The 57,671-nt window shown below is 47.1% G+C and carries 49 protein-coding genes and 5 tRNA genes; 18 read left to right on the top strand and 36 right to left on the bottom strand.

The window, feature by feature from the left end; translation table 11 throughout:
- Nucleotides 1-39 precede the first annotated feature (39 nt).
- The 6 genes from Q1B11_RS07515 to Q1B11_RS07490 all read right to left on the bottom strand — a co-directional run bounded on the left by Q1B11_RS07515 (nucleotide 40) and on the right by Q1B11_RS07490 (nucleotide 7,855).
- Complete coding sequence (locus Q1B11_RS07515) at nucleotides 40-2,262, bottom strand: TonB-dependent receptor (RefSeq protein ID WP_299729998.1); 2,223 nt, start codon at nucleotides 2,260-2,262, stop codon at nucleotides 40-42.
- 98 nt (nucleotides 2,263-2,360) lie between these two features.
- The gene (locus Q1B11_RS07510; RefSeq protein ID WP_299729995.1) at nucleotides 2,361-4,355 is read right to left on the bottom strand and encodes an iron ABC transporter permease; all 1,995 of its coding nucleotides are present in this window, start codon (nucleotides 4,353-4,355) and stop codon (nucleotides 2,361-2,363) included.
- Nucleotides 4,355-5,257: an iron-siderophore ABC transporter substrate-binding protein gene (locus Q1B11_RS07505; RefSeq protein WP_299729992.1), complete on the bottom strand. Its 903-nt coding sequence runs from the start codon at nucleotides 5,255-5,257 to the stop codon at nucleotides 4,355-4,357. Before Q1B11_RS07505 ends, Q1B11_RS07510 begins: the two co-directional genes overlap by 1 nt.
- A complete protein-coding gene (locus Q1B11_RS07500; protein ID WP_299729989.1) occupies nucleotides 5,257-6,090 on the bottom strand; it encodes an ABC transporter ATP-binding protein in 834 nt (277 codons plus the stop codon). The genes Q1B11_RS07505 and Q1B11_RS07500 overlap by 1 nt, the downstream gene beginning before the upstream one ends.
- A 117-nt stretch (nucleotides 6,091-6,207) precedes the next feature.
- A complete protein-coding gene (locus Q1B11_RS07495) occupies nucleotides 6,208-6,600 on the bottom strand; it encodes a hypothetical protein (protein WP_299729986.1) in 393 nt (130 codons plus the stop codon).
- On the bottom strand, nucleotides 6,587-7,855 hold the full coding sequence (locus Q1B11_RS07490; protein ID WP_299729983.1) for an MFS transporter: 1,269 nt from the start codon (nucleotides 7,853-7,855) through the stop codon (nucleotides 6,587-6,589). Before Q1B11_RS07490 ends, Q1B11_RS07495 begins: the two co-directional genes overlap by 14 nt.
- Nucleotides 7,856-8,081: 226 nt before the next feature.
- Between Q1B11_RS07490 and Q1B11_RS07485 the strand changes: the two genes are divergently transcribed.
- The 4 genes from Q1B11_RS07485 (at nucleotide 8,082) to Q1B11_RS07470 (ending at nucleotide 14,148) form a co-directional block, all read left to right on the top strand.
- Complete coding sequence (locus Q1B11_RS07485) at nucleotides 8,082-9,956, top strand: IucA/IucC family protein (protein WP_299729980.1); 1,875 nt, start codon at nucleotides 8,082-8,084, stop codon at nucleotides 9,954-9,956.
- Nucleotides 9,957-10,019: 63 nt separating this feature from the next.
- A complete protein-coding gene (locus Q1B11_RS07480) occupies nucleotides 10,020-11,036 on the top strand; it encodes a GNAT family N-acetyltransferase (protein ID WP_299729977.1) in 1,017 nt (338 codons plus the stop codon).
- Nucleotides 11,033-12,835: an IucA/IucC family siderophore biosynthesis protein gene (locus Q1B11_RS07475; protein ID WP_299729974.1), complete on the top strand. Its 1,803-nt coding sequence runs from the start codon at nucleotides 11,033-11,035 to the stop codon at nucleotides 12,833-12,835. The genes Q1B11_RS07480 and Q1B11_RS07475 overlap by 4 nt, the downstream gene beginning before the upstream one ends.
- Nucleotides 12,832-14,148, top strand: coding sequence for a SidA/IucD/PvdA family monooxygenase (locus Q1B11_RS07470; protein ID WP_299729971.1), 1,317 nt, complete (start codon nucleotides 12,832-12,834; stop codon nucleotides 14,146-14,148). Before Q1B11_RS07475 ends, Q1B11_RS07470 begins: the two co-directional genes overlap by 4 nt.
- A gap of 26 nt (nucleotides 14,149-14,174) precedes the next feature.
- On the opposite strand, the gene Q1B11_RS07465 is transcribed toward Q1B11_RS07470, so the two are convergent.
- A complete protein-coding gene (locus tag Q1B11_RS07465) occupies nucleotides 14,175-14,837 on the bottom strand; it encodes a metallophosphoesterase (RefSeq protein WP_299729968.1) in 663 nt (220 codons plus the stop codon).
- A gap of 176 nt (nucleotides 14,838-15,013) precedes the next feature.
- Between Q1B11_RS07465 and Q1B11_RS07460 the strand changes: the two genes are divergently transcribed.
- Nucleotides 15,014-15,433 (top strand): nuclear transport factor 2 family protein, encoded by a 420-nt coding sequence (locus Q1B11_RS07460; protein ID WP_299729965.1) that lies wholly within the window; start codon nucleotides 15,014-15,016, stop codon nucleotides 15,431-15,433.
- Nucleotides 15,434-15,593: 160 nt separating this feature from the next.
- Here Q1B11_RS07460 and Q1B11_RS07455 read toward each other — a convergent pair whose 3' ends face one another.
- Nucleotides 15,594-17,267: a hypothetical protein gene (locus Q1B11_RS07455; protein ID WP_299729962.1), complete on the bottom strand. Its 1,674-nt coding sequence runs from the start codon at nucleotides 17,265-17,267 to the stop codon at nucleotides 15,594-15,596.
- 24 nt (nucleotides 17,268-17,291) lie between these two features.
- Nucleotides 17,292-17,417, bottom strand: a complete 126-nt coding sequence (locus tag Q1B11_RS07450; RefSeq protein ID WP_299729959.1) for a hypothetical protein — start codon at nucleotides 17,415-17,417, stop codon at nucleotides 17,292-17,294.
- A gap of 485 nt (nucleotides 17,418-17,902) precedes the next feature.
- Here Q1B11_RS07450 and Q1B11_RS07445 point away from each other — a divergent pair, with 485 nt between their 5' ends.
- Both Q1B11_RS07445 and Q1B11_RS07440 read left to right on the top strand, forming a co-directional pair.
- Nucleotides 17,903-18,835: a phospholipase A gene (locus Q1B11_RS07445; RefSeq protein WP_299729956.1), complete on the top strand. Its 933-nt coding sequence runs from the start codon at nucleotides 17,903-17,905 to the stop codon at nucleotides 18,833-18,835.
- 36 nt (nucleotides 18,836-18,871) lie between these two features.
- Nucleotides 18,872-19,459 (top strand): FlgO family outer membrane protein, encoded by a 588-nt coding sequence (locus Q1B11_RS07440; protein WP_366139443.1) that lies wholly within the window; start codon nucleotides 18,872-18,874, stop codon nucleotides 19,457-19,459.
- Nucleotides 19,460-19,531: 72 nt separating this feature from the next.
- On the opposite strand, the gene Q1B11_RS07435 is transcribed toward Q1B11_RS07440, so the two are convergent.
- The 3 genes from Q1B11_RS07435 to Q1B11_RS07425 form a co-directional block, all read right to left on the bottom strand.
- On the bottom strand, nucleotides 19,532-20,011 hold the full coding sequence (locus tag Q1B11_RS07435; protein WP_299729953.1) for a hypothetical protein: 480 nt from the start codon (nucleotides 20,009-20,011) through the stop codon (nucleotides 19,532-19,534).
- A 339-nt stretch (nucleotides 20,012-20,350) separates the two neighbouring features.
- Nucleotides 20,351-21,775 (bottom strand): Na+/H+ antiporter NhaC, encoded by a 1,425-nt coding sequence (gene nhaC / locus Q1B11_RS07430; protein ID WP_299729950.1) that lies wholly within the window; start codon nucleotides 21,773-21,775, stop codon nucleotides 20,351-20,353.
- A 101-nt stretch (nucleotides 21,776-21,876) separates the two neighbouring features.
- A complete protein-coding gene (locus tag Q1B11_RS07425; RefSeq protein ID WP_299729947.1) occupies nucleotides 21,877-22,899 on the bottom strand; it encodes a beta-eliminating lyase-related protein in 1,023 nt (340 codons plus the stop codon).
- 105 nt (nucleotides 22,900-23,004) lie between these two features.
- Here Q1B11_RS07425 and Q1B11_RS07420 point away from each other — a divergent pair, with 105 nt between their 5' ends.
- Together Q1B11_RS07420 and Q1B11_RS07415 are read left to right on the top strand one after the other, a co-directional pair.
- A complete protein-coding gene (locus tag Q1B11_RS07420; RefSeq protein ID WP_299729944.1) occupies nucleotides 23,005-24,489 on the top strand; it encodes a PhoPQ-activated protein PqaA family protein in 1,485 nt (494 codons plus the stop codon).
- A 116-nt stretch (nucleotides 24,490-24,605) separates the two neighbouring features.
- A complete protein-coding gene (locus Q1B11_RS07415; RefSeq protein ID WP_299729941.1) occupies nucleotides 24,606-24,935 on the top strand; it encodes an STAS domain-containing protein in 330 nt (109 codons plus the stop codon).
- Between the two features lie 52 nt (nucleotides 24,936-24,987).
- Here Q1B11_RS07415 and Q1B11_RS07410 read toward each other — a convergent pair whose 3' ends face one another.
- Both Q1B11_RS07410 and upp read right to left on the bottom strand, forming a co-directional pair.
- A complete protein-coding gene (locus Q1B11_RS07410; RefSeq protein ID WP_299729938.1) occupies nucleotides 24,988-26,262 on the bottom strand; it encodes a uracil-xanthine permease family protein in 1,275 nt (424 codons plus the stop codon).
- 37 nt (nucleotides 26,263-26,299) lie between these two features.
- Nucleotides 26,300-26,926 carry a uracil phosphoribosyltransferase gene (upp, locus tag Q1B11_RS07405; protein ID WP_067519679.1) on the bottom strand — a complete coding sequence of 209 codons (627 nt, stop codon included), beginning with the start codon at nucleotides 26,924-26,926 and terminating at the stop codon, nucleotides 26,300-26,302.
- Between the two features lie 320 nt (nucleotides 26,927-27,246).
- Between upp and Q1B11_RS07400 the strand changes: the two genes are divergently transcribed.
- Complete coding sequence (locus tag Q1B11_RS07400) at nucleotides 27,247-27,804, top strand: hypoxanthine-guanine phosphoribosyltransferase (protein WP_299729935.1); 558 nt, start codon at nucleotides 27,247-27,249, stop codon at nucleotides 27,802-27,804.
- Nucleotides 27,805-27,859: 55 nt separating this feature from the next.
- On the opposite strand, the gene Q1B11_RS07395 is transcribed toward Q1B11_RS07400, so the two are convergent.
- Nucleotides 27,860-29,911, bottom strand: coding sequence for a hypothetical protein (locus Q1B11_RS07395; protein WP_299729932.1), 2,052 nt, complete (start codon nucleotides 29,909-29,911; stop codon nucleotides 27,860-27,862).
- Between the two features lie 311 nt (nucleotides 29,912-30,222).
- Between Q1B11_RS07395 and Q1B11_RS07390 the strand changes: the two genes are divergently transcribed.
- On the top strand, nucleotides 30,223-30,516 hold the full coding sequence (locus Q1B11_RS07390) for a PA4642 family protein (protein ID WP_299729928.1): 294 nt from the start codon (nucleotides 30,223-30,225) through the stop codon (nucleotides 30,514-30,516).
- A gap of 47 nt (nucleotides 30,517-30,563) precedes the next feature.
- Here the strand turns inward: Q1B11_RS07390 and brnQ are convergent, their stop codons facing one another.
- From brnQ to Q1B11_RS07375, 3 genes are all read right to left on the bottom strand, one after another.
- Nucleotides 30,564-31,895, bottom strand: coding sequence for a branched-chain amino acid transport system II carrier protein (gene brnQ, locus Q1B11_RS07385; RefSeq protein WP_299729925.1), 1,332 nt, complete (start codon nucleotides 31,893-31,895; stop codon nucleotides 30,564-30,566).
- Nucleotides 31,896-32,071: 176 nt separating this feature from the next.
- Nucleotides 32,072-33,535 carry a cardiolipin synthase gene (cls, locus tag Q1B11_RS07380; RefSeq protein WP_299729922.1) on the bottom strand — a complete coding sequence of 488 codons (1,464 nt, stop codon included), beginning with the start codon at nucleotides 33,533-33,535 and terminating at the stop codon, nucleotides 32,072-32,074.
- Between the two features lie 42 nt (nucleotides 33,536-33,577).
- Nucleotides 33,578-34,354, bottom strand: a complete 777-nt coding sequence (locus Q1B11_RS07375; RefSeq protein ID WP_299729919.1) for a TSUP family transporter — start codon at nucleotides 34,352-34,354, stop codon at nucleotides 33,578-33,580.
- A gap of 353 nt (nucleotides 34,355-34,707) precedes the next feature.
- On the opposite strand from Q1B11_RS07375, the gene Q1B11_RS07370 reads away from it, so the two are divergent.
- Both Q1B11_RS07370 and Q1B11_RS07365 read left to right on the top strand, forming a co-directional pair.
- Complete coding sequence (locus Q1B11_RS07370; protein ID WP_299729916.1) at nucleotides 34,708-35,193, top strand: Lrp/AsnC family transcriptional regulator; 486 nt, start codon at nucleotides 34,708-34,710, stop codon at nucleotides 35,191-35,193.
- Between the two features lie 88 nt (nucleotides 35,194-35,281).
- A complete protein-coding gene (locus Q1B11_RS07365) occupies nucleotides 35,282-36,496 on the top strand; it encodes a membrane dipeptidase (protein WP_299729913.1) in 1,215 nt (404 codons plus the stop codon).
- A gap of 78 nt (nucleotides 36,497-36,574) precedes the next feature.
- On the opposite strand, the gene Q1B11_RS07360 is transcribed toward Q1B11_RS07365, so the two are convergent.
- From Q1B11_RS07360 to trpR, 7 genes are all read right to left on the bottom strand, one after another.
- Nucleotides 36,575-36,649: transfer RNA gene (locus Q1B11_RS07360), tRNA-Gln, on the bottom strand.
- Nucleotides 36,650-36,682: 33 nt separating this feature from the next.
- A tRNA-Met gene (locus tag Q1B11_RS07355) sits at nucleotides 36,683-36,759 on the bottom strand.
- An 85-nt stretch (nucleotides 36,760-36,844) separates the two neighbouring features.
- Nucleotides 36,845-36,919: transfer RNA gene (locus Q1B11_RS07350), tRNA-Gln, on the bottom strand.
- A 98-nt stretch (nucleotides 36,920-37,017) separates the two neighbouring features.
- Nucleotides 37,018-37,094, bottom strand: a tRNA-Met gene (locus Q1B11_RS07345).
- A 371-nt stretch (nucleotides 37,095-37,465) separates the two neighbouring features.
- On the bottom strand, nucleotides 37,466-38,557 hold the full coding sequence (gene ychF / locus Q1B11_RS07340; protein WP_299729910.1) for a redox-regulated ATPase YchF: 1,092 nt from the start codon (nucleotides 38,555-38,557) through the stop codon (nucleotides 37,466-37,468).
- 140 nt (nucleotides 38,558-38,697) lie between these two features.
- Entirely contained in the window at nucleotides 38,698-39,975 is a 1,278-nt protein-coding gene (locus tag Q1B11_RS07335; protein ID WP_299729907.1) for an aromatic amino acid transport family protein, read from the bottom strand.
- Between the two features lie 99 nt (nucleotides 39,976-40,074).
- Nucleotides 40,075-40,404 carry a trp operon repressor gene (trpR, locus tag Q1B11_RS07330; protein WP_299729904.1) on the bottom strand — a complete coding sequence of 110 codons (330 nt, stop codon included), beginning with the start codon at nucleotides 40,402-40,404 and terminating at the stop codon, nucleotides 40,075-40,077.
- 247 nt (nucleotides 40,405-40,651) lie between these two features.
- Between trpR and Q1B11_RS07325 the strand changes: the two genes are divergently transcribed.
- Entirely contained in the window at nucleotides 40,652-41,809 is a 1,158-nt protein-coding gene (locus Q1B11_RS07325) for a hypothetical protein (RefSeq protein WP_299729901.1), read from the top strand.
- A gap of 211 nt (nucleotides 41,810-42,020) precedes the next feature.
- The gene (locus Q1B11_RS07320) at nucleotides 42,021-43,040 is read left to right on the top strand and encodes a D-alanine--D-alanine ligase (RefSeq protein WP_299729898.1); all 1,020 of its coding nucleotides are present in this window, start codon (nucleotides 42,021-42,023) and stop codon (nucleotides 43,038-43,040) included.
- On the opposite strand, the gene pth is transcribed toward Q1B11_RS07320, so the two are convergent.
- The 11 genes from pth to Q1B11_RS07265 all read right to left on the bottom strand — a co-directional run bounded on the left by pth (nucleotide 43,041) and on the right by Q1B11_RS07265 (nucleotide 53,793).
- A complete protein-coding gene (gene pth, locus Q1B11_RS07315) occupies nucleotides 43,041-43,640 on the bottom strand; it encodes an aminoacyl-tRNA hydrolase (RefSeq protein ID WP_067520460.1) in 600 nt (199 codons plus the stop codon). It lies immediately after the preceding gene.
- A gap of 39 nt (nucleotides 43,641-43,679) precedes the next feature.
- Nucleotides 43,680-44,303: a 50S ribosomal protein L25/general stress protein Ctc gene (locus tag Q1B11_RS07310; RefSeq protein ID WP_067520457.1), complete on the bottom strand. Its 624-nt coding sequence runs from the start codon at nucleotides 44,301-44,303 to the stop codon at nucleotides 43,680-43,682.
- Between the two features lie 237 nt (nucleotides 44,304-44,540).
- Nucleotides 44,541-45,341 (bottom strand): ABC transporter permease, encoded by an 801-nt coding sequence (locus Q1B11_RS07305; RefSeq protein ID WP_299729888.1) that lies wholly within the window; start codon nucleotides 45,339-45,341, stop codon nucleotides 44,541-44,543.
- Nucleotides 45,338-46,018 carry an ATP-binding cassette domain-containing protein gene (locus Q1B11_RS07300; RefSeq protein WP_299729885.1) on the bottom strand — a complete coding sequence of 227 codons (681 nt, stop codon included), beginning with the start codon at nucleotides 46,016-46,018 and terminating at the stop codon, nucleotides 45,338-45,340. The genes Q1B11_RS07305 and Q1B11_RS07300 overlap by 4 nt, the downstream gene beginning before the upstream one ends.
- A 133-nt stretch (nucleotides 46,019-46,151) precedes the next feature.
- Entirely contained in the window at nucleotides 46,152-47,528 is a 1,377-nt protein-coding gene (locus Q1B11_RS07295; RefSeq protein ID WP_299729882.1) for a hypothetical protein, read from the bottom strand.
- Between the two features lie 279 nt (nucleotides 47,529-47,807).
- Entirely contained in the window at nucleotides 47,808-48,938 is a 1,131-nt protein-coding gene (locus Q1B11_RS07290) for a hypothetical protein (protein WP_299729878.1), read from the bottom strand.
- 205 nt (nucleotides 48,939-49,143) lie between these two features.
- Nucleotides 49,144-50,085: a ribose-phosphate pyrophosphokinase gene (locus tag Q1B11_RS07285; RefSeq protein WP_067518703.1), complete on the bottom strand. Its 942-nt coding sequence runs from the start codon at nucleotides 50,083-50,085 to the stop codon at nucleotides 49,144-49,146.
- A gap of 141 nt (nucleotides 50,086-50,226) precedes the next feature.
- Nucleotides 50,227-50,301, bottom strand: a tRNA-Gln gene (locus tag Q1B11_RS07280).
- Nucleotides 50,302-50,385: 84 nt separating this feature from the next.
- Nucleotides 50,386-51,288 carry a 4-(cytidine 5'-diphospho)-2-C-methyl-D-erythritol kinase gene (gene ispE / locus Q1B11_RS07275; protein ID WP_299729875.1) on the bottom strand — a complete coding sequence of 301 codons (903 nt, stop codon included), beginning with the start codon at nucleotides 51,286-51,288 and terminating at the stop codon, nucleotides 50,386-50,388.
- A gap of 29 nt (nucleotides 51,289-51,317) precedes the next feature.
- Nucleotides 51,318-51,953 (bottom strand): lipoprotein insertase outer membrane protein LolB, encoded by a 636-nt coding sequence (gene lolB / locus Q1B11_RS07270; protein WP_299729872.1) that lies wholly within the window; start codon nucleotides 51,951-51,953, stop codon nucleotides 51,318-51,320.
- A gap of 16 nt (nucleotides 51,954-51,969) precedes the next feature.
- A complete protein-coding gene (locus tag Q1B11_RS07265) occupies nucleotides 51,970-53,793 on the bottom strand; it encodes a tetratricopeptide repeat protein (protein WP_299729869.1) in 1,824 nt (607 codons plus the stop codon).
- 548 nt (nucleotides 53,794-54,341) lie between these two features.
- Here Q1B11_RS07265 and hemA point away from each other — a divergent pair.
- The 3 genes from hemA to prmC are packed head-to-tail and all read left to right on the top strand — an operon-like array spanning nucleotide 54,342 to nucleotide 57,662.
- Nucleotides 54,342-55,658 carry a glutamyl-tRNA reductase gene (gene hemA / locus Q1B11_RS07260; RefSeq protein WP_299729866.1) on the top strand — a complete coding sequence of 439 codons (1,317 nt, stop codon included), beginning with the start codon at nucleotides 54,342-54,344 and terminating at the stop codon, nucleotides 55,656-55,658.
- A gap of 51 nt (nucleotides 55,659-55,709) precedes the next feature.
- Nucleotides 55,710-56,798: a peptide chain release factor 1 gene (prfA, locus tag Q1B11_RS07255; RefSeq protein ID WP_299729863.1), complete on the top strand. Its 1,089-nt coding sequence runs from the start codon at nucleotides 55,710-55,712 to the stop codon at nucleotides 56,796-56,798.
- A gap of 3 nt (nucleotides 56,799-56,801) precedes the next feature.
- On the top strand, nucleotides 56,802-57,662 hold the full coding sequence (gene prmC / locus Q1B11_RS07250) for a peptide chain release factor N(5)-glutamine methyltransferase (protein WP_299729860.1): 861 nt from the start codon (nucleotides 56,802-56,804) through the stop codon (nucleotides 57,660-57,662).
- Nucleotides 57,663-57,671: the final 9 nt, after the last annotated feature.

Raw genomic sequence — 57,671 nt, 5'->3', positions numbered from 1 at the left:
CTCGGTCAGAAAATATGATTTCATGCGGCTAACTACTTATTAGTACTCTACTCGATAGCTCAAGCTGTAAGCACGACCTTCGGCTTTGTGTGCACTTAGACCATTATAAGTAGAGTTTGCCCACTGACTATACACTGTCTCATAGTCTTCATTCAGCAGATTGGTAATGCCCGCCTTTACAGTACCAACCGGCATGTTGAATGACGCTAACAAGTCTACCGTTGTGTAGCCATCAATATCGTAACCGGTAACTGTATTCTTAGATTTACTGTAACTCTTGCCCTTGTCATAATCTGCGAAGCTTGTTGATTGCAGACGTACATTCATATCTCCCTGACCATAAGCTACAAATGTCGTAAACTTTTCAGGTGAAACATCTGCAGCCTGAAGATCCAACCACTTTCCAGCATCTTTGTAGTAGCTTCTTCCTTCTGTAAAGGCGTAGCTTCCACCAATAGACCAATAGTCACTCAGATAAAATTCAAGCGCTCCCTCTATACCATAGATTTTTCTCTTCTGGTCCAGCAGATCGACATTATGGTCAGCGTTGAAGCTAATCGTCTTATCAGATTCATTATAAAAAGCGGAAGCACTGGCAAAAAGGCTCTCGAACTGTCCGCGCCAACCTAACTCGAAGCTATCCGTTTTAATGGCGTCCAGATTTGCATTAGATACATCAGTTCCAACAACAGCATCACTTATACCAACAAGGGGACTGCTTTCGTTAACCGCATTGCGAAGAATCCTTGAGGCGTCCGGCACTTCAAAGCCTTGTGCGTAGTTGGCAAATACTTCATTACTGCTATTCAATTTATAGACAACACCGACATTAAACAGGTTCGCGTCATACTTTCGAACATCCCCTTGAAGATCGGTAGGGTTGGTGCCTGGAGCCAAAATCGGCAAAAACCAGATTTCAGCCAGCGGCGTATAATCACTGATATCCATTGCAGCACGTTCATGCCTGAAACCGGCATTTAATACCAAATCCTGAGTAAGCTCGTAGCTGGACTGCAAATACAAACCAAACGTTGTTGTATCAACTGCTGGCCCATAGTCATACTCAGAGCCCTCTGGCACAAATGTGGTACCACCACTGTTTGCATACTCCTGAAGATCAAACAGACGCCCCTTTTGTTCACCTTTATCTAGATCGTAATCAAACCCATAGGAAACCTTGAAGGCCTCATTAATATCTGTATCAAGGTTGAGTTTAAACCCGAACACTTTTGCCGTACTGGTTGACTGGTTAACAAATAGTAAATTGTTTTTAAAAGGGTCGTTAGGGTAAGGATAAAAACGAGCCTCTCGCTCACGGTAGTAAGACTGTAATTGAAGATTGTTACCGTAAAAATCCAGATCTTTATAAACCAGATCAACTGAGTTTCTCTTACTGTACGGTTGGGTACTTAACTGCAAGCCTTTCAGAGCAGCAGGAGCATCATCAGAATCCCCCCTGTTTAATGATGACGCATTGGCTGCATAATCAGAGTCCATCTGATCATCAAAATGTTGCAACGTTGCTTCCAGTCGTTTTTCATTCGTCAGGTTATAACCAAGCTTGATCAAAGCATCTCTGGTGTCTGTATCCATACGGCTAACCTGAGCTGGGTCAGGGTTAACCCGATCGCCATCGGCATCAAACATGCCACCACGACTCTCGTAAGTACCACTTACCAAATAATCAAAATTGCCTTCACGCCCGTTGATACTTTGATTCAAGGTATACGTCGTTAAACGTCCATCAGAAATTTTAATACCACCTTCAGAAGCAAAGCGGATTTTATCGCCTTCTGGCTTACGGGTGATGATATTGATGATGCCGCCGGTTGCTCCACCACCGTAGATTGCGCTGGCACCAGAAACCACTTCAATACGCTCAATATTTTCCGGGCGAATCGTAGAAAGATGCCGGCTAATCTGACGATTATCAGCCTGTGAAATCCCATCAATCAGAATCAAGGCTTTACGTCCACGCATGCTCTGAGTTCTGTCAGTCACCGTTTGCGTACTGGGACCAAACCCTGGAATAAGCTGTTCAAGAGCATCAGCTAACTTTTGTCCCGGCTGACTCTGTTGAGCGATTTCTTCACCACTAATTACCTGAACTGTGCCGGATATATCAGAAATGCTGGATTCCGAACGGGAGGCAGTTACCACCACCTGGTCCAGTTTGGTCACTTTGACTTCTTTAGCAATTGCCAGTTGACCAAAGCCAGCCATGGAAATCGCCAGGGCTAATGGCGCTTTTTGAATCTTCATTATTATTGAGCTTCCTATGTAGTGCTTATCATTCTCATTAGATCCTTGTAATTATTCAGGGCTCGCTTCCTGCGAACCTCTTAATTTGGATGTATTAATTAACGACGTTGGATGTATTTACCGCTGAGCAGCAGCAATATGAAATAAATACCGCCGGCACCGGAAACCAGCAGTCCAGAAGGAATTTCAAACGGCGCAATCACTGTTCTGGATAGCCAGTCACTGCCCACTAGAAGGATTGAACCCATCATTGCGGTGGCTGGAATTAAATGTCGATGACTGGAAAGCCCGGTTACCCGACAGATATGAGGGGCCATCAGCCCAATAAAGGAGATACCACCCACGGCAGCCACGCTCACCGCACTGAGCAAGGCAACCATGACCAATAAAATCGCCACTGTCGCTTGTATTCGAACACCCAGCAAAGAAGGTAAGTACTCACCCAATTGGAGAATATCCAGACGACGCCACATTGCGAACAACAAAGGCAACACTGCGAGAACAGAAATAAATAGCAAATAGAAACGTTCACTGGTCACGGCATAGGTGCTACCGGATAACCAGACCAGTACCTCGCTGGATTGGTTACTGCCCAATACCAACACCATACTGATCAGCGTCGCCGCCATCGCAGAAAGGCACAATCCGGCCAGGGCAAACAATAGCGGGTTAAACCCGGTTAAACGGCTTAAACCCAGTAATAACAACAAGGCAAAACCACTTCCCATTATGGATAACAAGGTCATTTCAAGACTGCCCAACCCCGGAAATAGCACCAGTCCGAGCACTACAAATAAAACGCCGGTGGTCGTTAATCCAGAAACGTCCGGGCTGGACAGTGGGTTTCTGGTGAGGGTTTGCAACACCAACCCTGAAACCCCGAGTGCTGCGCCGGCAAAGGCCGCACTCAGCACTCTGGGCCAGCGAAGATTGATCCATTGTAAATCGAGGTTACCAAACAGACTGAATCCAAAGATCAGTAAGAACACAAAAGCTAACGCTGATAGAAATGTTACTGGAGATAAGTGGAACAATGCCTGAATGCCCGTTTCTCCCGGCGTGGTTGCCAATGCACTCACCCGTTTACGCTGAGTCAGCAAAAAAAGCATAAACGGAGCACCGACCACCGTCGTCATGACCCCAGCAGGAAAGCTGTAATGGGAATCGGAAATCAATAGAGGAATCAGCCTTGCTGCCACATCAGCAACCAACAACAGCAAAGCGCCTACCGCAGTAGATACCAGCAGCCGCAACCACACCTTCCGACAACCCAACCCCCGGGCAATATGTGGTGCAATCAAGCCGACAAAACTGATCATGCCCACCTGACTAACGACAGTGGAAGAAAGCAGCACCGCGATAAGCAGAGACAATCCAACGGTTCGACGAACATTAACACCAAGACTTTCGGCCTGCTCTGTTCCCAGCTCAATCATATCCAACCGCCGGGCAAACAGGAGCGCCAGCGCCGTTAACATACCGATAATAGGCCAACTCCGCTGAATGGGTTGATAGTCGAACTGGGATAAATTCCCCGCTCCCCAGGTATACAAACCATCCAGCCGGTTTTCATAAAACATCAGCATGCCCGCACTGAGCGCCCCCAGCGACAGCGTCATGGCCATACCAATCAGTACCAGATTGACCGGCGAATCGCTGATTGCCTGAGCCAGTCGAAATACGAGAATCGTCGTTAAAATAGCGCCACTGAAAGCGACAACGACGGGAAACTGACCAGTGAACTGAGGCAGAAAAACCGATCCAAGAACAATCGCTAACATAGCCCCGGCATTAACACCCAGCGTTGCCGGACTGGCAAATGGATTTCGCGTAGCCCCTTGAATCAATACTCCGGCAGCACCGAGGGCTGCACCGCACAACAATGCCATGAGGGTTCTGGGCAACAGCAGCCAGGTTACAATAACGTTTGCCATCTCACTATCACCGGTCACTGGTGACAACGAAAAGCCAGATAACAATTGAGGGTCTAAACCCGATGGTCCAGTTATCAGTGATACAACCACGATAGCCAGATAGAGCATTAACATCAGACAGGTGACCATTGCTGGCCTTATTATTCCGAAGTAATTCATTACACCTCCGGCGTCAGATGGTTTGCGATAGCAGCCGCCATACGGGAAGCTGACAACGGTCCGCCGAACGACCAGAGTGCAGGCAGAAAATACACACGCCCTTCCCTCACCGCCGGTAGGGACTGCCAAACGGGTGATTCTGTCATTGTCGGCAAGCTATCAGCTTCACTACCGATAATAATCAAACTGGCATCGCCAATAGTGGTCAGTTTTAGTAAATCAACATGGGTAAAATCCCTGCCCGGCAAAGCACTCTGCCAATTGTTTTTTAACTCAAGTTCACTCACCAGCGCTCCAGCCATGGAAGCATCGGCATAAACCCGTAGGCCAAGCCCCATACCAACAAATTTACCAACAACCACCGGTTGCCCCGATAAGCCCGCCTGCTCGATAGCAATACGCGCACGATCAATGGCTGTATGCATCTCCTGAATTTTTTGCTCCGCCAAAGATTCCTTCCCCACCAACTGGGCAACCCCACGGAAAACATCCTGCATACGCAAATAGTAATTCGTCAGGTCATCGGATGATGGGTACTGAGTGAACAGCACGGTTGGAGCAATGGCTTCCAGCTCAGACGCTATACGACGATGACGCCATTCATAGCCAAGTATTAAATCCGGCTTGAGAGCAGCAATGGTTTCCAGCCCTGGTTCGGTTCTAAGGCCAAGCTCTCTCACACCATCAGGAAGTTCTGGTGTATTGGACTGCCATTCTTTATAACCTTTAATGGACGTCACACCGGCAGGAACCACGCCTAAGGTGAGCAGCATTTCTGCCTGCGTCCAATTGAGAGCCGCTATTTTATGAGGTACAGCCGAATCTGCTGACACTGGCGCTATTAGCAACCAAAAGCTACAGGCAACCGTCAGAACAATGTTAAGTTTCAAAACGTCTGACATCAGGCCACTTCCCTGCTCTTCACCGACTGCAAAGTGGGTGTTGCCGGCGCTTCTCCTACCGGCAGAAACAATGGGTCTTTATGACCTTCCGGCGTAAATTGAGTGGTTGTCACACCAAATACATCCGAAATAATCTGACTGTCCAATACCTGATGGGCTTCACCATGTCGTACAATCTGGCCGCTGTTCATCAGCACGATGTCATCACTGTATTGCAGCGCTTGATTCAGATCGTGCAATATCCAGACAACAGTGGTCTTCTTCTCCTGATTTAACTGGCGCACGATCTCCAGCAATCTGAGCTGATGGGCAATGTCCAGCCAGGATGTTGGTTCATCCAACAGCAGAATGCCCGTTTCCTGAGCAAGCACCATGGCTAACCAGACTCGCTGCATCTCACCGCCGGATAAATGATCCACCAGTTCTGATGCATAGTTTTTCATGTCGACCCTGCGAATGGCTGAGCTGACCGCCTGATGATCTTCCGCTTTCATTCGTCCGAAAGGCCCTGCATGGGGATAGCGACCACAAGCGACCAGATTTTCAACGGTCATACCCAAGGGTACCGTTGAGTGCTGTGGCAATAGTGTCAGCTCTCGAGCCAAGGCTTTACGAGCCCAGGCGTGTAAAGCCTTATTGCCTAAAAGCACCGCCCCTTTTGAAGGTGAAATCAGCCCTGAAATCAATTTCAGCAATGTGCTTTTTCCTGAGCCATTTGGGCCGAGAATTGCAGTGATTTTTCCAGGTCTTATTTCAGTACTGACTGTTTTTACGATCAGTTTTTTGCCGACTTGATAACAAACCTGATCAAGACTCAGCGTCAGATTATTCATTCATTTTTCTTTTTGGATAAAGTTAGAAAACGTTGTCGTTTGTTATGCGCTTGAGCGCTGTTTAATTATTATGCAAAAGACACTGGTCGCAGATGATAATGATTTGCATTTAACGTTTCAAGCAAAACTTCCTTCGGACTCCAGCCTTTCCAGCGCCCAGTCTCTGGCCACTTGCCAATCCATGAACGCTTTCATTGGAAATGGCATCGCTTTTTGCATATTGTCACTGACGACCCGCTCGCCTTCTTCCAACGACTGAACGTGCCGGGCAATACCACGACAGTGGTCTTGTAGCTTCAATCGATTATCTTTAAACCAGAGGCCAAGCAATTTTCTTGCAAGCGGTGAAAACTCACTATTGGGCCTGGCCTGAATCACCATGCTAAAAGGCACCTCTTTTGCCAGAATATCGGACAAGTCATTAAGCCATTTTTCAGCATCCTGATCGGTGGCCGGATAGTTAAAACAGACAACCACTACCGGCCAACCCATCATGTCAATCGCAGACATAGTTTTCCTCCATCGGAATACTGTTAACTTCAACGTTAACTTCAACACACAGAAATGCAGTCACTAACGCAACGGCCGCCACGACAATACCAATCACAGCCATCAGCGAACTATCATGCCCAGCAGTAAACCCTGCCAACAGAGCGCCAACGGTATAACCCGTGGTATGAATCATACTTAGCGTTCCAGTGAGCAAACCTTGCTGGTGCTTTAACTGCTTTAAGGCAATCGTCGTATAAGACGGTGTTAATAACGTGACCGATGCGGCACTGATTACCAGCCCTGCGGCTAGCCACAAAAAATTATCTCCGAGAACCATCATTAACGTGCCAATTAACAGCAATGCCGTTCCGGTTTTCAACGCAAGAGATAATTGCCCCTGCACCCAACGGGAAAATAAAAAGTGGGCAACAATGGTGGATAAAGCAGCAAGCATCATCAACCATGACAGCATTCGTGAAGTCTCTGCCCCATTTTGAAAAACTGACAATAACATTGGCCCAATCACATACTGCAAGAAGCCAAATAACGTAGTTACCGAACATGCCAATAGCAGATAAGGCCAAGTAACAGACAAAAGACGTATAAAAGACTGTTCTTCTGACTTAGAGGGAGCGGGTTCGACAGTACGCCCCAGAGGTAATAAGATAACCCAAAGGAACAGCAGCATTGTAAGCACAGCAATGAAAGCCATAGGAATTTCACTGCCCCAGCCGATCAAAAATGCAGGAATTAAAGGCCCAACAAGCCGCCCACCATTGATGCTCGCGGTAATACGACTGAGACTTCTTGAGGCATTATCTGGCTCCTCATCAATCGCCCAAGCCTGAACCGCCGGATAAAGGCCTGATGCCAATAAGCCATAGATTCCTCGCGCAACAAACATCAATAAAATAGCCTGCTGACGGTTTATGATGCTTTGGTTCAGGGCAAGCACACTCAAAGTAATCAGTGAGAAACTCAGTGCGATGCCCACTACACCAGCAACCACCACGGGCTTTCGCCCAAAGTGATCAGACAGTTTCCCCCAAACAGGCGCGGATAAAATAAACAACCCTGTACCAAAGGCAACCATGCCACTGAGCAAACCATAACCGATGCCAGTCTCTTCCATCATGGCTGGCAAGCTGATTAATAGCGTTGTCTGACCAGCTCCCAGCATAAAGACCATAAATAGCCGACAAAGTCCGTATGAAATAGGTTGATCGTCGTATGACTGAGCCATAGCCTCAGAACTTTTTTCTCTTTCCTGCATACCCGGTGCCTGATAAGCGAATAATTTTTGCTCGACTTATTGCAAATGATAATTATTATCATATACGATACGCACTAGATTGCCTGATGGTTCTTTTTTAATCAAGTTCATCAGCCTTTTAAACGTCATTTGTCCTAAGTAGTTAACCAATTAAAATTGAGAAGAAAATAAAACCAAAGACATGATAATAACTTCTGATCCAATACGGATAAGTTCGGCTGTTGGCATGACCAGTGATTCCACCAGCGCTGAAAAATCGGCATCACGACCTTTAAAAAACAGCATCAGGATGCAAGCCGAAAGACTGAGCGCCAACTGTTTTTTTAATGCTCTATTGCGCGAATGGCAGGGCTGGTCACTCCACCGAGTGACCAAGCTTTCTGAGAATACAAAGACTACCTCGGCTTATCTGGATCTTCCCAACTTGCCGTCGGAGGTTGAAGCCGTTATCTCTTTTCCAATGGCAGAAGCGTCGCTAGTTATTTGCCTAAGCCATTTCTCTAAAAGCGGTAGGCACCAGTTTATTCTTCCACTTTTTTTCTTCAATAAAGAGAAAAAGCACTATCGCGAAGTCTCTTTTACTGAAGCCGTTGAGCTAATTGTGAAAGAAGATATTCTTTGGAAAAGCGATTCAACCAGTAAACACCTTTTTCTAAATAGAGTATTTGCTAGCATCGATAATATTGAAGCCACATTACATTATCGAGAAAACAACCTGGTTAGTGTTTTTAATGATCTCATCACTTTTCAAGCATCTGAACAGTCATTAATTACGGGGCACTCTGTACACCCCACGCCCAAAAGCCGTGAACAATTCAGTTTGAAAGATGCAGAACTTTATATGCCAGAGTATGGCAATAGCTTCAAGCTTCACTGGTTCTCCATTCAGGATTCCCTATTAATAGCGGACAGTGTTCACTCACTTTCTTTTAAATCATTAACAAGATCCCTGGCAGAAGAAGACACACAATTCTCTCAAAGCCTGCTTAATGATATTCCTTCGGATCATACCTTGTTACCAGCCCATCCGTGGCAGGCGCAACGGTGGCTTGAGAATGAGTACATCCAGTCTTTACTTCGGGATCATAGATTAAACGATTTTGGTTTGCACGGTAGTGATTGGTGTGCAACGTCTTCAGTGCGCGCTATTCATTCAAATCACGCTTCATTCATGTTGAAGTATTCACTCAGTGTGAAACTGACCAATTCAATACGACACTTGCTACCTAAAGAAGTCATTCGCGGTAAAGAAATTCATCAGGTTAAATATCAATCCGTCATTGGCTCACAACTAAAGAAAACCTATCCAGACTTTGACATCCTGACGGAACCGGCCCACGGCGCCATCAAAGGCAAAGATGGAGAACCCCTGTCTGAAACGATGATCGTATTTCGTGAAAACCCATTTAATAATCAAACATCTAATCAATCCACAGAGCTATTAGCCAGTCTCACCCAGGATAATCCGGCAGGAGAATCCAGATTAGTTAATCTTATGAGAAGACTGGCAGCAGAAGAAAACCTTGCCCTTGATATTATTGTCAAAAAATGGTTCCAAAAATATCTGACATCCGTCGTTGAGCCATTACTGGGAAGCCAGTCGAACTTTGGATTGTTGTTTGGTGCCCACCAGCAAAACCTGTTGCTTGGTATGTCTTCTGGCTACCCGGAGAAAGTCTATTTTCGCGATTGTCAAGGTACAGGTTACAGCTATTTGGCAAGAACCATTTTGGCAGGTACTTTGCCCAATAGTACGGAAAAAAAAGCACACCATTTTGATGCCCTATTGGGCAATCGACTCTTCACCTATTACCTGATCATCAACTCAACGTTCGGTGTGATCAGCGCTTTGGGCGCTGGCAACATGATTCCCGAAGAGGAATTACTGCTCAGCTTGCGACGATTTCTTGAACAGCTACGTCAGGCACAACCTAAAGACACCAGTTGTCTGGATTATATGCTCGACAGTCGCGAATTGTGGTCGAAAGGCAATTTCTATTGTGCCTACGGCACGATTAACGAAAACACACTTGATGACCCCATGGATGTGTATCACACCATGCCCAATCCAATATATGACCTGAAAGCATCAGGCTACTGACCCTGTTCAACCAATCATGACAACCTCAGAACAAATGCTCAGAATAAAGACTCAGGGAAAGCTATGAACACTGTATCGCCAATTATTTTACCGGATGCGCTAAACAAAGGCATAGCACTGCAACCTTTGTCTTCCAACTCCCTTTTAGTGAATGACAATAATTTATCGTTACTGCTCAAGATCAGTGAGCAGAACGGAATTCAACTGTCTCCAGAAAATCCGTCAGACCTCCTCGACAGTATTCCAAATCACTGGATTGCAGCAGCACTGGATTATCTATATACACACAATCAAGAGCTGAACAACATCACTCTGTCGTCAGAATTGATTCACCGATTACCAGACAATCAATTAATTCAGGCGATCACTCAAGACAGTAAAGCGCTGAATCTTCGGGCGGGTCTATATCAGAACCGTATCTTATGGCACTGGGCAAGCAACAATAACTTTCCAACGGAAATCTGGACTGAAAACGAACACGGTGTAGAACACCCGATTCGCCAGCAGCAACCATCTGGCGTCGTCTATGAGCGTTATGATTATCAGAACGATGTCACCATTAGCTTCCGAACCATAGACCCTGAACACGATCTGGATCTCTTTCATCAGTGGATGAATCAACCACGAGTGGCTGAGTTTTGGGAGATGGCACAGAGTCGTTCCGAGCTTCAAGAATATCTCACTACTTTATTAGACAGTGGCAAAACCTGGCCCTTGATTGGCTCATTTAATGGCGAACCTTTTGGCTATTTTGAAGTTTACTGGGCAATGGAAGATCGCATAGCGCCCTATTATGACTGCCAGCCATGGGACCGAGGCTTCCATTTACTGGTTGGTAATCCTGAATTTCTTGGACCGCGCTTTTCCAGCAGCTGGATGAAGTCCATCACCCACTTTCTTTATCTGGATGACCCGCGAACTGCGAGATTGGTTGGTGAACCAAGAGCGGACAATAAAAGGCTGCTCAAATTACTGGCTCACGCTGGCTGGTCTTTCGTAAAAGAGTTTGATTTCCCGCATAAACGGTCAGCGTTGGTTAACGGCTATCGACGTTCGTTTTTTCAGGAGGTTCGGCTATGAATCAAATGGTGACTCTGCCCGAGTCAGCCTCCCTGAATGAGAGCGCACTTCGGGAACAGGTGAATAAACGACTACTGGCCAAAACACTGAGCGAGCTAAGTTGGGAAGAAGCCATCAACCCTGTAGAGACTGGGTGTGGTGGTTTTCAGCTGAAACTTGCCAGTGGTATCCGTTATGACTTCCATGCCTGGCGCAGTATCTGGGATCAGCTGATCATTGATTCAGCATCCATTATCAGAACAGGAATCAGTGGACAGATTCAACATTCACCAGACGTCAGTCAGTTTTTTATCGATGCACAAACAGAACTGCAAATGACCTCTGCGACGCTGGCCAACTTCCTGGAAGAGTTAGCCAACACACTTATGGCCGAAGTAAGAGTTCAGAGTAATTATCAGCAAAAAACCGCTGCCGAGCTTGTAGAGTTGGTAGACGACGAATTGCAATGCTATTTGGATGGCCACCCCAAAGTCACCGTGAGTAAGGGACGAATGGGCTGGGGTCAGGATGATCATCAAGCCTTCGCCACGGAGTTTCTTCCAGATATTCAGCTTGAATGGCTTGCGGCTTCCCGACAGCACTGTCAGTTGTCCACTGCGGATGACCTATCAGACCATCAACTTCTTGATGCGGTTTTGGATTCCGATGAAAAACTGCGTCTATTGGAAACCTGCCAACGGTTGAACGTTTCGTTGTCCGACTATTTCATGATGCCAGTGCATCCCTGGCAATGGCGTAACCGACTGGTGACTATGTTTGCCAGCGAAGTGGCCGCCCGACGTATCATTCACCTTGGTGTATTCGGTGACCCGATGCTGCCTCAGCAATCTCTACGCACACTGTCCAATAGAAAACGCCCTGAACAGCTGAATATTAAACTGCCGCTCTCCATTCTGAATACGTCCTGCTATCGGGGCATTCCGGGTAAGTACATCCATGCGGGGCCGATCATTTCACGCTGGTTGGCGGATATCGTCAAATCCGATCCGACACTGGCCAGTCGGAAAACCATTATTCTTGAAGAGCCTGCAGGCGCCTTTTACCCGCACCACGCTTTTGAACAGATTGACGATGCACCCTATCGTTATCACGAAATGCTCGGTTGTATCTGGCGGGACAGTGTACACGACAAAATTCATCCATCTGAAAACGCCATTTTGATGGCCACATTGTTTCAGCGTGATGGGTTCAACTATCCATTGATCTGTGAATACATTCATCGCTCCGGACTGACCACTGAACAGTGGCTGGCCAAAATGTTTGATGTGGTCGTTACTCCGCTCTATCACCTGTTGTGCAAGTACGGTATCGGGTTAGTGGCTCATGGGCAAAATGTCACTCTGGTGCTGGAGAATGACCAACCTGCGAGGGTTGCTTTGAAAGATTTTCAAGGCGATTTGCGCTTGATAGATCAAGACTTTCCGGAGCTGAGCAGCTTAAGTACCTACGCTCAATCGGTCACCACTCGCTTGCCGGCGGAATACCTGATCCACGATTTGCAAACCGGTCACTTTGTCACGGTTCTTCGCTTTATCTCTACCTGTCTGGCAGAAAAGGGCTTTTCTGAAGCCCGCTTTTATCAGCTTCTGGGTAGGCAACTGCAGTCTTATATGAAGGCACATCCAGAGCTGCAAACACGTTTTGCACTCTTTGACCTGTTTCAACCAGAAATGGCTCGAGTCTGTCTTAATAGAGTCCGGTTCAAGCTTGGCTATGGAGACGCACAGGAGCGCCCGCTTCCTGAATTAGGCTCTCCTTTGAAAAACCCTCTGGCTACCACACTCAAGGAAGAACGATGAAATTTGCAAAGATCAATACTGCTGATACCGAAACCCTCGATTTAGCCGGTCTCGGCGTTGGCCCGTTCAATATGAGCCTGGCTGCCCTGCTGGACAGTCAGCCGGATGTTGCAACCCGATTCTTTGAAAAGCAAACTGCTTTTGGCTGGCATCCGGGATTGATGCTGCCCGGTGCTCATATGCAGACATCTTGCCTGAAAGACTTGGTTACCGCCGTACAACCTACCAGCCCATGGTCGTTTCTTTCTTTTCTGGTCAATCAAGGGCGGTTCTACTCGTTTTTATCGACAGAAAAAATGGTCATCAGTCGTACAGAGTTTGTTGAGTATCTTCGCTGGGTTTCCGACAATCTGGATTCTGTGCAATTTGATACCGAGATCAGAGAAGTGAATTTTTCTGATAATCACTTTGTTCTCAAAACCAACGACAGGGTTTATAAAGCACGAAACCTGTGCCTTGGCACTGGAAAAATGCCCTATGTTCCAGAATGCGCAACGCCATTTCTAGGTGTGCACTGTTTTCATGCCAGCAGCCTGATGACAAGCGAAATAAACCTTGCAGGAAAAAAAGTCTCGGTGATTGGTGGAGGCCAAACCGGTGCAGAAGTATTTCTTAATAGCCTGCGAGGCCAATGGGGTAAAGCTGCTCAGGTTCAGTGGGTTTCCCGCAGGGCCAGTTTCGAACCATTGGATGACAGCCCATTTACCAACGAATATTTCACCCCCGACTACGTTAATCAGTTTTTAAATCTCCCTGACCATAAAAAGGAGACCATTGTCAGCTATCAGAAACTGGCCAGTGATGGCATTACACCGGACTATCTATTAGAGCTTTACCGGGAACTCTATGATCGCACCTATTTACATCAGGACGAAGTAGATTGGCAATTACTCCCGGATCGAACGCTGACCGATATGTCCTGCAACGAGTCAGGCCATTATGAACTTCGGCTGAATAACGCGCTGTCATCGAATGGTGAGAGAGTGATTGCTGATGTGGTGATTCTCTGCACAGGGTTTCAAAACAACCTGCCACAATACCTTGAACCCATTCGCCCCTTGCTGAATTTGGATTCCCTTGATCGCTTCCAGCTCTCGTCCAGTTTCAAAGTGAAATGGAATGGCCCTGATGACCGGAGAATTTATGCCGTCAATGCCGGCCTTCACAGCCATGGTATTGCTGAACCTCAATTAAGTCTGGCGGCCTGGCGCTCTGCAACCATCATTAATGATCTCACTGGGAAAGAAACGTTTCGTATTAACAGGCCGGCCAGTCTGATCAATTGGCAAGAACCGATGGGTGTGGCTATTTAAGATAATCTGGGAAAACTGATCAGCCTTTAAACCAGGCTGGTCAGTTCAATCATGGTGAGGTTGCGGCTTTCAAAACCACCGGTATCGATAAAGTGAGTATTTCCCAACGTCTCCACCTGATCGACAATGGTATGGCCGCAAAAGATATGGTCAATTCCTTCTACGATGGAATCGTTATCGGATTCTATTTTTTCTCTGGACCACTGCATGGCTCTGAGCAGTTCTACATCATTGACTGCTTTTTCAGGGTCCCAGGAAGGCAATGGGTATTCTGCATGGCAAATGGCAACTTTCTGTCCACTGGGCATGTCGATGGAAATCAGCACCGGTAATAATGCCGCTTTTTCTGTGTAACGTACCATCTGCTCCTGAGACACTCTCATGTGCCATCGCCCACCGCAGGTCACCCATTGGGCAATAAGGTGGGATGAAGGTCTCAGGGTTGTATCAATCATGCACTGCTCATGATTTCCCCGCACTGGAAAAAACCAGGGTTCATCGATCAAACCCAGACATTTTTCCGAATCAGGCCCCCGGTCAATCAAATCACCACAACTGAAGCATCGATCTTTTGACGGATCAAAACTGACCGCTGCCAATGCCTCCATTAATAGATCATACATCCCGTGGAGGTCACCTATGACAAAGTCCCTTCCCTGAGTATTTTTTTCAAAATGCTGGTATCTCACATCACTCTTCCCAAATCATGCAGATCATTTGCTCAATTACTTATATCCGCAGTGTAGCAAGTGATCATGAATTGATGGCTTGAATAACTGGAACCCTGATACTGAATGACAGGACATAGTTCAGGTAAGAAGACTATGATTAACGAGTCTTCAGGATTGAATAGGTAAGAATCGGCATGGCTGACCTTGATCTGGCAAGCACCTTCGTTGATCAATGCTTCTCTGAGATGGCTCAGAATTACTGCAGCAAAGACCTGAGCGCATTACTTGAACATTATGCCCGGGAGCCGGACCTGCTCGTCTGGCATTCAGAAGGCGAGACACTGACGACCGCCGAACAACTAAGCCTGCACTATCAAGAGCTATTTGATCAGTTCGATATTGATTCGGTGAACTTCCGAGTTGAGAAACTCTTCGCCAACCAGCAACAAATCCTTTCTACCAGCCTTTGGGTACTCTCGACCCAGCGCCAGATTGAGGATGAAGTGGTTTTTGAAGATCAATCCCTGCGAGCTACTCACCTCTTCACAAACCAGAAGGATCGTTGGCTAATCAACCATCTGCACGTTTCGCCAATGCATGTTTTTTCAGGCTAAAAAGCCTAAGCTGGAAATCCATAGCCTGTCCCTTGATAATCAAGCCATAACATCGTTATAGGCTATTGGGCTTGGATGCACTTTACTTTGCGCTTATACAGCCATATTTCTTTCGTACAGCGCTGTACATAACCAAACCCTCAGCCATCGTTTCTGTTCATTACCCTGTTCCAAAGCCAGAGGAACCTGAGTCAAGGCTATCTTCAGGGCACCCAAACTGCTGTTCAAATTCATCTATTTGGAGAACAAGATCCTCTGCTGCACTCTTGATAACGGTTATTTTTTCCGCATGTTTTTTAGGCAAAGCACTAGATAATCCTGCTAACGCAATGAACACATTGTGATGCATTCCCATCAGCCTGAATCCCTCAGATCCATCTGCCTCCTTAAGCACAGGGGCAAATAAAATATTGCTACACACATGTTTCCTGACAATGGGTACTCTTAACTTAAAAGATTCACCGATTTCTTTAAGCTTGTTCTTGGCCACACTTATAGTCTGGGCTTGTTCATCATTTTCTGCTAATAATTCAGTACATATTCCCACTGCCTTATTACACAAATTCACAGCTTCTTCATGGGGTGGGGCAATCATTCTAACCATCTGTATCTGGTGATCTTCAGGAAATACATAATTCCCTGCGTACTCCTTCTCACAATTTCCATGTAAAAGATCAATCGCTGTTGAACCGTATTCCGTTTTTTTCAAGATTAAATCAGTACTGAACTCCTCGTATAAGAGGAGTCTGGCCGTCATTCTTACCGTTTCAGAAAGCTCTGCAGGGTCATGTTTTTGATATGGCCAGCTATAGTGAAAATTCCGGCAAAGAAGGTGTAGCAGTGTTTGGCCTTGATCATCCGTAGAATTGAGACACTTGCTCAAAAAATCGACATTTTCTGTTTCCAGAAAACTCAGCAACTTGGTTAGTCCCGTCTCATTTTTTTGGGCCGCATAATATTCAAAGGTATTTTGTGATTTATCTTTGTCTCTATTCCTAATAAACACTGCTTCCAAGGCATCCTTTTCTTTTGCTGTTTCGTAGAACAGCCTCAGACAATCAGCAGGTATCCCCTCCTTGCAAGAGCGAGCAACCTTTAAAAGAAGAGGAACATCATCTACCATTTGACCCGGCAAAATGCCGCTATTAAATAGCGCCGCTATAAAGCCCGACTCCCCCCACAAATCGAACTCGTCTGACATGGCCACCAACGCCCCGGAAAGGTCAAAGCCATTCGATACAAGGGTTTGAATCATATCGTAATCTTTGTTTTTTGCGACCATGGCAAGAGCTGTATTATACCTACCACCTCCTACCTGATAGCTGTAAAACTTGTGATCGAAGTTAACCTCTTTTCCTACTTTTTTCGCTGCTGACAAAAACACGTCTAATAACGCATCATCACCATAGTAGATAATGAGCTGCAATGGCGTCATCTCAGATCCCAGGTAGGTATTGCCAGGTCTGAAATGGTCTACAATTCGACCAGTTATACAATTTATATCCTGAGAATCTGATGCGGTCAGTTCTTCAACTTTCTGCATGTCTCTTCGCAACACCGTTTCATGCAAAGGATTACACCCTTCATGTGTTTTCACCGAAGGAGCAACCTCTGTACTCAAAGACTGACATTTATAATTACAATAGGCCTTTTTAAATACAGGTCCACTATAAGAAAACTTATGTCGAACGAACCGGCCTTTCCAGGGCTTCGAATCTTCGCGCTTATGGTCGCAAGCGCCCAAAGCACTTACCGCAGCGTTTTCTGCCGGCCCTATAGAATTCGAATTGTCCAATGTTGAACCATAGCGATTTGACGGCTGTAGTGGAGTCATTGGAGTCAATATCCTTCTCTAAATTCAGAAACTACCTAAATAAGGATCATCGTTCATCAAAAAAGTTCCCACGCCCAAAACTACCACACTCATCACACCGTATCCCTGTAGCCAGAAGACGCCTGATACATAGATTCCTCCTGTTTTCATGGGAGGCAAATCCCGAACTCTGCACTTGGTGTAGCTGTTATGGAAAAATTTGAGGTCATCACTTTCAGTTTGCACACATTGGCGACGGCAATCATCCACAAGGGAGAAGAACTCTTGGCTACTTCATGGCTCGCTCGGAAGAAAGTTTATTGGATTGAATTCTTGCAACTATTTGCTGAAACCATATAGTTCCTTAATTCCCAAGGGCTGCAGGGAGATTAACTTTTATTCTATTTCGCTGTAGCCCTTGGGAATTGGGAAAACAGAATGGTTTCACCAAATAGTTACGACTTTTTTATAATCGATTTTCTTTCCGGGCGAGTCCTTAGCTGCCAAGGGTTAGAGCTTTAAGTCAGTCCCATTGCGTTATAAACTCATTTTCCAACTCACGGCTTAGGAAGAATACTTTCTTGAAAATAGCTTTGAAAACAGCCCTTCGAGGATCCGGCAGCACCCTTACCCTTCTGGCATTGAGCTTATATTCAATGTCAGCACTGGCTGAAACCCAAGACGAGTGCCTGCTTCGACAGCTAAAAGAAGGCGACAACACGCTGACGATTGGCGAAATAAAACGGCGTTGTGACAACACCAACGAGAGCAGCCATGAAGGATCTAACGTTCTGGCCAACCGTGTGCAGGAAGAGAAAGAAACCCGCGGTAATCGTTTTGCCATCACACCCCACAAACCCAATTACATCCTGCCAATCTCCTACAATGACACCCCGAACGAAGCGCCCTTTGGGTTAGACAGTACGGATGACTTCTCCAATACTGAAATCAAGTTCCAGTTCAGTTTTAAAGCACCGCTGGCAGAAGGCGTGTTTAACGGTTATGGCGATGTTTATGTAGCCTACACCAACACTTCCTGGTGGCAGGCTTACAACAGCAACTCAGCTCCATTTCGAGAAACCAATCACGAACCGGAAGCCTTTATTGTGCTGCCCACCAATTACCAACTGTTTGGTTTTGATCTGAAAGCCATCATCCCCGGTATTTCTCATCAGTCCAACGGTCGGAGCGGCGATCTCTCACGCAGTTGGAACCGAATCTACACCCAGTTTGTGTTTTCCAGAGACAACATGGTGTTGGCTCTCAAACCCTGGTGGCGAATCCCTGAATCGGATAAGAATGAAGAAAACAGCTCAAAAGGGGATGATAATCCAAATATCGAAAAATACATGGGCTATGGCGAACTGCACTTTGGTTATCAGCTCAATGAGCACAACCTTGGCATCCTGCTCAGAAACAACCTGCGTAAAGATAATAAGGGCGCGGTACAGCTTAATTGGTCATTTCCAATCAACGAGCGTTTCAGAGGCTATGTTCAGTATTTTAATGGCTATGGAGAAAGCCTGATTGATTATGACGCCAGCACCAATCGCATTGGCATTGGTGTTATGTTGACGGACTGGCTTTAATCGTTATCCGTTATCCGTTATCCGTAAAAGCACAAACTGAACAGCTTTTACGGTCAACGGAAAACGCCTCTAGCAATAAGGTCGTTTTTTAAAAACTGCCCACTAAACCATGTTCACCTCAGTTTTACCAGTTGCTTTTCGAAACATACCAACTCCAAGCACAGGAAACAGAATAGAAAGCACCAGGCTCACCCAGTTCAACAAAGCCCAAGGCGCATAATCAAGGATGAGCTTCCGGTAAGCGCTACGATTTTATCGACCAGCCTTGCAGACATCAATCATCTGAGTAAAACCACAACGCTTGGTCGGGTACTGGGTGAACAACTCTCGTCAGCTATGTCAGATATTGGTTATAACCTAATCGAAATCAAGATGAAGAATAGTGTTTTTATCAGCCAGCACAATGCGGGTGAATTCAGTCTTTCAAGAAGCCTGGATAATCTGAGCAAAGCTTACAATGCAGATGCTGTTGTCACAGGAACCTATGCAGTGGGTAGTAATACTGTATACATCAGTGCACGAATGATTGATATCCGTTCGAAGCGAGTGGTTGCAACTACTGATTTTCAAATACCTCTGGACGCCGACATTCGTATGTTGGTGCGCAATCGGAAAAAATACTAATGTGAAGACCGTCATCCCTGCCTTCATAGGAATGACGGGGCTATATGTTTTTCAGACCCTCCCTTTAATGCATCAGGAAGTGGCCTTGAACCAGTCTAAAATTTCCTGACGCCCCTGGTCCGGATAGATTCGGAAAAGCACCAGATTCTGATCAGCATTCTGGATTCCGAATTGTATCATCTCCATGTTTTTCATGGCTTCAAACAGCTTATCTGAATTATCAATCATTAAGCCGACTCCGGGATTATGGGTTAGCTTGTGCTCTACCACACTGTCCCCTATTTTTACCTCAACATAGTCGCCTGACTTCGGGTTAAGCCCATAAAATGTGATGTAGAACTCTTTCTTGAGCGTTTCTCTGTTCCTGAGTAAGCCAATGGATGCTGAGCACCCCTCACAGGATCTGAGGTAGTAAGGTGTATCGCCCGGGCTCATGAGCAGTGGATCACCATAAAAACCGGTTTCATCAAAATGCCAGGGGGCCGATTCAGCCAGGACAATAGATGATGTGGCGAGAACAAAAGTGACAAAAGCTAATTTCAGTAAGTTCAATGGACCTTCCTATGTTGTTGCAGGATTTTTGGACTTTAAAAGGCTTTGGTTATGTTTTTTGAGCAAACCAGAACACATTCATGTTACTGAGTTGATATGAACGAAGACTTAACGAGGGACTTTATTGTTCGGCTAAAAAAAAACGGAGGAGAGCTGCAGAAACAGTCTCAGTTGATCTACGCAGGACCTGTTGTGGCGGCCATTTCACAGAACAAAAAAGACTGACATGAAATGCCCAATACACAAGCAGAATTGTTTTCCCGCATCTGGCTTGCGCCAGCATGGGAAAAAGGTGCATGGGGTTTCACAACCTCAGAACATGGGAGATAACTGTATGGGCTATACTGCCTTTGCTTGAACTTTTCCGGCCACTTTTCGAAACATACCAATTCCAAGTACAGCAAACAGAATAGAAAGCACCGGGCTCACCCAGTTCAGCAATGCCCAGGGCGCATAATCAATAACCGCAACGCCAAGGGTCGATGCAAAAAAAGCACCGCCTGTCGTCCAGGGAACCAGAGCTGTCGTCAGCGTTGCGCCTTCTTCAAGGGAGCGAGACAGCACTCTTCTGTCCACACCCTTTTCATCGTACGCATCACTGAATAATTGCCCACCCAGAATAATGGACATATACGCTTCGCCCATGGTCATGTTGCCGGCAAAGCAGGCAATAATCGTCGATGCAACAAGACTCGAAGCCCGTTTCACTTTCAGCAGCAGTGTGGAGATTAACACTCTCAGGAAGTGACCTCGTTCAAGAATGCCGCCAAGCGCCAATGCCATCAGGGACAGAGACAGTGTCCACATCATGGAGGAAATACCGCCACGACCCATCAGGGAATCCAGACTGTCCAAACCCGTCTTAATACTGCCACCACTGAACAAACTGTTTAGCACTGTCGACAGTTCTTGTCCCTGAAGAAACAAGGCCAGTATGACCGCCACAATAGACGACGCCATCATACTGGGTTCAGCCGCTACCCGAGCCATGCTAAGACCCAGCATCACCAGTAAGGGCAAAAGCGTTAACAGGCTGATAGAAAAAGTTTCACGCAATGCTGATTGCATCGCAGCCAATTGATCGACAGGCAACAGGCTTTCGGCATAGTTCATGCCGACAAACGAAAACAGAATCAGCGCCAATAAATAAGCAGGGCCAGTGGTATACAACATTCCGTGAATATGATCGTAAAGATCCACTTTGGTGGTCATGGAGGCTAAGTTTGTGGTGTCGGAGACGGGCGACATTTTATCGCCAAAACAGGCACCGGAAATGACCATACCAGCAATCAAAGGTGCCGGTATGCCCATGGCCATACCAATGCCCATCAGCACAACGCCGATGGTACCAACCGTTCCCCAGCTGGTGCCTGTGGCCAGAGACATAAAGCTGCACAGCAGTAATCCTGCCGGTAGAAAAATAGCCGGGCTGACAAACTCAATACCGTAATAAATCAGGGTTGCCAACGTGCCACTTTGAATCAGTGCTGCAATCAAGACACCAATCAAAATAAAAATATAAATCGCAGGTAACGCGCCGCTGATACCACCATTCATGGCATCACGAATGGCTCGAAAATCAAACCCCAGTTTGAAAGCACTGAGAGATGCAATCAGCAGCGAAATAAGAATCAGGCTATGAAGGCTGGTTTGCAACCAGAACAAACCAACACCAATCACAGTAATAATGGAAAACAGCGTAATAAACGCTTGAAAAAAGCCGGGCTCACTCCCTGAGACGGCAGTTTGTGCGGGTTGGCTCACGCTGATATTCCTTTATTATCTTTTAAACATAGCCACTAATATTAATGGGTAATACCGATTACTGCACGAATAAATGCTGTACAGATTATTGATCAAATAAACTACACAATCCTTTTAGCGGCTTCAATAAACGTCAGAACATCCTCTTCCGTCGTATCAAACGAGGTCACCATACGATAGGTTCCTTTTTCTGGCCCGGCAAGGTTGAACGCACAGATAGCCATCAGTTGATCTGCCAGATCTTCTGGCATAGTGAAAAATGCCTGATTAGTTTCCACCGGGTGCATCAGCTCAATGCCTGGTAACGGTTGTAATCCGTCAGCCAGTAGCTTCATGGTTCGATTCGCTTGCATGGCATTGCGTTTCCAGAGGTCATCCGTAAACAGTGCTTTGAACTGAGCACTGATAAAACGCATTTTTGAGTACAGTTGCAAACCTTGCTTGCGGATATGCCCAAAGCCATCTGACAAAGTCTGATCAAAAAACACCACCGCTTCGCCAAACATTAAACCATTTTTGGTGCCACCCAGAGACAGCACATCAATATACTGGCAAATATCAGAGAGTGAGCAATCCAGTGCAACTGCGACGTTATAGAGACGGCAACCATCGACGTGCAGAATCAAACCCAGCGCCTCACAGGTGCTTTTTATGTCTGCCATTTCTGCAAGGGTATAAACAGTACCAAGTTCTGTAGACTGGGAGATACTCACCATACGAGGACGAGTAGCGTGAGGCCCCCACCAGCTTTCATCATGAAAGGCTTTGCGTATTTGCTCAGGCGTGATTTTTCCGTGAGTGGACGGCACCGTTATCATCCGGCTTCCGGTGGCATTCACCGGTGCCCCCACTTCATTGGTGATCATGTGAGACGTATCCGCACAAATAATACTATCAATACTTCGCAACAATGCTTTGGCGCAGAGCGTGTTAGCACCGGTTCCGTTATAAACAAAAAACAGATCTGCCGGTTTTCCCAGTGCTGCCACGACCATTTCAGTCGCTTCCCGAGTGAGCTGATCACCACCATAAGGCCCGGCATGACCATCATTGGCGGCGACCAATGCCTCCATCACCTCGGGTGAAACTCCGGAAGCATTGTCACTGGTAAAAGAGCGAGCCATGTTCATTTTCCTGTTCATTGAGAGAAATTTGCGTATGCAGTCTCAGGGCAAACCGGAGAATATCAGCTATTTTTAGCAGACCATAAATATTAAGAAGTTAGGCAAATGAAACCAATTCGCCTGTTGATCACTTATTTATTCCTGTGCACCACTGCGATTTCTGCCTCAGAGAGCACCCTTCGAGAAGTGCCTTCCCGTTGCGACGCATCATGGTTAACAACACACCTCGAACACCGACTCCCTTGTTACCTGCTGAAGGAGGAGCCGGAGTCCGGCTGGAAAATTATTCGCAATACTTTCCAGGTTGTGAATGTTGACGGTCAGGATCGGGATGTCTCGATTCTCCATGCGGATCTATCGTCGCTGAGCTGGGAACCTGATCCTCAATATGCACCAGACTCCCCCTTGTGGCAGCATCGATTAACGATCTACAAACCAGAAACCGTTATATCTGATCGCGCATTACTGGTGATTAATGGCGGCATTAGTCACCCTCGAACAAAAGGTCAACAACATCATCAAGGCGACATTATTGATTTTGCCCGTATCGCCGCCAGAACCCAGTCTATTGTGATTGACCTTAAAGATATTCCCAACCAGTACCTGAAGTTCCCTCACTCCTCCCATCTCAGGGAAGACAACCTGGTGTCATTTTCCTGGGGGCAGTTTCTGGTAAAACCAGAGCCTGATAGCAGCTGGCCACTCCACATGCCCATGGCCAAAGCAGTGATTGCTGCCATGGATGCCATCGAAGCAATCTTGGCTATTCACGACATCACGATTAACGGTTTTGTCCTCGAAGGTGGCTCCAAAAGAGGCTGGACTGCGTCTCTGACTGCCTCTCAAGACAAACGTGTAACTGCCATCATCCCTATGGTTGCTGATTTCCTGAACTTAGGGGAAACGATCAAACACCTGCTGAATGTTTATCCGGAGGGCAACCCGGCTGTCTCTGCTTACCTGCATCTTCCTTTGCGAGACACCTCTTCGGAATCCGAAATGCAGCAACTTATCGCCATGATTGACCCTTTCCAGTATCGCGATGCGCTGAGCATACCCAAGTACATCGTCTCCGCTTCTGGTGATGAATTTACGCCACCAGACAACAGCAAACTGTCTTTTGGGGAGCTACCGGGCAAAAAATGGATGCGAGTTCTGCCAAATCAAGGGCACTATATTGTTCGGGACAATGAAGATCTCGTTACTGATATTACGGAGTCTTTTTATGGTGCGATCGTTGAAGGTCGAGTGCTTCCTGACATTGAATGGGATTTGCAAGGGCATCAGCTTACTCTGACATCATCACAAGCCCCCAAAGCAGCCTGGCTCTGGCAAGCAACCAATGCAACGGACAGAGACTTTCGCCGAATTCCATCCATCGAAAACCTATCAGACTTTCGTCGAAGCCCCATCCACATGATCTGCCAGCAAAACGCCTGCAAGAGCTCGACAGACATACCAGAACCGGACACAGGCTGGTCAGCCAGCTTCATTGAGCTGCACTTTGACAATGCCCCTTACGCGGATTTGGTGTTCACAACCAGAGTGTTTGTACAGCCAGACCGGTACCCAACATCGTCAAGTCGATGATGCTGAGTAGCCTGACAAAGCATTTTGTCAGGCTAGATAACCACCTTGTTATGCAAAGCAATTTCTCCTCTCTGTAGGCTATTGCCCATTAGTATGAATGCTATGGAGACAGCAGTATGGAGTTAGCCATTCAGATTGAAAGCCAGGGAGACTTTACTCTGTTGAAAGTCGAAGGTCATTTGGACAGCAATAACATCCACTTGATGGAAAATGCACTAAGTAATGCCACAAAGCTGGAATCACGCCAGATCGTCATTGACTGCGCCAATCTGATCAGCATTAACGGGGACGGGTTAAAGCTACTGTTTCAATCTCAGGTTGAGATGGCAGGAAACTATTATCTTTCTTTGCAGAATGTGCGGGATGAAGTGGCTGATTTAATGGAAATCAGTGGTGTTACCCACTTTATTCAAATGCATACTCAGGCAGAGCAATTTTCTGCCTGAGTATCTTTGTCGCTGATTGACCTTTATAGCTGATTAAAAAACGGCAAAACCGTTAGACGGTTTCTTCCTTACCAACTTCAGTGGACTGATAGCGATCTTCACCCGATTGGTGCGGAAGCAGGAGGTTCAAGAGAACAGCCGTCAGTGCGCAGAGACTCACGCCCTTTAGTGAAAACTCACCAAACGTTAAGCCCATATTGCCAATACCAAACACCAGCACAATAGAAACAATCACAAGGTTTCTTGGAATACTCAGATCCACTTTCGCCTTGATCAACGTACTCAAACCCACTACCGCAATAGAACCGAACAGCAACATCATAATACCGCCCATCACCGGTACCGGAATCGTCGCGAGAAAGCCACCAACCTTGCCAATGAAGGCAACAGCAATGGCAATCACCGCTGCCCAGGTCATTACTTTCGGGTTGTATGCCTTGGTCAGCATCACTGCACCGGTGACTTCGGAATACGTGGTATTCGGTGGTCCACCCAGCATGCCTGCAGCAGTGGTTGCCAAGCCATCACCCAACAACGTGTTTTTAAGGCCCGGCTTTTCCAGATACTTCTTACCCGTAACAGAGCTGATCGCCAGCATATCGCCAATGTGCTCGATCGCCGGTGCGATGGCCACAGGGATCATGTAAAGCACTGCATTCCAATTAAACTCGGGGGTGACAAAATTTGGCATGGCTAACCAGGGACGATCCAGCATTGGCTGAAAATCCACGACGCCCATCATCATGGCCGCAATATAACCAACAGCAATACCGCAGAGGATAGGAATCAGTTTAAGAATTCCGCCCGCCATGGTAGCAACAAACAATGTCGTCAGTAGTGAGAGTGTCGCCAATAACAGAGCCTGATCAGCAGAGACCACCCCTTCTATGCCAGACGTTGCCATGCCAACAGCCACAGGCGCCAAACCAAGGCCAATCACCATGATCACAGGGCCAACCACCACAGGTGGAAATAAGCGATAGAGAATACCGGAACCACGTAACCGAACCAGAACACTTAACGCAGCATAAAGCACACCCGCCGCCATAATGCCGCCCATGGTGGCTGGCAGCCCCCAGGATTGAATACTGAGCGTGATGGGAGCAATAAAGGCAAAAGAGGACGCCAGAAAAACAGGCACTTGTCGTTTAGTCACCAACTGAAAAATCAGCGTTCCCACACCGGCAGTAAAAAAGGCGACGCTGGCATCTAAACCTGTCAGCAGTGGCACCAAAACCAGCGCACCAAAAGCCACGAACAGCATTTGTCCACCCATCAATGCCTGTCGCCAGGTGGACATTTCATCCATTAAATTGTCAGGTTCCATTGTTTTATCCATTTTTGGAATTCTCTATTGCTCTTGTTTATTTAGTACCAAAAATCTTATCACCGGCGTCACCTAAGCCCGGGATAATATAACCGTTTTCATTCAGGCCCTGATCGACAGATGCCGTAAAGATTTTCACATCCGGGTGGGCAGAACGAATTTTCTCGATGCCTTCCGGCGCAGCCACCAAAACCAGGCAGCGAATTTCTTTGCAGCCCGCCTTTTTCAGCATTTCAATCGTTGCCAGCATAGAACCGCCGGTAGCCAGCATTGGGTCCAGAATCAGGGCAATACGCTCGTCGATATTGCTGACCAGTTTTTCAAAATAAGGCACTGGCTCAAGGGTTTCTTCATCACGATATAAACCCACCACGCTGACTTTGGCGTTCGGAATCATATCCAGAACGCCATCCATCATACCGATACCGGCACGAAGAATAGGAACGATGGTGATTTTCTTGCCTTTGATCTGCTGAACCGTAACCGGGCCATTCCAGCCATCAATGACAGTGTCTTCCATTTCCAGGTCTTTGGTCGCCTCATAAGTCAGTAAGCTGCCAACTTCACTGGCCAGGGTCCGGAAACCTTTGGTACTGATATCATGGGAACGCATGATGCCCAGCTTGTGTTGTACCAGTGGATGCTTGATTTCCTGAACGCTCATGGAAGACCTCAACGGTGGAAAATTGAAACTGAATAGAATCTGAATAAATTGGCTTAAGCTGCCTGCCGGGCAAATGGCCATTCGAAAGATTTCAATACCCATGAGAAATGAACATGGGTATGATTTTAAAACTCATCTGAATGTGATCAATCGCTATCCATCTGCGAACACAGCGTAAACTTTCTTATTTTCCCACAGCTTTATCCATCTGCCCATAGGTTTTTATCACCGTAAAGCTGTGACACCTTTCACTTGCCCAATGACTGTCGGATAAGGTATTTTTCTTGGTTTTCCGCAAATAACGATCAGGATTTCCCAACATGTCTGTTGATCTCGACCATATCCGGCAAGTGATGGATGAAGCCGACTGTCTCTACAACGAGCAGCAGATCGAAGCGGCGATTACCAACATGGGTACCGCCATTACCAGCAAACTGGCTGACAGCAACCCTCTGGTATTCTGTGTCATGAATGGCGGCCTGGTGATTACCGGTAAGCTGTTAACCCACTTGCAGTTCCCACTGGAAGCGTCTTATGTGCACGCTACCCGCTACCGCGACCAGCTGACCGGTGGCCGCCTTGAGTGGAAAGTTCGCCCGATTCAGTCGATTAAAGATCGCACCGTCCTGATCGTCGACGATATTCTCGATGAAGGTCACACTCTGGATGCCATTGCTGACTTCTGTAAGGAAGAAGGCGCTGCGGAAGTACTTACGGCCGTTCTGGTTGATAAGAACCATGATCGCAAAGCCCGCCCGGGGTTAACGGCAGACTTTACTGGCCTGGAAATTGAAGATCGTTATATCTTTGGTTATGGGCTGGATTATCAAGGTTACTGGCGGAATGCTAATGGCATTTATGCTCTGAAAGGTCACTGACCAATCATAAAAAACGCCGGATTTCGGCGTTTTTTTATTCCAGAAAACTAAAGCTTCAAACCCAATTACCGCCGTCCTTAATATGTAACTGTTTCTCAGCGAAAGTTTTCAACTGAGCAAGCTCGTGTGTATTCATTTTAAACTTCTCTACATTTGACCTCGACAGCTTGCCGTTATCGTAATATGCCGCCAGCTGTTCTAGCACATCTTTCAGCTCGCTTTCAGTCAATTTCTCCAGTTCTGCTTCCCATTTTGATACATCAAAACTGCGATCACTACTTAACTTTCGAAACAGCTCATCTACCTTTGCGTCAGAGACCATGGTATCTGCATCCACACTGACAGGCCCAGATACCCCCGCAAGTTTAGAATCACCAAGCGTTCCACTATTTAACTCCCAAAATTTGAGTGCCATTCTGTCGCCAGACTTGGCTGATGAACCTGACTCACTCCCAACATAACCAGAATCCCCAGAATCTACAGATGCGGATCGCGAGCGATAACTTTGCTGATTATTTTCCGACTCGAAGAACTTAAACTTTTGCCCTATGACCACATCAAGCATGTCCTCCACGTAATTATCATCTGTACTGTAGTTATCCTGTAAGTAGCTTTCAACTAAATCCAGTTCCTGAGAGTCAAGCCTTGAAACATCTTGTTTAAAAGCTTCAATAGTTTCATAACCATCAGTACTCTCTAATAAACCGATCACTACTGCAGCACCAGCGGGCATGGACTCATAAGAGATATCATCAGGTACTGATCCGGTTTCGGAAACCCTATCCGAAACGGACTCTTGAGTTCTGTGAAAAGCTTTTTCCAAATCAGGACGCTGCTGTTTTAACACTTCCTTATGTTTCACTTTGTCAGCTCTGTAATTTTTCTCCAATTCTTCAAGCGCCCTGTCTCTTTCATCTTTATAATCCCGTAGCGCTCCTGTCAACTCAGGACCATTTTGGAGCTTCCGCTCTATATTAGATATATATTCTTTCAGAGAATCTCGCATTATTTTCAATGAAGTGATTTCGCGAGTTACAGCAGCTATACTCTCATCAGCAATAGTCTTACTTTCTTCTTTTCCTCTGAACGACACCTCTTTTTCGTTGCTACTCATTGCTTTTTTAGCAAGCCATTTAGACGCTTTTCCCAGAGTTGTGCTCTGCTGACCCAAGTTCCTCTTAGCTTTATTCAGATTAGTTTTAACAGTTTCTAGCTTTATTTTATTAGCTTCAAGTTCTGCTTTAAGAGCTGCATGTTCAGTGTGCCGATCCTTACGCATAGTAGAGGCATTATTTTGCAACTCATGTTTCTTTTTGGAATAATTATCTTTTACTTCCTGCACACCGAGGTTGCGTTTAGCCTTAGCACCTTCCTTTAATACATTTCTTAACTCTTTCTGGCCTTCCCTACCGGCATTAACAATATTCTGTTTGAGTGAAGCAAGTTCTTTTTGAGTTTTTTCAATCTTTCCTCTTACCCCAATCAACTCGCTCTTATTCTCCGAATACTTTTTATATTCTTCACTTTCTTTCTGAATATTAAGAGCATACTCCACAGCTACACCGCTTCGAGTATCAAAAGTCCCACCTTTTATCTTATCTTTAATAATCCCTCTATCATTATCCAATTTATAAACTGTACTACCTGATACAAACGGATAACCCGATGCCACCTTATTTAAAAAACTCTTTAACCCCGGATATTGATCCTTAAAGCCAGCAATCTCAGATTTCAGAGTTTCTTTTCTGCCCTTAAGTTTATTTAAATCATTAACACCAGCATCATAAATATCTATATTCTGTGCTATATCGATTTTCTTAATATCACCCGCAACGCTTCGAAGCACCTCACTCTTAAACTCAGCATCAAGGGGAGCCCAGTTTTTTCTGGAAGATGATTTTAGGCTCGGAAGAATGGCGTCCAGGTGGAGCGCAACGACAATCCTCTTGAACAGCGAAGTGGATTTTGTTTTATTACTATCACCGGGGATAAATGTACTGCCGGGAGAATGTGATTTAACACCATTTTTGGCTGTTGTTTCTCCATTGTTTCCAACGTCAGAAACCTTAACTGGATTCGGTCCTTGCCCACCTACTTTACCAACCATAACTAACACCTCAAATCCTTTTGTTATTCATAGCTATATACTAGACACCTCAAATAAAGGCTGCCCATTAAGTCAGACCACTCAACTTACTCCTTTTAAAAAAAACACAAACAATTGTTATTACTTTATTTTTTCGCTGCGTCAAAAAAACGTCCTCTCACCCTATTTGGCTAATCTTTACCGAGACAACAAGGTGTACCTTATAAGCAAATCATTTAACTTAAGATAAAAATTGCCTATGGAATCTCTATACGATCTCCCACACCTAAGTAAAATACACCTTAGGAAAGAGTCATTAACAGACAGGCTAAATGATGAAAAAAGACAAGAAAAAGGTCATAGGCGAAGAGCTGAGCGATGATCGTTTAAAAATGCTGCTGACCCTGCAACCACCAAAAGGTGAAAGCCGTGATCATCATATCCTGCTGAGAGCTTACAGACACCTGAGAAGTGATGACTTCGCCCGGTTTGTGCCTTTTTTTCTTGAGGCGGGATTCGATCTGAGCGCCACAGATGATTCCGGTTCAACACTCAAAGCCATCATCTCAAAACACAGCAATGCACAGCCTTACCTTGAGGTTTTGAATCAAGCTAGCGCTGCGTGAACCAACAAAAAAGCGGCCTAAGAGTTTTGCTCCAAGGCCGCCTTAGCTTACCCCTGAACCGGCTCTGCAGTGATGGCTGTATTGCGAGAAGCCAAAACCCCCAGAACACCACCCAGCACACCCGGCATCAGCCATACCAGCCCTTCTGCCTGCAGTGGCAAATAAGCCAGCAACTGGTAGGCAGGATTAACAAACGCCACACCAGCCGCATGCAAACCTTCAATCAGGCTGATCAAACCAACCGGTGCCAAAACAAACAGCATTACCCTTCCTGGCATGGTCAGCAGCGGTTTCAGCAACGTCACCAGAATCAGGGCTATCGCGATTGGATAGATAATCAGCAGTGCTGGAATGGTAACGGTTAGCAACGTATTCAAACCGACATTGGCAATCAAGGCACTGGCCAGAGCACAAACCACCACCCAGCCCCGATAACTCAACGCAGGCATTACTCGAGAGAAATATTCTCCGCAGGCACTGAGCAAACCAACCGCTGTGGTCAAGCAAGCCAGAATCACCGTAATCGCCAATACCGCTTTGCCCCAAACACCAAATACCGCATTCACAAACAGACTGATGATCTCAGCACCGTTTTGAGGCTGTGCGATAAGAGAATGACTGGTAGAGCCAATATAACCCAACACCAGATAAACCAATGACAACCCAACCGCCGCAATCAAACCGGCAATAAAGGTATAGCGAGCCACTTGCTTCGATTCAGTCACACCTTTGCTATGAATCGCATTAATAATCACCACACCAAACACCAATGCGCCCAGTGTATCCATGGTCTGATAACCTTCCCGGAAACCATTAAAGAAGCCCTGCTGAATCATGGATTCTGTCGCGATACCCGCTTCCCCTTGAGGAAACATAAAGGCACCAATGGCAATCAGCGCCAGAACCGCTACCAGCATTGGCGTGATGAGTTTACCCACCGTTTCCAGCAGGCGGCCAGGAAATAACGCCAGATACAGCGCTACCGCAAAAAATCCGAGGGAGAATAACGCCAGAGACAGCCCGCTCGATTCACCAATAAACGGCAACAAGCCCAGTTCGTAGGAAACCACTGCAGTTCTTGGCGCAGCAAACAACGGGCCAATGGCAAGAAACAGCACTACCGCAAAAATAAGCGCCATTTTCTCAGGGAATACCGCGGTAAGTTTCTCCAGTCCGCCGCCAACTCTGGCACAAGCCAGAACACCCAGCAGAGGTAAGCCGACACCGGTCAGCAGAAAACCCATAATCGCCGACACTAACTCGGTTCCGGCCATGTAACCAAGAAAGGGCGGAAAGATAATATTACCCGCGCCAAGAAACAGCGCGAACGTCATCAAGCCTGTCGCCATGATGTCTGTAGTTTTTAAAGTCTGCGACAAAACCAGCCCCCTGAAGGTAATAGTGAGAAACAGAGCACATTTATTCCACAATCAGGAAGATTGACCAATGAGGGTTTTCCACTACAGCTCTGAAATAATTAGATTTTCTTATGTAAAAAAAGATATTTAGAGAATAAATACCAAGAAAGATGCATGTTTTTGTTTATTTCATCTATTTAAAGCAGAGGGCTCAGTAACTGCATCGTATTTTCCAGCAACTTAAGCCGAAAGGGTCGTTTAACCCAAGCCTTGATATTTACTTCCTCCGCACCATTCATATACGAGTGAAGCACGTCAAAAATAGCCTCACCAAAGACGCTGTCGTAGATAATCATCGTGACTTCGTAATTCAGCCAGACACTGCGCATATCGAGATTCACCGTGCCAAACAACGCAGTTTTGCGATCCACCAACACACATTTGGTATGGAGAAGGCCGCCTCGAAACTGCTGAATCCGAACCCCTGCCTGCAATAGTTCCTGATAATAGGAGCGACTGGCATGATGCACCATACGAGAATCATTTCGTTCCGGCACCAGAACCTGAACATCCACCCCTCGCATGGCCGCCGATTTCAGTGCGGTGAGCAGCGCATCATCGGGCACAAAGTAAGGTGTACTAATCAGAAGTTCTTCCTCACTTTCATAAATAGCCGTCAGCAGTATCTGATGCAGCATCTCCCGATCCACATCCGGGCCTGATGGCAATACGTGCAGGCAGGCACCTTTTCTAGCCTGATCCTTCTGAGAAGGGTATTCATACTCCCGGTTAAACGAGGGATGTTCTGCTCCGGTTTCCAAGGCTTTATCCCACTGCACAATAGCGCCCAGCACATGGGCAGCGACACCCTCGATTCTCACCATGGCATCAATCCATTGTCCAACCCGGGCATCTTGTTTGAACAACGAAGGGTCTACCAGATTAAAACTGCCAGTCCATGCTATTCGATCATCCACCACCAAAATTTTTCGGTGATTTCGAATATCGATTCGTTCCACCAACATACCCAAAGGCCCGACTGACATAGAAGCGGTCACACTGACACCTTCAACCCGGAAGCGCCGCGCCCACAACCCGTTGAGAAAACCACGACTGCCGACATTATCCAGCACCACCACGCAATCAATGCCACGGCGTGAAGCGCTGATCACCGCTTCTGCCACCTCTTTAGCGCGCCCCGTGGGTTCCCAAATATAAAATTCCAGAACCAGGCTATGCCTGGCGTTTTCAATATCCAGTAACAACTGATCAATGATCTCCCCATATTCGGAAAACAGCTTGAGCTGATTTCCCGGCAACAGGGGAATGCTGCTTTTTTCGGCCAGAGAGAAAATGGCATTGTGAGGAGAAACAGGCTGGCTGGCTGCCTTATTCACGGAAACAATTCGAGAAAGATGGTGGTACCACTGAGCGTAGCCGGGGTACAACGAACGCATGCGCTTCAAGCGCCGGGCACCCAGCCGGGGAGAGCCAAACAAAACATAGAGAACAAAGCCCGCAACTGGCAATGCGACCAGAAGCACCAGCCAGGCAAGAGATACCCCAACCGGCCGTCGTGTCATAATCACAACAACGGCAAACACGACAATGGCACTGAAATAGACTGCGCCAAACAACCAGCTAAACCAAGTGGGCTCCATATTTTTCAGCCTAAGCGACAACGGATGAATTAAAGATGTCGCTTAGTGCAGCAAATGTCCATAATTTTCCCAGAGCAGTTTTCCCGTCATCACCAGCGAAACCACCACAATCATCGGGCGAATCAACGTCTGACCACGACTCAACACCAATCTTGAGCCCAGTCGAGCACCAAGCACCTGCCCAAGCATCATCACCAAGCCAACGACCCACACAACCTGCCCTCCAATAATGAAAAACAGCAGCGACGCAACATTGCTGGTGCAATTCAACACTTTGGTATTGGCTGTGGCTTTAGTCATTGAGAATCCCAACAAACCCACAAAGGCCACGGTAAAAAATGAACCGGTGCCGGGTCCGAAGAAACCATCATAAAAACCAATACCCACAGCGGCAGTAAAAGAGAAAAGCGTCAGGGAAATCAACCCGTCCGATTGCTCCGCCCCCAGCTTTGGCGAAAACAGAAAGTACAACACGATACCAATAAGAAAAAAGGGAATCAGCTGCTCCAGAATGCCGGCATCAATCCGCTGCACCAAGACGGTACCCAACACACTGCCCACAAACGTCATGGCAATGGGCAAACGCAGATCTTTGAGATTGACCGCCTTGCGGGAGATAAAATAATAACTGGCAGAAAGCGTTCCGCCGGTACCCTGTAGTTTATTGGTTGCCAACGCCTGAACCGGTGATAAGCCCGCAGCCAACAAAGCCGGAACCGTAATCATCCCGCCTCCACCAGCAATAGCATCAACAAAACCGGCAGCCGTTGCCACGGCAAACAGAAAGACAACGAGGTCCAGAGTGATGGTCGCGTCCAAGGTGAGTCCCTGCAGAAATGAGAGCGGATAGTGAAGAGGGGGTACTATATAACAAAAACCGCTGACCATCTCCCAATAATCAGCGGCTTGCAAATCTGCTCGAGGTTAACCAACACCTAGCCTGTTGATGCCTCTGAATGATCATCCTGCTCAACCTTGTGGGTTTCTGCACAGCACTCCTGGTTCGGAATATCTGTTCATCATGGTTTATAACCCTGATGCTTCACCGTCACTTGTGGCGACAGAAATAGTATATAAAGAACTGGCTAGCAGATGATTGCGAGTTTATGGCAAATTTGAGCTTTTTGAGCAATAATATTCCAAGTAAATAATAATTTGTGAAATCTTAAACCATGAATCTCGATCGCTATGATATTCGAATACTCCAAGAGCTTCAGGCTGATGCCAGTATCAGCAATCAAGATCTGGCAGATCGCATTGGACTGACTCCCTCACCCTGCCTGCGGCGAGTCAGGCATCTCGAAGAACTGGGTTTGATTACCGGAAGAGTTACTCTATTAAACTCGGAGAAGCTTGGATTAAGCTTATTTGTTCTGATCCACATCAGCATGGACAGGCACACACCCGAACGATTTGCCGCATTTGAAAGCACCATTAATGATTACGACGAAGTCATTGAATGCCTGCTGATCACCGGACAGTCTGCTGACTACATGGTGAAGGTAATGGTGCCGGACATGAACTACTATCAGGATTTTTTGCTCAATAAAATCACCCGGATTGCCGGCGTTACCGGCGTACATTCCAGCTTTGTACTGCGACAGCCCATTCGCAAAACAGCACTGCCGTTAAACCATTTACATAAAAAATCACTCTGACAAAGATAGGCCGCCAAGATGCTGTTACGCCAAGATGCTGTTACACTGTCGTCCAACATAATAATAATCAGACGTACATAGTTGAGACATGGAAAAAAAAGCCACAGATCTTCGCCAACCTGCCAGCATCTGGCGCCTTGCCTCCCGTATCACCGCTCTGTTTGTCGCTTCCGCCATAATATTAACGTGGATCTTCGCTCCTCCCACCATCGAGCAGGGAATGAACCAAGTGGCACCTCACACTCCCTATAACATTTCAAAAGCAGCTGAAAAACTTCACCAGCAGTTAGTGATCGGCGATCTTCATGCAGACAGTCTGTTATGGAACCGGGACATCACCAAACGACACAACTATGGACACGTTGACCTGCCCAGACTCCGGGAAGGCAATGTGGCTATTCAGACCTTTGCAGCGGTGACCAAATCCCCAAGGGGTCAAAACTATAGCCGCAATGACAGCGACGCCATCGACAACATTACCTTACTCGCTTTTGCCCAAGCCTGGCCTGTCACCACATGGACCAGCTTATATCAACGAGCTGTTTATCAGGCAGAAAAGCTGGAAAAAATAGAACAAGCCCATCCAGACGAACTGAACATCATCCGTTACCAACAAGACCTTAAAGAGACGTTAAAAAACAGAGCTGGAGGCAGCCAGCAGGTAGCCGGACTGCTTGCCATTGAGGGCGCACATGCCCTGGAAGGTGATTTAGACAAGCTTCAGAAATTATACGACGCCGGTTATCGAATGATTGGTCTGCACCATTTTTTTGATAACCACCTTGGGGGCTCACTGCACGGCGTCAGCGGTTCTCGTCTGAGTTTATTTGGCCGACGGGCATTGGCAAAAATGGAGGAGATGGAGCTAATTGTTGATCTGGCACACTCCTCAGAATCGGTGGTGGATGAAGTGTTGAAGCTGGCCACACGACCCGTAGTGATTTCTCACACCGGCCTACTGGGCACCTGCGATTCACCCCGGAATATTTCGGATCATCTGATCAAGCGTGTAGCAGACAAAGGCGGCTTAATCGGCATTGGTTTTTGGGATGCGATTTGCGACATAACACCAGAAGGTATTGTCAAAACTTTACGCTACGCCATCGATCTGGCGGGGGAAGATCATATCGCATTGGGCTCCGATTTTGATGGCAGCACTCGCGTGAGTATCGACGCCTCAGAACTTGCAGTGTTGACTGACTTGATGATTAAACAGGGTTTTACGGAAACAGAAATCCGTAAAGTCATGGGCGGAAACCTTCAGGCCTTTCTGCTTAAACAGCTCCCAAAAAATCATTTTTGATGAACGTTATTCAAAATAAAATCAAACAAAAAACCAAAAAAAAAGCCTTCCTGAAATCTCAGAAAGGCTTTTAGAAAATGGCTGGGGTGGAGGGATTCGAACCCCCGCATGTCAGGATCAAAACCTGATGCCTTACCGCTTGGCGACACCCCAATTGCTTTTGATAAGCAAATAAAACCGGAATAATGGTAGCTAGGGGCAGATTCGAACTGCCGACCCCAGCATTATGAGTGCTGTGCTCTAACCAACTGAGCTACCTAGCCACAAACCGGATCGCTATTGTCATGATTCAACCATCATCTGTCAATCAGTAAGATCAACCTAATTTCATCACAACAATCAGAGATTTGGCTGGGGTGGAGGGATTCGAACCCCCGCATGTCAGGATCAAAACCTGATGCCTTACCGCTTGGCGACACCCCAGCTGAGAAGCGCTTTCGATGCTACTATAGGAAATAGCGTTTTCGCAACCATCTCATTTCACCCACCTCTTTATAACAAGAGTGCGAATAAAAAGAACATGGTAGCTAGGGGCAGATTCGAACTGCCGACCCCAGCATTATGAGTGCTGTGCTCTAACCAACTGAGCTACCTAGCCGTCGAAAGATGGTGCGCACTTTAGTGATTTCATCGAGAACTGTCAAGCAAATTGCTTATACCAATGTCGTTTTAAAATTGTGGAGTGAGCAAGTCATTGTGAGCGACTGGGCAATACCCTAAAGGGCATAAAGGCGAAGCGACGAGTCATAGCCTTTATGCCCTCGGGTAGTATCTATGGCGAGGAACTTCAACGCTGACCCAGTCGGTCGAAATGGCTGCGCAACCCATAATTTAAAAACAGAATTGGTATTATATAACCTTCACTTACACTCTCTTGGTATATAAACCCATCGCCTTCTATTCTGGAAACCGGCCAGAAACAGAAAAGGCACGGTAATTCGTGCCTTTTCTACAGAGACGAATCAGCTCTTAGACGTTAAACAGGAAGTGCATCACATCGCCATCTTTCACGATGTAAGCCTTGCCTTCCACTCTCAGTCGTCCTGCTTCTTTCGCACCCTGCTCACCATTGAACTGGATGAAATCATCATAGCCGGTGACTTCTGCACGAATAAAACCACGCTCGAAATCCGTATGGATCACGCCGGCAGCCTGAGGTGCGGTCGCGCCCACTTTTACGGTCCAGGCACGAACTTCTTTCACGCCAGCAGTAAAGTAGGTTTGTAAGCCAAGCAATTCGTAACCGGCACGAATCACACGATCCAGCCCCGGCTCTTCCATGCCCAGATCCGCCAGAAACTCCGCTCGCTCTTCATCGTCCAGCTCTGCGATTTCTGATTCCAGCTTATTGCAGATAGGCACAACAACAGCGCCTTCCTGCTCAGCAATGGCACGAACGGTGTCCAGGTACTCGTTATCTTCGAAACCATCTTCATCCACGTTAGCAATGTACATGGTTGGCTTAATGGTCAGCAGGTGAAACAAACGAACCAGTTTGCGCTCGTCATCACTCATCTCCAGAGAGCGAACAGGATTACCTTCTTCCAGGTGAGGGATCACTTTTTCCAGCAGCGCTTTCTGAGCAACCGCTTCTTTATCGCCACCTTTAGCAGAACGAACCACGCGCTGCAGCTGCTTTTCACAGCTTTCCAGATCCGCCAGAACCAGCTCCATATTGATGATTTCAATATCAGCCTTAGGGTCAATCTTATTGGCGACGTGAATCACATTATCGTTCACAAAACAGCGAACAACGTGGGCGATTGCGTCGGTTTCACGAATATTTGCCAGGAATTTGTTACCAAGACCTTCACCTTTAGAGGCACCTTCCACCAACCCGGCAATATCCACAAACTCCATGGTTGTGGGCAGCACGCGCTGCGGCTTGACGATGGCCGCCAGCTTATCCAGACGCGGATCGGGCATGGCCACAACACCCGCATTGGGTTCAATGGTGCAGAACGGGAAGTTTTCCGCATCAATACCTGCCTTGGTCAAGGCATTAAAAAGCGTGGATTTACCAACGTTTGGCAGTCCAACGATGCCGCATTTGAAGCCCATAGCGTTTCTGCTCGTTCCTGAAAATAGTTAATGGGTGCGAATTATAAAGACTGAGGGGAAAAATTTCAGATAATTTTATGATCACGCAGGAAATACACAATCAAAACAGCAAAGCTCCCGAAATCCGGGAGCCATTTTCATCAACCAAATGAGGGCAGTAAACCGGCCAGATCCAGCGAAGCAAATACAATAGCCGCAACGCCAAACAGCAATACCAAAGCCATTCTAAAGAGACCACCGGAAACCTGATACCCTTCTTCTCCGCGCTGACGCCCTACATACGCCATCACCACGGGCGAGATGATACAAAAGACCACCAAAACCAGCCCGGCAAAGCCAATCGCCGTAATAAACCCGTCCGGCAAAAACATACCCAGCACAGTAGGAGGTACAAACGTAATTGCAGCGGTCTTCAGTCGCCCCGTAAAACTGTTATCAAAGCCAAACAGATCCGCTATGTAGTCAAACAGGCAAAGGGACACACCAAGGAATGAGCTAGCCACCGCCATATTTGCGAACCACTGCAGGACGGTTGAAATACTGATATGCAGACCTGTCTCTGCAAGTGCCTCCAGCATACTCCCAATATTACCACCAGCGGCAATAATCGCCGGGAATGCATCTCTGGAAAGATTGCCAAAGAAACTGTACTGCCAAAGAGTGTAGAAAATCAGCGCCAACAGCGAGCCGGACAATAACGCTTTCTTCACCTTCGCGGCGTCCTTATCCAGATAACGGGTGATACTGGGTACGGCAGTTTGCATACCAAAACTGACGGTAAAGAAGCCAAGCGCCCCCATTGAATAAGGCACCACATCAAAGAAAGGCAAGTCCACCATCAAATAGTCGACTGATGCATTGCCAATCAGCCCACTAACGCTCCAGAGAAAGGTGATCAGCATCCCACCCATCAGCACTGTACTTACTCGGTCAACCGCCCGGGTACCCATCATCACAATGACAGAGAGGATCAAGGCAAACACAAAACTGGCTGCGGGCGGAGACAGCGAAACCCACTCCACCGACTCCAATGAGTAAGAAATAATCGAGCTACCACCGGAGATGTAGGCATAGGTCAGGATGTAACAAAGAAACGCTACTGAAGCTCCATTAATTACACGGCCCAGATTGCCAATGGTTCCCTGAGCGATAGTGTCGAAGCTGGCACCCAGAGGAAAACGCAGATTCGCCTCCAGAAGGTAAAGCGCAGCGCTGTACATGCAATACCAGGAGAACACCATAAACAACATGGAATAGCCAAACCAGAGGCCACTGGTGGCAACAGGAAGGGAAAACATACCCGCACCCACGGCGGTACCTGCGACGATTACAGCGCTGCCAAGCACTGTGCCTTTTTTTCCTTCAGCATGTTTACTGATAGAGCCGGTAGCGCTCTCAGTGACAATTGCTTGAGACATTATTATTCCTACAACTTAAGGGAATACATCTGCCGCTCTGAAGCCTTTACCTCCGCTTAGGTAATGACTTCAAATCCTACAGATATAGACACCAACCCTTCAGGTTGGTTCAATCATTACGGTTTCTGATGCTGACAGCGTCTTCAGATAATTCGAGCACCGAGTCACTTTGGTGATACTGACACCTATACGCTTGGCAATCTCCCTCTGAGACTCTTTTCCAGCGACAAGTGCCCGCATTATAGACAATCTGGATCCTATCGCTTCCCGTTCCTCCCGGGTCAGCAACACATGCATCACTTCATGAAGGGAATCAGCGCTCTGTTGATCACTCAACAGTTTGATTACCTGTAACCAAGGCTCAGCTCTCATGACTTGCTCAATCTCTAAAGACCACCGTACTTCTGCAACAGTACAGCAGTACATCATTTGCTAATATTCCGGTTTCTACTTAGTAAAGGTATTTGATTGCAAAAAATGATCGCAAAAAACAGAAATTATTATTTGTTCATTGCCTGCGAATTATTTCCTCAAAAAACTGTCAAAGCATTCAAGCTTGTTTGTGCAGCCAATCTTATATCAACGACAGATGTTGCGTATTACGAAGACCTACGAGCACTTTCGGACTCATTCAGACTCAAATGACCAACCACTTAACAACTCAGTGAACTCAGCAATGAAATATTTTTTCTTTATCCCCCTGCTACTAACAACCGTGTTGCATGCATTCGACACGAATCAAATACCGAGCACCGAAGCGCTGGCAATACCAACAAGCCATGACATTGAAACACTGGAACAAAGTAAAGAGTCCCCACCCATAGTGACGATTCACTTTGACCCCTCCGACTACAACACCTCCCAGCAGATCAGCTTGAATACAAAGGGTGTTTTTGTACAAGGCCGATATATTTTTGCCCCCGCCGAGGACGTTATCGCTACTCCCGGCCAGCTATACACCCTTCCCCATCTCCCCGCCAATTCAAAAGCGAGTTACTATTGTCACGACCAAGGACTAAAAACCATCAGCCATATTTCCATAACCCCTGAACCTGTAGCAGACGAATATACAGAACTCCGCTCTGAATTTAGACCTATCACTATTCTGCGAACCTACAACGAGCGCAACTTTAATGGCACCTCCACTCTCGATGCATTGCTATGCCATAAAATAGTCAGCGGTATCATCAACCCGTTACCAAGCATCTCAGTAATCTCACTTAGCCCGCGTGCCATAAAAACACTGCCAGCCGGCATGCCAACAGCCAAACTGAGAACCACTCATCAGGACGCCTTTCAGGCACCACCAGACTCATCTTTCCTTCAATTCAAAAATGGCATCAGAATTCAAACGCCACTCTACGATTATGATGATTCCTATATACAAGAACTTCAGACTTACTTGATAAATAACGCTGACTCTAACAATACGACTCAACCAGCAGCAAAACGGGCAATCGCTTCCCTGTCCCAAACTGGCGACCTATTTACACTAAACGCCATTATCAACAATGGAGAACTGATCACAGAGTTTCCGTCTGCCATCAACCTCCCCTCATACCAAAGCAGACACCCGCTTAAAAGCGCACTCTGGAAAGCATCCAGCCCTTTTACTGGCACTGTCATGCACACCGTTGGTATTGACCACCTGCCCGGCGTCGTCGCAGCAGGGTCGAGCCTTTTATTTGCTACCGAGTCATTAACTCTAGGCGCGTTACTTGCCTATGGCGTCACCATGTTCACAGATGCCGTCACGGTTACCGAACTCTTAGCTGCCGGAACCACCCTGTTTTTTGTTCACGGACTCTATCGCTGGGGAACTTCTGAATACTGAAAACAATCCATAATTCCTTACTACTATATATATGACCCTATATACCCAAAGAATTTCAAGTTGCTCCGCGGCGGCAAACGAGTGAACCCCATAAGCCTACAACGAGTAAGTGATTGGGGGTGAACGAGCACCCAAGGGCATAAAAGCAGCCAACAAAGTAGCAACTTGAAAGGCAACGGGTATAAACAGCTAACAGCATCTGGATCAGTTTATGAAGGATAAAAAAAATACAACGATTGCCATCGTCTGTGGAGGACCGTCTCCGGAGGCGCGTGTTTCCAGGCTATCTGCCGGCCGCATCACGCAACCACTGGAAAAACACTATGGCAATGTAGTAACTCTGGAACTTGATGCGGCACTTCCCGCCAATTTACTAACCCATCAGGTTGACGTTGTCTTCCCTGTCGCCCATGGCCCTATGGGTGAAGATGGCTGCCTGCAAGGAATGCTGGAAGTAATGGGCATCCCATATATCGGCTCTGGCGTACTGGCCAGCGCCTGTGCATTAGACAAAGTCGCTACCAAAAGAATCCTTCATCATGGCGGTGTACCGTTAGCGAAAGACTGCCTGGTATCAAGCGCTGAACCCATCAAAACGTCGGTAGAAAGATGCCTGGATACTTTAGGGGAGAGAGTGGTCATAAAACCATTTGCCCAAGGGTCGGGTATTGGCGTGCAGTTTGCGGAAGGAAAAAAAGAGTTGTTCGAACGGTTGGTTGAAGGTTTTGAGAAAGACCACCTCCTTCTCATCGAAGAGTTCATTCAAGGGCGAGAAGTCACTGCCGGTATTCTGGATTTGGATCGCACACATGTTTTACCGGTTATTGAAATCATCACCCCCAACAACGCCTGGTACGATTACACGCACCGATACACACCCGGGCTCAGTGAACACATCATTCCCGCTGGAATTTCCGACCAGCAGAAGCAAAGAGTGCAAGAGATAGCGCTTCAAGCACACCAGCTCATTCGTTGCAGAGATATAAGCCGATCCGATTTTATTGTTCCGGAGAATGGCGAACCGATATTTTCTGAAATTAACAACCTGCCCGGAATGACGCCTACCAGTCTTTTCCCAGATGGCGCAAAGCATGCGGGTATCGAATTTGAAAAACTCATTTGCGGTTTGGTTGATCAGGCATTAGAGCGAGGAAAAAATTCATTCATCAGGGATAATTACTGGCCAATACCAGAGTTAAATCTGTCAGCACATCTAGACTTGGAAAAGTAATCACGCGGAAAAAGTATGCAGCTCCTGAATGGCCTTTGAGCGTTTACCGTTCAAAGCTTCGGGAGTTATACGAACAGATTCGTCTATTACGCTATCAATTTTCTGCCGATCAGCAACCGAGGGTTTGGTTAACACATAGTTAGCCACATCTTTGCTGTTACCCGGATGACCGATCCCCAGGCGCAACCTCAGAAACTCACGATTATTTCCAAGCGCTGAAATAATATCCCGCAGACCATTATGACCACCATGACCACCGCCTTGTTTTAAACGGCCGATACCCGGAGGCAAATCAAGCTCATCATGAACAACAAGAATGGATTCGGGAGGGATTTTGAAGAAAGTTGCCATAGCGCCAACGGCCTGACCACTTCGATTCATAAATGTAGAAGGGTTTAAAAGGCGGACTTCTTGTCCGCCAATTTGTACGCGAGCTGTTTCGCCGAAGAATTTCTTCTCAGGCTGCAGAACAACACCACAGCTTCTTGCTAACTGCTCAACGTACCAGAAGCCTGCATTATGGCGGGTATCTTCATACTGCGAACCTGGGTTACCCAGCCCCACAACCAGCCGAACAGGCTGCTCTGAAGGTTTCGCCATAATGTCACGCCTCCTTGGCTGCTACTCAAGCAACAATGATTACTCTTCGCCAGCTTCTTCAGAAGACGCTTCAGATGCTTCGTCTTCTTCAGTTCCAGCACGAGTAGCCTGAACACTGGAGATATCAAGATCCTGACCGTGGTTCAGAACTTCAACACCAGCAGGAACAGCGATGTCGCTCAGGTGAACGTGACCACCCAGCTCAACGTTAGCCATGTCCACTTCGATGAACTCTGGCAGATCGCCTGGCAGACACTTGATTTCCAGGTCTACACGGTTGTGCACGATAGCGCCGCCCGCTTTAACACCAACACATGCTTCTTCATTGATGAAGTGAAGTGGTACGTTAGTAGTTACTTCGTGATCCGCTTCAACGCGCAGGAAGTCCATGTGCATAGCGAATTCTTTCGCTGGGTGACGCTGCAGATCTTTCAGGATAGCCTGCTGCTTGGCACCGTCTACTTCCAGAGTGACGATCTGGGAGTAGAAAGATTCAACTTCCAGCGCTTTACGGATGGCCTTGCCTTCCAGAGTGATTTGCAGAGGCTCGGAGCTACCACCATAGATGATAGCTGGAACCAGATCAGCACGACGCAGGCGGCGGCTCGCACCCTTCCCTACATCTTTACGTGCTACTGCACTTAATACGATTGCTTCAGACATGTTTATCTCCAGTAACACCACTGCTCTTGCGACCAGAAACAGCGGTTCTTTTAAAGGTGCGATATATTACAGAGATAGTGAAAAAAAGCAAAGCGAGTTTCAACCGTGTGGTCTGTGTTTATACCTGTCCGTAATCCGTAATCCGTAATCCGTAATCCGCAAAAGCGAGAGTGACTGCAGCTTTTTCGGACAACGGACAACATTAATTGAAATATGAAAGCTAATTGGGAGCTATTCCTAACGGCTTTCTGCTTTTATCATTGAAAAATCCATCAACCCGTAACGATCAAAGCTCACCCGAATATTCAACATCAAATTGATAATCGCACAGAGAATCATACTGCTGGCAATCCCCAGCATGATCATAAGCTGATACATCACCGCATCAACCGGTTCAGCACCACCCAGAATCTGGCCAGTCATCATACCCGGCAATGCCACCAACCCAAGCGTCGACAAGGTTGCCACCAACGGACTGATGGCCGACTTCAATGCCCCACGGATAAACGGCTGTAACGCTTCAAGACGGCTGGCTCCCAGTAACAAGTCACCCATATACTGCTCATACCGTTCAGATACCGAGCTGTAAAAACGCTCAAGGACCAGGATATTTCCGGTCAAACAGTTGCCCAACAGCATCCCCGCCAGAGGAATCAGGTAGCGCGAGCTAAACCATGGCTCCGGTTGTACCAGAACGATCATGGCCACCAACACAAGCCCGACACCAAAAAATACGCTGAACAGAGAAACCATGAACAACGAGGTTATCGATAGTCCAGCCCGACTGAGGATATGCCAATTAGCCACCAACAGCATAATAGCAAGCCAGAGCAGGTTAAGAACAAGGCTATTCTGCGCAAACAGAAACTCAAGATAAACTCCAATCATGGCCAACTGCAACGTCATCCGGCCAACCCCGACCAACAGATTTTTCACCAGATCCTTTAGCCCGAGACACCACAGCATCAGCAGAGGCAGTAACAGAACGCCATAAAAAATCAGCAGCTCGACAACACCAATTTGCCCACTTCCGCTCATGGTTTCATCACCTCCCGAATCGGGTTATCAACCACTGAAACGCCACCATCCCTGACCAGAATCGAGTGCTGACAGCCTGTTATCCAACGGGGGTCATGGGATGCTGATACCACGGTATAATCGCCTCCGAGCAAGAGATCCGTTACTTTACGGCAGGATTCATCGTCGAGGGCTGACGTAGGCTCATCCGCAACCAGTATTTTCCTCCCAGTCATCAACCCTCGCACCATGGAAAGCCGCTGCCTTTGTCCACCAGACAGTTGATTCAATGACGATGAGAGAAGCTCAATAGAGAGATCAAGCTGTTGAAACCAATACTCCACATCAGAATTCCTGAAAGGTCGATCACTCCACGCTTTCCAGGAAAAAGGACGGCTGAGATAGTCAGCAACGGATTCACCACCGGAAGGCGCCTGCTGAGGAATATAGGCAATGGATGAGCGCAGATGTTTTATCGAATCCTGGCAAACTGGCCGCCCCATAAAAAAGAACTCACCTGCCTGAAGATGAAAACCACCCAGCAAAAGCTTTAACAAAGAACTCTTGCCTCCGCCGGAGGGACCGACAAGAACAAAACTATCGCCCCGGCCAATGGTTAAATTCACTCCGGAGAGCAGAGCCTTCTCCGAAACACCAATACCAACAGAAACAAGCTGAAAAACTGGATGCCCACCCATGACCAATATCTGACTTCAGTGCCTAATAAAAGGGAACAATATGGGAAGACTTAAGGAAAGGAAAGAAAAACCAACGACGTTAAAACCGAGGCCGGCAAGCCTCAACCAACGCCAATCATCGAGCGGCAGACAGCTACAGATTGGTGAGTTTTGCCTTAATACGACTAATCACCTCATCATTTTCAACAGAGACTTCCTTCATGACGGCCGTGAAATCATTCATGGCGTCTTCTCTATCGCGTGCCTCTGCTTTTGTGAAAGGAATTTTTATCCACTCATCCCTTATGTAGCCTGAATAGATACTCAAAACCCTGCCATTCTGCTCAAGCTCTTTGAGATCAGCTAAAACCGACACGGCAACTTCATCATTTGAAGCAATACTTTCAATAACCGCCCTCAATTGTTTAACCAGAGAATTACGGCCAGCAACGGCAATACCTCCTTTCAAACTTAACTGTTCTGTAATCTTCAAGGCTTTTTCATACTTTTGCCGATTCTCCTGGACAATCTCATGCTTTTTCTGCCTCATTATCCCTGCTAGCTGAGCAATAGACTCCTTAGAAGGATCAACTGATTTTTTGCCGCCCGCTCCATCCATTGGACTCTTTTTTTCCTTTAACAGGTTATGTTCTATAAAACGTAACCGCTTTGTAACCTCAAGCATTTTTTCATGATTTTCCCGGAGTTCCTGATCAACATCATTTTTCTCTTGTTCGAGCATCGCCTTCATCGGTTCATGGGAGCCTCTTGATAAACTCTTTGTTTGACTCTCCAATTCACCAAGGATCTTGATATTTTCTGTATTGATATCATCAACGGCTTGATGAAGCTGGTTAACATCCTCAAAGGAAACCTCATTCGATTTCACTAACTCCGACACTTTATCCAATTTAACGTTTGATTTACGGAGGTTATCCATAAAAGCATTATGTAAACGCCGACTATCACTAATTTCGGGTTTGTTTTTCTGCTGCCTCCTCCCCATTGCCAGCATCTCTTTATAGAGAACCTCTTTTTTGCCAACCTCATCATTCATTTGGGGTGAAGGAGCTTGATCTGTCGACTCCTTTGCCTGTGCCAGTTGCTCAAGTCTATCCAACTCTTTCATCCTGGACAGTATTTCATCTTTTGTTTTTGGTATTTGAAATTCGTCCTTCTCTCTTCTTTTCGCTTTATGGGCATGCTTAACTGACTGCTTATCTTCAGCCGATGTCGATTTTCGACTTTTGTGATGCCTGCTTTTTTTTGATCTCTTTCCCTTGTGGCCAGCCTTTGAATCAGGATCACTCTTATCAACTCGAGCTTTTATTTTTCTATCTAGAACAGGTGTTTCCTCAACCGTAGCCTTATCAGCCACGGCTCTACCTTCTTTCAAATGAGATTCTGGAGCAACTTGCTGGACACGACCTTGTGGTTTTGAGGGCGTTGACGCTTTTTCATCATTAAGTTGCTCATACTTTTCTATCTGCTTTCTAACCTGACCGTCCGAAGGTGGTATCCGTTGTGTCATGCCTCTCTCCCTGAAGCAGTTACTGTATCTAAGCCAAAATACGCAGGGCTGATAAATCAGCCCTGCAAACAATAACTATAAGACATTGATAACGGACAAGAACAAGGAAAGAGTACCGATGGCATGAATTACAGAGTTGAAGCCAGAAAGCGTGGTACTTTCTGGCTTCATTTGGCTTTGAGATATTCCGATTGACTCGGAATATGAGATCGGTTCCAACACCGTGTTTTTATCGACAAGATCATCATGAGCCAACTAGAAAATCATTGCAGACACCGCTTAACAATTAGCTATTGCCCGATCCAGCAGCCGATTTTTTTCTTCAAGCAGGCCAATAGGACCTGAAAAATCCCCATCACAACTGCGGAATATTTTGATAGCTCTATCGTTACCGGCAATTTCTGCTTCGATTTTTTTCAGATCTTCGTCAGTTAGCCGACTGCCGGCTGATACCATTTTCTGCCAGAACATTTCTCGCATTTCATCATCCGTAACATCTCCATTCATAAGGTCATCACAATAACTGAGAACCAAATCAAGAGGAAGATCCTGAACCGCATCAAGCTCCTCTTCAGCTTCAAGACGGTACTCATTTAGCAGCTTACCAACAACAAGGTCATCCTGACTCTCAACATTCAAAGCTTTCTTATCTTCGTTTGAAACCTGCTCTGCCACAGCCATCATTTTATTAATCAGGAGCTTACGTGCTTCAGCATTCATACCATCACTTAATAGCTTGTTGCAAATCTCAACGTTTAACGATTTAGAAAGATCTGAACCCAATAACTGAGTGAGTGACCTTTCTGGCTTCTCAAGTGCTTCTTTTTTTGAACCATTCGCCATATCGCTTTTAACCTCTCCCACCCCAGCTTTTAATTTCGCTAATTTTTCTTTCAATTGCCCATCTTTTTCTTCTTCAAGAAGCTCAATCCTTCCTTTAGACGCAGCCCCATCGCCAGAAGCCGTTGCCGGTCTTTTTCTGGAAACCGTTGGTGTGTAACGCATTTTTTTTGATGCTGCCTCGTCTTCTGAAGAGCCAGCAGATCTTTTTCTGGAAGCCACTGATTTTTTTACAGGCTCTTGTCTCTCTTTAACTGGCCATTGAACCTCATAAGAAAAAGGTGGTAAAGGCTGACTTTCAACTTCCTGCTGACTACTTTTAACAGGCCAAGTTGCTTTACAGAAGGAACCTGGAGAAGGTTCGACTTCAATTATGCTCTTACATCTTATATCGGTAGCTTTCATTTGGGTTGTCGGTTCTATCATCCGTTTTTTAGGCAGGAGAAAAACCTTAATTAGTTTATGAACACCTACTTTTCTACTCAACCACTCCACCAACCTACCGAATTCATTGATTTTCTTGACCAAACTGACTGGTAATTTACTTAGACTAATTCCACTGATGCTCATAATTCACCCCCATTCCGTAATTAAATCTAATGGGGTACATTTTAGGGAAAATAACTATTTGAATCTGTTAGACATAAGAAGTACAAAAATCGTGCAAAACAACCAATTTAACGCTTGGAAGGAAAAAAGCGGGAAGGATCGGATCAGACGAAAGTCGAAGAAGGCGCATAAAATGCGCCTTTATATTCAATTCACCGTTTAGTTTTTACTGAAACATAGCACTGATCGATTCAGCATTGCTGATACGACGCACAGATTCAGCAAGTAAAGGTGACATATCCAGCTGACGAATCTTATCCAGCGCCTGAGCCGCAGGGCTTAGAGGAATCGTATTTGTCACCACCAACTCATCCAGCTCTGAATTCACAATATTCTCAAGGGCACGGCCAGACAGAATAGGGTGCGTACAGTAAGCATAAACCGCCTTGGCACCTTTGTTTTTCAGTGCTGCAGCTGCCTGGCAAAGCGTACCGGCGGTATCCACCATATCGTCAACCAGAATACAGGTACGACCAGAAACATCACCGATGATGTTCATAACTTCACTTTTGTTCGCTTCCGGGCGACGTTTATCGATAATCGCCAGGTCAGAATTCAGACGTTTGGCCACTGCACGAGCACGAACCACACCACCATGATCCGGAGATACCACCATCACATCGCTGTAATTACGACGCTCAATATCGTCCAGCAGGATTGGGGAACCGTAGACGTTATCCACCGGAATATCGAAAAAGCCCTGAATCTGATCCGCATGGAGATCCACAGTCAGAACACGGTCAATACCCACACTGGCAATCATATCCGCAACCACTTTGGCGCTGATGGCCACACGACTGGAGCGAGGACGACGATCCTGGCGGGCGTAACCGAAGTAAGGCAGCACTGCCGTTACTCGAACCGCAGAAGAACGACGCATAGCGTCAGCCATCACCAGTAACTCCATCAAGTTATCATTCGTTGGCGCACAGGTGGATTGGATGATAAACACATCACGACCACGAACGTTTTCCTGAATTTCTACGGCACATTCGCCATCACTAAAGCGGCCAACATAGGCCTTGCCAAGCGGGATATGCAGGTGATTGACAACTTTTTGAACCAGATCCGGATTGGAGTTGCCGGCAAACACCATCATTTTCGACACGGGAAATCACCTTGGTTGGGTATTGGGCGGAGGTGGAAATATCGACTGGAATAGGGGAATCCAGACAATTTGAAGTCTGGACAGACCGCATCAGCGGGAACTGAGCGATCACAGCGCTTTGAAAAAGCGGCTGTATGAATATGGCTGGGGTGGAGGGATTCGAACCCCCGCATGTCAGGATCAAAACCTGATGCCTTACCGCTTGGCGACACCCCAGTAAATGTTATTCTCAATCCGTGCACAGTTCTGGCCGACTTATCGTAATAAATAGACTTAGTTAACAGCTGCAATCATCAAACGTTAACGGCATAGCCTGCGTTTTCCAAAGCACTGCACTGCATCAACCAGCGGTGAGCAATTCATGCCACGCGCCACAAAACTGCGTACTTTTGACAGCCCCGCTGCAGCCTCTCTGGACGAGAGCGCCATTTGAGCCGCCAATGCCTGTTCACGACTGGCAAACCGAGCAAACACAGATGCTCCCGAGCCACTCATAACAGCCTGTCCAATGCTGGAATCTGCGAGATTATCCAACAGCGAGAGGGTTTTATCAACCTCAGGGTAGAGCGATCGAACCAGAGGCTGAAAATCATTTCGACCCTCCTGCTCAAGAGCGGCGGCAACTTTAATGGGGGAGGAATCTCTTGTCAATTCCTGATGACCAAACATCGCCGCGGTGTTCACATGAACATCTGGAACAGCGACTAAAAACCAATATTCCGGTGGCGAAACCGGCGTGAGTATTTCACCAACGCCTTCCGCAAACGCACTAAAACCACGAACAAATACCGGAACATCTGCCCCGAGCTTTAACCCAAAGTCAGCCAGCTGATTCACAGATAAGTTTAAATTCCAAAGAACGTTCAGTGCCAGAAGCGTAGTAGCGGCATTAGAACTGCCACCACCCAAACCACCGCCCATAGGCATTTGTTTATCCAGAGCGATTCGGACCCCTTTCTGACAACCGGTTTGCTGTTGCAACAACCGGGCAGCCTTGACGATCAGATTATCTTCCGGAGCAACCCCAATAAGTTCTGTAGTGAGTTCGACATCAGAATCACTGAGAGTAAATGTCAGTTCATCACCGATATCCAGAAATTGAAAAAGGGTTTGAAGGTTGTGATAACCGTCCGCTCTTTTGCCCGTAATATAGAGAAATAGGTTCAGTTTGGCAGGGGCGGGTAACGTCAGCTCTGTCAGCATCAAGAAAATTCCATGCTTCAATTAGATCATTAAAGAGACCATTGGTTGATCAAGAGGTTGAGCCTTACCACTTTATTGGAAACGGTCAACCTGGTCGGCAACAACAGCGAGCCCGAAGGCTTGTATTGCTGATAGACAATGACCCAGCCCGCTTGTTCAATCTTTTCGGGATACCCCTGATTATTCAGAGTCAGCTCAGACGCCACCCCCTGAACAGGAAGCCCTTTGATCCAACGCCTGAGATAGCTGACCGGAAACTGCCAGCCGGTCATGGAATAAAGCAACATTTCTGGAGAGGAACCCACCATCGTATCTTCTGATGCCGTCACCGAGACTTGATTCTGATCACCGGAAATAGCGGCAATGGCGGCACCGAAAGGGCCATCCAGATAAATTTGATACTGAGCTTCCTGCTGGCTCCAATCGACAGATAAGGTGCCCGACTGCTTGGGTACCTTCAGGTTCAGCCGCCCACTCATCTGCCAGGTTTTCAGTGCAGCTAACTGCTGCTCATGACCTTGCCAGAGCTGGCGCCTCGCCTCATCAGACAGCTGAACACCCTGATCAACAGATCGGGACGCGCATCCGGTAAGCAGAAGCAAAAACAGAACCCGGAATAGGTTCTGCATAAAAAAAGAAAAAATAACCCGCACTTTTCCAGGCACTTACATATATTCCTATCTACTTCCTGATCGTACTCACCGTCTCAGACGGCTCAGCTAACGGGCCGCCAATCAAACGATCCACGGTTTCCTGTAATATCACACTATCAGGACTGTCATTCAAAGCCTCTGCAAACAACTGACGAGCGGCCTCGCGATCCCCTTTTGCCCACAACACTTCGCCAAGATGCGCTGCCACTTCTGCATCTTTGAAGCGCTCGTAAGCCATTTTCAGGTATTTCTCTGCCTGCTCATAGTTACCCAGACGAAACTGAACCCAGCCCATGCTGTCCATGATGGCGGGATCTTCACTGTTTAACGCAAAGGCCTGTGAGATTAACGTCTCAGCTTCCTTCAGGCGATCGGTTCGGTCTGCCAGAGTATATCCGAGCGCATTCATTGCTGCTGCATTATCGGGTTCTATGCGCAAAATCTCACGCAAATCTTTTTCCAAACCACCAAGATCATCCATTTTCTCAAAAGCCATAGCTCTGGAGTACAGAAGATTGGTGGACTCAGGGTTGGTTTTCAACCCTCTCTCAAACAACTCGAGCGCTTTTTCAAACTGATGATCGCTAACCAGCAATTCACCCTCGAGCAAGAACAAAGCTTCCATTTTGGCAGGATTTCTCTTTCTTGCCTTGTCAATCACACCACGAGCTTCTTCCAGCTGCCCTTGCTCAACCAGCATTTGAGTGACGGCGATCTGGGCTGCCATAAATTCTTTGCTGGGGCCTACGGAGGCGTAATAACTTCTGGCCGCCTGATACTTTTCCTGTTTTTCGCTCAGGCGTCCAAGGTAATAGTTCGCCGTACTGCTGCGCTGACCAAGAGCCAACAACTGCTGAAAATACAACTCAGCATCCTGATCCATATTATTTTCAAGGGTGATCAACGCAAGGGACAGCAAAATATCACTGTCATCCGGTGCCTGACGCTGAAGAATTTCAAACTGCGCCCGAGCCTCAACCAGCTTATCCTGTTGCACCAATATTCTGCCGTACAACAATCTCAAGCGGCCATTATCACTATTACGTTCAAGCGCACTGACCAGTAATTTTTCTGCTTCATCATTTCTGTTCAGCTGACTGAGCGCTCTGCCCTTAATCATAATGACTGGTGTATCACTACGGTCTTTTCTCAGCAACTTATCAGACAGCGTCAACGCTTGCTCATAGTCACCGACTTGATGAAACAGAATGGCTCGCCCAAGCATAAGCTCACGATTTTTGGAATACTGACCCTGCAAGCCATTCAACTGATCAATCAAAGCACGACGGCGGCCATCCGCAGCCTCACCATCCAGAGCACTCGCACCTCGAGCTAACATATCAAAGGGCGCACGTCCGCCCAGCTCCAGCACCTTATGCATTTGCTGAAAAGATTGCTCCAGCTGCCCTGCATAGACTAATTCAAGGGATAAACTGCTGATTGCTTCGAGACTGTTTGGCTGCAACTCAGACCACAACTGAACAGAATCAAGCGCCGCCTGCCTCGCCCCCACATAAACCGCTATTTGATAAGCCCGTTGCGCAACACCCGCATCTCTGGTGTTATGAGCCTGCTTTAAATAATTACCCAACGCCAGATCATAACGCTTACGATGGCCTCCCACTTCAGCCACCAGCAAGTCGTAAAGCGTTTCGGCATCGAAAGGTATGACCGGCTGATCATCCTCAGCAGCAGCCACAGCCCGTGTAGACTGGCCTAATTTGGTATTGAAGAATCCATTCTCGCTCAAGAATCCCTGACTGGCACACCCAGTCAGTAACACAACAAAAGATAGAGCAGCCCAACGCCCACCTTTCAGAAGAATGTATTTAGCGGCATTCAATATGGTCATGGGTGATGCGCCCTGTTCCCTGTCAAGTTAACTGATGAAGCTTTCATCGAAAGGCCACTACGGAACTTATGATAAAAAAGCAACAAAGAGAGTTTGCAGTTGCAAGCTTTCCATTGCAGAATTGATCGGCCAAAACACCTGCCAATCCAGCAAGCGCTGATAAGTTTCATAAGATTCTTTGCATGTATTTTGTGTGCATCTCATATAAAGAGTCACTTGAGACGGAACCCGCACTCTGGATTAATGGTACAAAAGAGCTATTACAGCCTGAACAGGATTTGCAACACACTATACCCAAAGGATTTCAAGTTGCTACGCGGCGGCAAGTAAGCGAAGCTCCGTGAGCCTACAACGAGTAGGTGATCGGTGTGAGCGAACGCGGCCAATAAAGTAGCAACTTGAAAGGCGACGGGTATATAAAGCAGTCAGGTAACAGTACAGTGACTGGCCTGTGGCATTTTCAAATTTATATTTCAAACTTATAGATGCTCTGTACGCATTATGTCGCATCTATGGTAGCAGTGAATCAGAACAGCAACAGAGGTCTGATGGGGTATTTTACCGCTGGCATTAATCACAGGACAGCACCAATTACGCTGAGGGAACAGGTTGCCTTTTCTACCGACCAGCTAGCTGATGCCCTTCAGGACGCCAGACAATACACGGGCATTGATGAAATTGCCATTCTGTCGACCTGTAATCGAACAGAAATCTACTGTGCCACTTTGCATAATGACGAAGACCGCATTCAGGATTACTATCAGCAGATTATTAACTGGCTGACTCGATATCACAGCATAGAGAGCCACCAGACCGGCAGCCAGCACCTAATCGAACATTCTTATTTCTTCCACGACCGGGAAGCCGTAAAGCACCTAATGCGTGTTGCCTGCGGGCTGGACTCCATGGTTCTGGGGGAACCCCAGATTCTGGGTCAGCTGAAAACTGCTTACGCCAGCGCTCAAGAGGCAGGTACCGCAGGCTCAGGCTTGAACCGACTGTTTCAGCACGGTTTCACCACCGCTAAACAGATTCGTACTGAAACCGCCATTAACCAGCAACCCGTGTCAGTAGCCTACGCCGCTACCCGGTTGGCTAAGCAGATTTTCGCCGACTTAAGTCAGAACACGGCGTTACTGATCGGCGCCGGTGAAACCATCGAACTGACAGCCCGCCACCTTTGCCAACAAGGTGTTTCCAATATCATTGTGGCCAACCGCACCATTGAGCGGGCAAAACGCCTGACGGATATGTTTGGCGGCAAACCGGTATTACTGTCCGACCTGCCCCAGGTACTTCATGAAAGCGATATCGTCATCAGCTCCACCGCCAGCCCGGTGCCGGTGCTCGGAAAAGGCGCTATTGAACGGGCATTGAAGCAACGCAAGCATCGGCCTATGTTTATGGTGGATATTGCAGTGCCCCGGGACATCGAACCGGAAGTCAGCGAACTCTCAGATGTATTCCTCTACACCGTTGATGACTTGCAGGATGTTATTGAAGACAACCTGCAACAGCGCAAAGATGCCGCCCAACAGGCAGAACGCATGATCGAAGCGGACGCCTTCGAATTTATGACCCGCCTGCGGGCGCTGGATGCGGTACACTTGCTGAAACAGTATCGCCAGAACACCGAGTATCTGCGGGACCAGGAGCTGGAAAAAGCCATGCAATGGCTGGCCAAAGGCGCAAACCCTGAAGAGGTTCTACAGCAATTCGCCCGCGCCATGACCAATAAAATGATGCATCACCCCAGTGTTCAACTAAAGCTGGCAGCCGCATCCGGTCAACATGAAAAGTTGCAGTGGGCCGAGAAACTTCTGGGTTTGGAAACCGACCCGACAACGTCTACTCAGGACGCTTAAAAGCGTTCTGTTCAACTGTTTTTTTTTGCTGATTCATCAATTGAAAGTGAAATGAAAGAATCCATTCTCTATAAGCTCGAAAACCTCAGCGACCGCTTTGAAGAGCTGTCTGCCCTGCTCAGCGATGCCAGCGTCATCAGCAATCAGGACCAGTTCCGCAAACTGTCCCAGGAATACGCTGAACTGGAACCTGTAGTCAAAGCCTACAAAGAGTACGCGCAGCTCATCAGCGACAAGAAAGAAGCCGAAGCCATGATGGCCGAAGGCGATCCGGACATGGCGGAACTGGCAGAGGAAGAACTGCAAAGCTGTAACGAAAGACTGCCCGAGATGGAAAGCAATCTCGAAGTTCTGTTGCTGCCAAAAGATCCAAGAGACGGCTTGAACACCTTCCTGGAGATCCGTGCCGGTACCGGCGGTGATGAAGCGGCTATTTTTGCTGGCGACCTGTTCCGAATGTATTCCAAATACGCAGAAAAGCGTGGCTGGCGTATTGAAGTCATCAGTACCAACGATGGCGATCACGGCGGCTATAAAGAAATCATCACCCGGGTGATTGGCAGTGATGTTTATGGTCGCATGAAATTCGAATCTGGCGCACACCGTGTGCAACGAGTACCTGAAACGGAATCACAGGGCCGCATTCACACCTCCGCCTGCACCGTGGCCGTTATGCCGGAGCCTGATGAACAGGCCGCCATTGATATTCGCAAGGAAGATTTACGCATCGACACCTTCCGTTCCTCGGGTGCCGGTGGTCAGCACGTCAACACCACGGACTCCGCTATTCGTATCACCCACATCCCCACTGGAACCGTGGTTGAGTGTCAGGACGAACGCTCCCAGCACAAAAACAAAGCCAAAGCCATGAGCTGGCTGGCGGCAAAACTTCAGGACGCTCAAGACAGCGCTGCCGCCAAAGAACTCAGCGCTACCCGGAAAAGCCTTGTGGGCAGCGGTGATCGTTCCGAACGCATCCGCACTTACAACTATCCGCAGGGTCGTGTGACGGATCACCGCATCAATCTGACGCTCTACAAGCTGCCAGAAATCGTTGAAGGTGAGTTGGATCCAGTGATCGACCCACTGCTTCAGGAACATCAGACTGAACAGCTGGCCAGTCTGGCGGCAGGCGAATAACCATTGAACGATTCCAAGCGGGTTCGCCGCATTGATCAAGTTCTGGCAGAAGCATCCCGCATGCTTTCTGCCAGTGACACGCCCAGACTGGACGCAGAGTTACTTCTTTCCCACATTCTGGATAAACCCCGCACCTATTTTTTCACTTGGCCTGAAGCCGAATTGAACGACGAACAACTGTCCCGTTTTAACGCTTTATTAAAGAAACGGATAAATGGAACACCTGTCGCTTACTTGACCGGTTACCGGGAATTCTGGAGCCTGCAACTAAAAGTCACAGACGCGACGTTAATTCCAAGACCCGACACAGAGCTTCTCGTTGAACTGGCACTTGCTCAGCAACTTCCTACCCACCAAGTAAATATTGCTGACCTTGGCACCGGCACCGGCGCCATTGCATTAGCGTTGGCAAAAGAGCAACCTGACTGGCAAGTCACTGCTGTCGACAAAAGCCCTGAAGCCCTGGCGGTTGCCAAAGAGAACGCCATCAGCAATGATGTTCAGAACGTACAATTTAACGAAGGTGACTGGTGCTCAACGCTCGCAGCAGACTCACTGGATATGATTGTCAGCAATCCGCCGTATATCCGCAGCGATGACCCACACCTGCAACAAGGCGATGTTCGCTTTGAGCCAATGTGTGCCCTTGCTTCCGGCGAAGACGGGCTAACAGATATTCGAACCATTGCCAGAGATGCTTTCAATACCCTGAAATATGAAGGCATGTTATTAATAGAGCATGGTTACGATCAGGGAGAAGCCGTACGATCCATTCTCCTTAAGGCAGGCTATTCAGCCGTGAGAACCGAACAGGATCTCGCAGGGCATGAGCGCGTCACACTGGCACAAAAACTCATGCACTAACGGCAAATT

Source organism: uncultured Endozoicomonas sp. (genome assembly GCF_947495845.1).
Classification (GTDB): Bacteria; Pseudomonadota; Gammaproteobacteria; order Pseudomonadales; family Endozoicomonadaceae; genus Endozoicomonas.
The sequence above is the reverse complement of the archived record's forward strand: the minus strand, read 5'-3'. Positions and strand labels throughout refer to the sequence as shown.

Bases quoted from the DNA above. Each gene is read 5' to 3' on its own strand.
- Q1B11_RS07415 (WP_299729941.1), top strand. From the start codon at position 24,606: ATGGAGTTAGCCATTCAGATTGAAAGCCAGGGAGACTTTACTCTGTTG.
- ychF (WP_299729910.1), bottom strand. From the start codon at position 38,557: ATGGGCTTCAAATGCGGCATCGTTGGACTGCCAAACGTTGGTAAATCC.
- Q1B11_RS07475 (WP_299729974.1), top strand. From the start codon at position 11,033: ATGAATCAAATGGTGACTCTGCCCGAGTCAGCCTCCCTGAATGAGAGC.
- Q1B11_RS07445 (WP_299729956.1), top strand. From the start codon at position 17,903: ATGTCAGCACTGGCTGAAACCCAAGACGAGTGCCTGCTTCGACAGCTA.
- Q1B11_RS07395 (WP_299729932.1), bottom strand. From the start codon at position 29,911: ATGGTTGGTAAAGTAGGTGGGCAAGGACCGAATCCAGTTAAGGTTTCT.
- Q1B11_RS07390 (WP_299729928.1), top strand. From the start codon at position 30,223: ATGATGAAAAAAGACAAGAAAAAGGTCATAGGCGAAGAGCTGAGCGAT.
- Q1B11_RS07480 (WP_299729977.1), top strand. From the start codon at position 10,020: ATGAACACTGTATCGCCAATTATTTTACCGGATGCGCTAAACAAAGGC.
- cls (WP_299729922.1), bottom strand. From the start codon at position 33,535: ATGGAGCCCACTTGGTTTAGCTGGTTGTTTGGCGCAGTCTATTTCAGT.
- Q1B11_RS07305 (WP_299729888.1), bottom strand. From the start codon at position 45,341: ATGAGCGGAAGTGGGCAAATTGGTGTTGTCGAGCTGCTGATTTTTTAT.
- Q1B11_RS07400 (WP_299729935.1), top strand. From the start codon at position 27,247: ATGTCTGTTGATCTCGACCATATCCGGCAAGTGATGGATGAAGCCGAC.
- Q1B11_RS07300 (WP_299729885.1), bottom strand. From the start codon at position 46,018: ATGGGTGGGCATCCAGTTTTTCAGCTTGTTTCTGTTGGTATTGGTGTT.
- Q1B11_RS07485 (WP_299729980.1), top strand. From the start codon at position 8,082: ATGACCAGTGATTCCACCAGCGCTGAAAAATCGGCATCACGACCTTTA.
- Q1B11_RS07370 (WP_299729916.1), top strand. From the start codon at position 34,708: ATGAATCTCGATCGCTATGATATTCGAATACTCCAAGAGCTTCAGGCT.
- Q1B11_RS07455 (WP_299729962.1), bottom strand. From the start codon at position 17,267: ATGACTCCACTACAGCCGTCAAATCGCTATGGTTCAACATTGGACAAT.
- Q1B11_RS07320 (WP_299729898.1), top strand. From the start codon at position 42,021: ATGAAGGATAAAAAAAATACAACGATTGCCATCGTCTGTGGAGGACCG.
- trpR (WP_299729904.1), bottom strand. From the start codon at position 40,404: ATGATGTACTGCTGTACTGTTGCAGAAGTACGGTGGTCTTTAGAGATT.
- upp (WP_067519679.1), bottom strand. From the start codon at position 26,926: ATGAGCGTTCAGGAAATCAAGCATCCACTGGTACAACACAAGCTGGGC.
- ispE (WP_299729875.1), bottom strand. From the start codon at position 51,288: ATGCTGACAGAGCTGACGTTACCCGCCCCTGCCAAACTGAACCTATTT.
- Q1B11_RS07495 (WP_299729986.1), bottom strand. From the start codon at position 6,600: ATGTCTGCGATTGACATGATGGGTTGGCCGGTAGTGGTTGTCTGTTTT.
- prfA (WP_299729863.1), top strand. From the start codon at position 55,710: ATGAAAGAATCCATTCTCTATAAGCTCGAAAACCTCAGCGACCGCTTT.
- Q1B11_RS07510 (WP_299729995.1), bottom strand. From the start codon at position 4,355: ATGAATTACTTCGGAATAATAAGGCCAGCAATGGTCACCTGTCTGATG.
- Q1B11_RS07335 (WP_299729907.1), bottom strand. From the start codon at position 39,975: ATGTCTCAAGCAATTGTCACTGAGAGCGCTACCGGCTCTATCAGTAAA.
- Q1B11_RS07290 (WP_299729878.1), bottom strand. From the start codon at position 48,938: ATGAGCATCAGTGGAATTAGTCTAAGTAAATTACCAGTCAGTTTGGTC.
- Q1B11_RS07450 (WP_299729959.1), bottom strand. From the start codon at position 17,417: ATGAAAACAGGAGGAATCTATGTATCAGGCGTCTTCTGGCTACAGGGA.
- Q1B11_RS07460 (WP_299729965.1), top strand. From the start codon at position 15,014: ATGGCTGACCTTGATCTGGCAAGCACCTTCGTTGATCAATGCTTCTCT.
- Q1B11_RS07265 (WP_299729869.1), bottom strand. From the start codon at position 53,793: ATGACCATATTGAATGCCGCTAAATACATTCTTCTGAAAGGTGGGCGT.
- hemA (WP_299729866.1), top strand. From the start codon at position 54,342: ATGGGGTATTTTACCGCTGGCATTAATCACAGGACAGCACCAATTACG.
- Q1B11_RS07515 (WP_299729998.1), bottom strand. From the start codon at position 2,262: ATGAAGATTCAAAAAGCGCCATTAGCCCTGGCGATTTCCATGGCTGGC.
- Q1B11_RS07325 (WP_299729901.1), top strand. From the start codon at position 40,652: ATGAAATATTTTTTCTTTATCCCCCTGCTACTAACAACCGTGTTGCAT.
- Q1B11_RS07490 (WP_299729983.1), bottom strand. From the start codon at position 7,855: ATGCAGGAAAGAGAAAAAAGTTCTGAGGCTATGGCTCAGTCATACGAC.
- Q1B11_RS07420 (WP_299729944.1), top strand. From the start codon at position 23,005: ATGAAACCAATTCGCCTGTTGATCACTTATTTATTCCTGTGCACCACT.
- Q1B11_RS07425 (WP_299729947.1), bottom strand. From the start codon at position 22,899: ATGGCTCGCTCTTTTACCAGTGACAATGCTTCCGGAGTTTCACCCGAG.
- Q1B11_RS07310 (WP_067520457.1), bottom strand. From the start codon at position 44,303: ATGTCTGAAGCAATCGTATTAAGTGCAGTAGCACGTAAAGATGTAGGG.
- pth (WP_067520460.1), bottom strand. From the start codon at position 43,640: ATGGCGAAACCTTCAGAGCAGCCTGTTCGGCTGGTTGTGGGGCTGGGT.
- Q1B11_RS07500 (WP_299729989.1), bottom strand. From the start codon at position 6,090: ATGAATAATCTGACGCTGAGTCTTGATCAGGTTTGTTATCAAGTCGGC.
- Q1B11_RS07470 (WP_299729971.1), top strand. From the start codon at position 12,832: ATGAAATTTGCAAAGATCAATACTGCTGATACCGAAACCCTCGATTTA.
- Q1B11_RS07505 (WP_299729992.1), bottom strand. From the start codon at position 5,257: ATGTCAGACGTTTTGAAACTTAACATTGTTCTGACGGTTGCCTGTAGC.
- Q1B11_RS07410 (WP_299729938.1), bottom strand. From the start codon at position 26,262: ATGGAACCTGACAATTTAATGGATGAAATGTCCACCTGGCGACAGGCA.
- Q1B11_RS07365 (WP_299729913.1), top strand. From the start codon at position 35,282: ATGGAAAAAAAAGCCACAGATCTTCGCCAACCTGCCAGCATCTGGCGC.
- Q1B11_RS07295 (WP_299729882.1), bottom strand. From the start codon at position 47,528: ATGACACAACGGATACCACCTTCGGACGGTCAGGTTAGAAAGCAGATA.